Origin of the sequence: Roseiconus nitratireducens (assembly GCF_008629675.1) — a bacterium.
GTDB classification, from domain to species: domain Bacteria; phylum Planctomycetota; class Planctomycetia; order Pirellulales; family Pirellulaceae; genus Stieleria; species Stieleria nitratireducens.
The window spans coordinates 115,344-173,014 of record NZ_VWOX01000013.1 but is presented as its reverse complement, the minus strand read 5'-3'; the positions used below and the strand labels follow the sequence as shown (position 1 = coordinate 173,014).

Annotated in this window: 40 protein-coding genes; 19 read left to right on the top strand and 21 right to left on the bottom strand. The window is 61.5% G+C overall.

From position 1 onward, the window contains the following. Positions 1 to 231: 231 nt before the first annotated feature. The 3 genes from FYK55_RS21125 to FYK55_RS21115 all read right to left on the bottom strand — a co-directional run bounded on the left by FYK55_RS21125 (position 232) and on the right by FYK55_RS21115 (position 2,528). A complete protein-coding gene (locus tag FYK55_RS21125; protein ID WP_150078532.1) occupies positions 232 to 981 on the bottom strand; it encodes an NUDIX hydrolase in 750 nt (249 codons plus the stop codon). Between the two features lie 17 nt (positions 982 to 998). After that, positions 999 to 1,745, bottom strand: coding sequence for a sugar phosphate isomerase/epimerase family protein (locus FYK55_RS21120; RefSeq protein WP_150078530.1), 747 nt, complete (start codon positions 1,743 to 1,745; stop codon positions 999 to 1,001). A 222-nt stretch (positions 1,746 to 1,967) separates the two neighbouring features. Beyond that, complete coding sequence (locus FYK55_RS21115; protein WP_161604663.1) at positions 1,968 to 2,528, bottom strand: shikimate kinase; 561 nt, start codon at positions 2,526 to 2,528, stop codon at positions 1,968 to 1,970. 47 nt (positions 2,529 to 2,575) lie between these two features. Here FYK55_RS21115 and FYK55_RS21110 point away from each other — a divergent pair, with 47 nt between their 5' ends. Next, complete coding sequence (locus FYK55_RS21110; RefSeq protein ID WP_161604662.1) at positions 2,576 to 4,024, top strand: SGNH/GDSL hydrolase family protein; 1,449 nt, start codon at positions 2,576 to 2,578, stop codon at positions 4,022 to 4,024. Between the two features lie 96 nt (positions 4,025 to 4,120). On the opposite strand, the gene FYK55_RS21105 is transcribed toward FYK55_RS21110, so the two are convergent. Next, the gene (locus FYK55_RS21105; protein WP_150078524.1) at positions 4,121 to 5,986 is read right to left on the bottom strand and encodes a serine/threonine-protein kinase; all 1,866 of its coding nucleotides are present in this window, start codon (positions 5,984 to 5,986) and stop codon (positions 4,121 to 4,123) included. A 496-nt stretch (positions 5,987 to 6,482) separates the two neighbouring features. Here FYK55_RS21105 and lnt point away from each other — a divergent pair, with 496 nt between their 5' ends. Then, entirely contained in the window at positions 6,483 to 8,198 is a 1,716-nt protein-coding gene (gene lnt, locus FYK55_RS21100) for an apolipoprotein N-acyltransferase (protein ID WP_161604661.1), read from the top strand. 319 nt (positions 8,199 to 8,517) lie between these two features. On the opposite strand, the gene FYK55_RS21095 is transcribed toward lnt, so the two are convergent. The 3 genes from FYK55_RS21095 to FYK55_RS21085 form a co-directional block, all read right to left on the bottom strand. Continuing rightward, a complete protein-coding gene (locus FYK55_RS21095) occupies positions 8,518 to 9,777 on the bottom strand; it encodes an LL-diaminopimelate aminotransferase (protein WP_150078520.1) in 1,260 nt (419 codons plus the stop codon). Positions 9,778 to 10,012: 235 nt separating this feature from the next. Beyond that, complete coding sequence (locus tag FYK55_RS21090; RefSeq protein WP_235908863.1) at positions 10,013 to 10,789, bottom strand: sirohydrochlorin chelatase; 777 nt, start codon at positions 10,787 to 10,789, stop codon at positions 10,013 to 10,015. A gap of 45 nt (positions 10,790 to 10,834) precedes the next feature. Beyond that, positions 10,835 to 11,239 (bottom strand): heavy-metal-associated domain-containing protein, encoded by a 405-nt coding sequence (locus tag FYK55_RS21085; RefSeq protein WP_150078518.1) that lies wholly within the window; start codon positions 11,237 to 11,239, stop codon positions 10,835 to 10,837. Positions 11,240 to 11,884: 645 nt separating this feature from the next. Between FYK55_RS21085 and FYK55_RS21080 the strand changes: the two genes are divergently transcribed. After that, positions 11,885 to 13,330, top strand: coding sequence for a BBP7 family outer membrane beta-barrel protein (locus FYK55_RS21080; RefSeq protein ID WP_161604660.1), 1,446 nt, complete (start codon positions 11,885 to 11,887; stop codon positions 13,328 to 13,330). Between the two features lie 140 nt (positions 13,331 to 13,470). Here the strand turns inward: FYK55_RS21080 and FYK55_RS21075 are convergent, their stop codons facing one another. Further along, the gene (locus FYK55_RS21075; RefSeq protein ID WP_390621749.1) at positions 13,471 to 14,913 is read right to left on the bottom strand and encodes a DUF1501 domain-containing protein; all 1,443 of its coding nucleotides are present in this window, start codon (positions 14,911 to 14,913) and stop codon (positions 13,471 to 13,473) included. Then, a complete protein-coding gene (locus FYK55_RS21070; RefSeq protein ID WP_235908862.1) occupies positions 14,903 to 18,043 on the bottom strand; it encodes a DUF1553 domain-containing protein in 3,141 nt (1,046 codons plus the stop codon). The genes FYK55_RS21075 and FYK55_RS21070 overlap by 11 nt, the downstream gene beginning before the upstream one ends. Positions 18,044 to 18,521: 478 nt before the next feature. On the opposite strand from FYK55_RS21070, the gene FYK55_RS21065 reads away from it, so the two are divergent. From FYK55_RS21065 to FYK55_RS21055, 3 genes are all read left to right on the top strand, one after another. After that, positions 18,522 to 24,191, top strand: coding sequence for an SdrD B-like domain-containing protein (locus tag FYK55_RS21065; protein ID WP_161604659.1), 5,670 nt, complete (start codon positions 18,522 to 18,524; stop codon positions 24,189 to 24,191). Between the two features lie 284 nt (positions 24,192 to 24,475). Then, positions 24,476 to 24,679: a small basic protein gene (locus tag FYK55_RS21060; protein ID WP_150078509.1), complete on the top strand. Its 204-nt coding sequence runs from the start codon at positions 24,476 to 24,478 to the stop codon at positions 24,677 to 24,679. A 218-nt stretch (positions 24,680 to 24,897) separates the two neighbouring features. Continuing rightward, entirely contained in the window at positions 24,898 to 25,914 is a 1,017-nt protein-coding gene (locus FYK55_RS21055) for an acyl-CoA desaturase (RefSeq protein WP_150078507.1), read from the top strand. Here FYK55_RS21055 and folP read toward each other — a convergent pair. The 6 genes from folP to FYK55_RS21025 form a co-directional block, all read right to left on the bottom strand. Then, the gene (gene folP / locus FYK55_RS21050; RefSeq protein WP_449314228.1) at positions 25,911 to 26,837 is read right to left on the bottom strand and encodes a dihydropteroate synthase; all 927 of its coding nucleotides are present in this window, start codon (positions 26,835 to 26,837) and stop codon (positions 25,911 to 25,913) included. The genes FYK55_RS21055 and folP overlap by 4 nt on opposite strands. After that, positions 26,834 to 27,346 carry an LPS assembly lipoprotein LptE gene (gene lptE / locus FYK55_RS21045; RefSeq protein ID WP_235908861.1) on the bottom strand — a complete coding sequence of 171 codons (513 nt, stop codon included), beginning with the start codon at positions 27,344 to 27,346 and terminating at the stop codon, positions 26,834 to 26,836. The genes folP and lptE overlap by 4 nt, the downstream gene beginning before the upstream one ends. 98 nt (positions 27,347 to 27,444) lie before the next feature. After that, positions 27,445 to 28,782: a tetratricopeptide repeat protein gene (locus FYK55_RS21040; protein WP_150078503.1), complete on the bottom strand. Its 1,338-nt coding sequence runs from the start codon at positions 28,780 to 28,782 to the stop codon at positions 27,445 to 27,447. Next, positions 28,779 to 29,537: a DNA repair protein RecO gene (gene recO, locus FYK55_RS21035; RefSeq protein WP_150078501.1), complete on the bottom strand. Its 759-nt coding sequence runs from the start codon at positions 29,535 to 29,537 to the stop codon at positions 28,779 to 28,781. Before recO ends, FYK55_RS21040 begins: the two co-directional genes overlap by 4 nt. After that, positions 29,538 to 29,873: a tetratricopeptide repeat protein gene (locus FYK55_RS21030; protein WP_150078499.1), complete on the bottom strand. Its 336-nt coding sequence runs from the start codon at positions 29,871 to 29,873 to the stop codon at positions 29,538 to 29,540. Between the two features lies 1 nt (position 29,874). Then, a complete protein-coding gene (locus tag FYK55_RS21025; RefSeq protein ID WP_150078497.1) occupies positions 29,875 to 30,822 on the bottom strand; it encodes a GNAT family N-acetyltransferase in 948 nt (315 codons plus the stop codon). A gap of 448 nt (positions 30,823 to 31,270) precedes the next feature. Here FYK55_RS21025 and FYK55_RS21020 point away from each other — a divergent pair, with 448 nt between their 5' ends. From FYK55_RS21020 to FYK55_RS21005, 4 genes are all read left to right on the top strand, one after another. Then, positions 31,271 to 31,906: a cytochrome C oxidase subunit III gene (locus FYK55_RS21020; protein ID WP_235908867.1), complete on the top strand. Its 636-nt coding sequence runs from the start codon at positions 31,271 to 31,273 to the stop codon at positions 31,904 to 31,906. Positions 31,907 to 32,237: 331 nt separating this feature from the next. Beyond that, a complete protein-coding gene (locus FYK55_RS21015; protein ID WP_150078495.1) occupies positions 32,238 to 33,821 on the top strand; it encodes an ABC transporter permease in 1,584 nt (527 codons plus the stop codon). Between the two features lie 6 nt (positions 33,822 to 33,827). After that, on the top strand, positions 33,828 to 34,616 hold the full coding sequence (locus FYK55_RS21010) for an ABC transporter ATP-binding protein (RefSeq protein ID WP_150078493.1): 789 nt from the start codon (positions 33,828 to 33,830) through the stop codon (positions 34,614 to 34,616). Positions 34,617 to 34,982: 366 nt separating this feature from the next. Next, complete coding sequence (locus FYK55_RS21005; protein ID WP_150078491.1) at positions 34,983 to 36,119, top strand: hypothetical protein; 1,137 nt, start codon at positions 34,983 to 34,985, stop codon at positions 36,117 to 36,119. Between the two features lie 187 nt (positions 36,120 to 36,306). On the opposite strand, the gene FYK55_RS21000 is transcribed toward FYK55_RS21005, so the two are convergent. After that, complete coding sequence (locus FYK55_RS21000) at positions 36,307 to 37,698, bottom strand: NAD(P)/FAD-dependent oxidoreductase (protein WP_150078489.1); 1,392 nt, start codon at positions 37,696 to 37,698, stop codon at positions 36,307 to 36,309. A gap of 155 nt (positions 37,699 to 37,853) precedes the next feature. On the opposite strand from FYK55_RS21000, the gene FYK55_RS20995 reads away from it, so the two are divergent. The 8 genes from FYK55_RS20995 to FYK55_RS20960 all read left to right on the top strand — a co-directional run bounded on the left by FYK55_RS20995 (position 37,854) and on the right by FYK55_RS20960 (position 49,355). Continuing rightward, positions 37,854 to 38,618 carry a rhomboid family intramembrane serine protease gene (locus FYK55_RS20995; protein WP_150078487.1) on the top strand — a complete coding sequence of 255 codons (765 nt, stop codon included), beginning with the start codon at positions 37,854 to 37,856 and terminating at the stop codon, positions 38,616 to 38,618. Between the two features lie 226 nt (positions 38,619 to 38,844). After that, positions 38,845 to 39,576 (top strand): 3-keto-disaccharide hydrolase, encoded by a 732-nt coding sequence (locus FYK55_RS20990; protein WP_150078485.1) that lies wholly within the window; start codon positions 38,845 to 38,847, stop codon positions 39,574 to 39,576. 101 nt (positions 39,577 to 39,677) lie between these two features. Further along, positions 39,678 to 40,340: a sigma-70 family RNA polymerase sigma factor gene (locus tag FYK55_RS20985; protein WP_150078483.1), complete on the top strand. Its 663-nt coding sequence runs from the start codon at positions 39,678 to 39,680 to the stop codon at positions 40,338 to 40,340. Between the two features lie 50 nt (positions 40,341 to 40,390). Further along, on the top strand, positions 40,391 to 42,013 hold the full coding sequence (locus FYK55_RS20980; RefSeq protein WP_150078618.1) for a serine/threonine-protein kinase: 1,623 nt from the start codon (positions 40,391 to 40,393) through the stop codon (positions 42,011 to 42,013). A 190-nt stretch (positions 42,014 to 42,203) separates the two neighbouring features. After that, the gene (locus FYK55_RS20975; protein WP_150078481.1) at positions 42,204 to 42,713 is read left to right on the top strand and encodes a cell division protein FtsH; all 510 of its coding nucleotides are present in this window, start codon (positions 42,204 to 42,206) and stop codon (positions 42,711 to 42,713) included. Positions 42,714 to 42,869: 156 nt separating this feature from the next. Further along, entirely contained in the window at positions 42,870 to 43,871 is a 1,002-nt protein-coding gene (locus tag FYK55_RS20970; RefSeq protein ID WP_150078479.1) for a DUF1559 domain-containing protein, read from the top strand. A gap of 340 nt (positions 43,872 to 44,211) precedes the next feature. Next, on the top strand, positions 44,212 to 47,778 hold the full coding sequence (locus FYK55_RS20965; protein ID WP_150078477.1) for a family 16 glycoside hydrolase: 3,567 nt from the start codon (positions 44,212 to 44,214) through the stop codon (positions 47,776 to 47,778). An 80-nt stretch (positions 47,779 to 47,858) separates the two neighbouring features. Then, positions 47,859 to 49,355: a DUF7133 domain-containing protein gene (locus tag FYK55_RS20960; RefSeq protein ID WP_201743767.1), complete on the top strand. Its 1,497-nt coding sequence runs from the start codon at positions 47,859 to 47,861 to the stop codon at positions 49,353 to 49,355. A gap of 48 nt (positions 49,356 to 49,403) precedes the next feature. Here the strand turns inward: FYK55_RS20960 and FYK55_RS20955 are convergent, their stop codons facing one another. Continuing rightward, the gene (locus tag FYK55_RS20955) at positions 49,404 to 49,859 is read right to left on the bottom strand and encodes a ferritin-like domain-containing protein (protein WP_150078476.1); all 456 of its coding nucleotides are present in this window, start codon (positions 49,857 to 49,859) and stop codon (positions 49,404 to 49,406) included. Between the two features lie 234 nt (positions 49,860 to 50,093). On the opposite strand from FYK55_RS20955, the gene cutA reads away from it, so the two are divergent. Then, positions 50,094 to 50,453 (top strand): divalent-cation tolerance protein CutA, encoded by a 360-nt coding sequence (gene cutA, locus FYK55_RS20950; protein WP_150078474.1) that lies wholly within the window; start codon positions 50,094 to 50,096, stop codon positions 50,451 to 50,453. Between the two features lie 435 nt (positions 50,454 to 50,888). On the opposite strand, the gene FYK55_RS20945 is transcribed toward cutA, so the two are convergent. The 4 genes from FYK55_RS20945 to FYK55_RS20930 all read right to left on the bottom strand — a co-directional run bounded on the left by FYK55_RS20945 (position 50,889) and on the right by FYK55_RS20930 (position 57,540). Then, the gene (locus FYK55_RS20945; RefSeq protein ID WP_150078472.1) at positions 50,889 to 54,035 is read right to left on the bottom strand and encodes an organic solvent tolerance protein OstA; all 3,147 of its coding nucleotides are present in this window, start codon (positions 54,033 to 54,035) and stop codon (positions 50,889 to 50,891) included. A gap of 426 nt (positions 54,036 to 54,461) precedes the next feature. Then, a complete protein-coding gene (locus FYK55_RS20940; protein WP_150078470.1) occupies positions 54,462 to 56,219 on the bottom strand; it encodes an AAA family ATPase in 1,758 nt (585 codons plus the stop codon). A gap of 113 nt (positions 56,220 to 56,332) precedes the next feature. Beyond that, the gene (locus FYK55_RS20935; protein ID WP_150078468.1) at positions 56,333 to 56,983 is read right to left on the bottom strand and encodes an MOSC domain-containing protein; all 651 of its coding nucleotides are present in this window, start codon (positions 56,981 to 56,983) and stop codon (positions 56,333 to 56,335) included. Between the two features lie 80 nt (positions 56,984 to 57,063). Beyond that, complete coding sequence (locus tag FYK55_RS20930) at positions 57,064 to 57,540, bottom strand: hypothetical protein (RefSeq protein WP_150078466.1); 477 nt, start codon at positions 57,538 to 57,540, stop codon at positions 57,064 to 57,066. Positions 57,541 to 57,671 lie beyond the last annotated feature (131 nt).

Sequence of the window (57,671 nt, the reverse complement as noted above, 5' to 3'; positions counted from 1 at the left end):
ATGAGAATGGGAGTGGTGGTAGGGGAATTCGCCAGCCGACCTTTCGCGAATTGTAGGTGTCCGACGACGGTCGGCCAACCAGCGGTCACGACGGTGACATTCCGACGCGGTCCCCCGACAAACGGAATTCGGCAAACTGAATTTGGCAACCGGCGGGCAACCCGCCCGCGAAAAGCGTGACTTGGGCGGCAAACCGTCCGAGAAACGTGTGCCGCCAAGGCAGTCCAGAAATCAAGTCTGGCAGTTCGGCCCTGCGCTCACTGCTGAACGCAAAACTCGGGCCAACTCGTCGATCAGGATCGCGGTCGCCCCCCAGATTTCGTGGCGACGACCTTCCAGATCGGCAACTTCCAGCGACTGATAGCCGAATTCAAAGTGGAATACTCCGTCACCGCTGGCGCGCTTACCGGTTCGAGACCGTTTTTTACAACAAACTCGCCAACGCTCCGGCTGAACCAGTTCCGTCAGCGGAATCTCGATCACCTCGTCCACTTCCACCGGATCGGGATCCCAGCGGTTCCACGGCCCCTGGGAGAGTAACACGATCGTTTCGACACGATTGTCGCTGGCGAACACATAGATCGGTGACAACCGTCCGATCGTTTCCACCCCACCCGGGTCGACGCCCAACTCCTCGCGGAACTCTCGCAACGCCGCCTGGTCGGCCGACTCACCGTCTTCGATCTTGCCGCCGGGGAGACAGATTTGGCCGCCGTGATGGCTGAGCGTGGTCGGGCGACGCGTCAGCGTCAGACACAACTCACCCCGATCGCCGTGGGGATAGAGCATCGCCACCACCGCCGCGGCGCGTGAGTGGATCCGCGCCGGTCCACGATGGCGTCCATACGCCAATCGGGGTCCGAACCGCGAGTGGGGACGCAGCTTTGGCCAACAGTCGGACAACGTCTGCAGCGCCTGGCGAGTCGCCGCGGCGAACGCGCTGAGCGATTCAAAGCCCAAGGAGTCTTGTTGCTCGGCCACGCGAATCCCCGCGTCGATTACACCAGGGTTTCAAGCAATCGACGCAATTTGCGCAGTTCGACACGATGATCCAGGCCCTCCAGCGGTGCCATGTGGACGGTCAACGCTCGATCGTATTTCTCGCGTTCCAACTGCGTGATCAATTTGCCGTAATCGACTTCCCCCTGCCCGACGCTGACCTGAAAGGCGTCCGGGCGCGTGTCACGCAGGTGGACGTTGCACACAAATTTCAAAATGTTGTCCAGGTTTTTCCCTTTCGCCGAACCGGTGATGTAAACGCTCGGATCCAAGGCGATCCCCAACCCGTCCACATTGTTGCACAACACCATCAGCGTATCCGGATCCTCGCTCAGACACCCCAATTGGCTCTTGACCGCCACGCGAACGCCTTCGGTTTCACCGATTTCCACCAGCTTCTGCAGGTGTTCGACCTCTTCGTTGAACGGTGTCCCCTGCTCCGCTGACGGGACCGTGATGGTGACCACCTTGGTGGTCTTGGCCAGCCAACTAAGCTTGGCGAACTGGTCGTAGTGCTCCGGCCCGGTGGTTCCCAATTGGACACTGTATCCGGAAATATCCAAGCGATGCGTGTGCCGCAGCAGCTGGATCGACCGGTCCATGTCCTCCAGCAACTCGCTCGGTTTGACATTCCCCGTTTCATGCAGCGCAATCTCGATCGCGGCAAATTCCAGATCGGAGAGCAGCTCGATCGATTCTCGCAGGTCAAGTTCCGGCCAACATTCGGTGGAAGCAGCGATGAACACAGGGGCGTCCTTTCAAATTCAACGACAATGAAGTGCGATCCGCGTCGACCGATGCGTCCATCTCGGATCGAGACCGGATCCGAGAAGCAACGACGGCAAGCCGACGCAAGGCGTGGCTTCGGCCGGTACGGCAATCGAGATGTTTTGGGAAAGCGTACCGACTGGGGCGAAGAGGGCAAAAGACCGGTTTCGCGTAAAAATTGCCACACCGCAGGGCTCGGATCAATTCGCCGGGTCGTCCCCGGATTGCCAGCAGTGAATGATCTCTTCCGCCACCGCCTGCGGCGTTTTCCCGTCGGTGCTGATCAAGACGTCCGCGGCCTCCCGATACAGCGGGTCTCGCTCGGAAAGCAGATGAGCCACCTCTTGTTCCGGCGACAAATCCGTCAACGCGGGACGTTTGTCCGAAGTGGTCCGGTCCTGTGAAATTCGATCGACCAATGTCTTGGCAGCCGCCGTCAGGCAAACACACCAGCCGGTTTCCTCGATCACCACCCGATTCTGCGGACGCAAAATCACCCCACCGCCCAACGAGACCACCTGGGGTGCGTCCGCCGTCCCCACCTGATCGGCGGCCACGGTGGTCAAACATTCGGTTTCTCGGTCACGGAATACCGCTTCTCCGCTATCTCGGAAGATCTCCTGGATGGTCTGATTGGAGATCCGCTCGATCTCGGCGTCCAGATCCACGAAAGTTCCCCCCGTTTGCTCCGCGATCATCTTTCCGACGGTCGTTTTGCCGGTTCCGCGATACCCGATCAAGTAAATTCGATGTGACGTCATTGAAGGTTGTTGTTCGCGATTGCGTTTTCCTGAGGAGTGTTTCGGCCGTGAGACGAACGACACCGCCGCCAAAGCGGACCCGATGGTTTCGACTGGCCGCCGTGTTGCTGGCCATCTCTCCGTTCGTCGCCGGTGAACTGTACCTCCGTGCGACACAGACCGTCGACTCCTCGGATTTGGCCGACGATCCGATTCTGGATAGCAGCCGTCTGACGCCATTGTTTGAACCTTCCGCGGACGGAAAACGCTGGGAAATCCCCGATTCCAGGCGAAATTTTTTTCAACCGGCTTCATTCCCCATCCAAAAGCCGGCCGACACACGACGGGTTTTCGTCCTGGGAGGCTCGACGGTCCAAGGCCGACCCTACGCGACCGAAACGGCGTTTGCCAAGTGGATGGAACTCCGCTTGCAAACCGCCGATCTCGATCATCACTATGAAGTCGTCAATTGCGGGGGCGTGTCGTACGCCAGTTACCGCGTCGCCCGCATCCTTGGCGAAGTGCTGCAGCATGCACCCGATGCGATTGTGATCTACACCGGACACAACGAGTTCTTGGAGGAGCGTAGTTACGCCACGCTTTCAAAGCCCCCCTCATGGTTCAGCCGGATGGGAAATCAGCTGCGTCTGGTTGCGGCGATCCGCCAGACGCTGCGTGGGCGACCGGACACCGAAGACCTTCCCCAGGAAGTATCCACTCGCTTGGACCAGCCCGGGGGTTTAGAACTTTATGTCCGAGACGAAGCTTGGCGGCGGGCCGTCGTGGAACACTTTGCGATCAATCTGCGCCGCATGGTTCAAGCCTGTCAGGCTGCGGGCGTGCCGTTGTACCTGTGCGTTCCGACCAGCGACTGCGTCAACACGCCGCCGATCAAAATCCAATCCTTGCCGCCGGGCGAAATCGACCGGCAACGCTTCGACCAGGCCTGGAGCCGCGCTTGTGACGGCGAATCGACCGACGCTGCACGACTGGCCGCCTGCAAAGAATGCTTGGCGATTGATCCTCACCACGCCGGGGCCCACTACATCGCCGGGAAGCTGCACTGGGACCGTGGCAATTCCAGCCTGGCCGCCGAACACCTGATCGCCGCTCGTGACGATGACGTTTGTCCCCTGCGTGCGACGACACCGATTTTGCAGCAGGTCGAGCAACTCGGCGACCAGCCGGGCCTGACGCTGATTCGCTGCGATCATCTGTTTGACCGCAGTGATGCGGCCGGCCGCCCGTTACCCGACGGTTTGGCCGATCCGTCTCAATTCGTCGATCACGTGCATCCGACGGTGAACGGTCACCAGGAAATCGGAGAACAATTGGCCACTGCGTTTGCCCGAGACTTCGGCATCGCGATGACCGAGAAGGCAATGGCCCGCTACCGCGAACAAGCCGAGCGACACCTCGCCACGCTGGACGAGACGTACTACGCACGCGGAAAACAGCGATTGGAAGGACTGCGGCAGTGGGCGTCCGGCCGGGCGGGCGAGCTGTCACTGGACTGATTCCCGCTGGACCGCCTTGCAGGGACAGACTCGCAACGCGGGAACAGACTCGCACGGTGGGGTTTCGTTTGTAGCGACACGTCCCGCGGAGACGGTTCAGGATCCGAGTTGCTCCAATTGTTCCCGCGCACGCTGCAGTGCGTCCTCGGCCCAGGGCTGGTCTTCGTACAGCGTGATGATGCTTTCGAGCAGTTTGCGTTGTTTCGGTTCCGGCAAACTTTGGGCGTCGTCGATGCGTTGCATCAATTCCGCCACGCGAGCATCTCGGCCACCACCCGGTGCGGTCGCCGCAAGTTGATCCAAACGCTCCGCTTCGAATTGCGCCAACTCGGTCAATTCGGTGCGTTCATCGTCGGCGGCAATGGAGGGGTCATGAAAGACGTTGATCCAATGCCGAAGTTTCTCGACGGACTGCTGTGGGTCGCTTTGCCGTAAAGACATCGCCTCCAGGAACGCCTGCTCATACAGCGGGCTCTCGTCCATCCGAAGTTTGTCTTTCAATTTCAATCGACGAATGACACTTTCGACCCGCTGTTCGGTTTGCAACCGCCGCATTTCTTCGGCCCGAGGGTGATCGGGGAACAGTTTCAAAAAGGATTCCAGGTCATTCTCGAACTCGTAGGACTCGCTCTGCCGGTCGCGTTGGTCGATGCGGGCCAGCAATTCGTCGGCATCGGGGCCGCGCAGCGAAACGGCCAAAAAGATGATGCCCGCAAGCAACGCGACCGTGATCGCGACGATCGACAAGGCACGCATCGTGTCGCTTTCACTCTGCTCGGACGACGAGGCAAAATGGCCTTCGCGAACGTCGCCCTCCGTGACCGTCTGAAAGTGAGTCTGTCCGATCGGCTCCGCCATTCTCGGTCCCGTCTCACGGGGCCTGCGATGCTCGGTGGCGGCCGTCCCAACTGCGGTGACCCGATCGCCGCCGCGCCCTTCGGTCTTGATCGTTCCCGCGGACGGATTGATCTGGGAGATGTCGGTGGCTTCGTGTCCCGGCTGCGGCATGCTCTCCAGGGTGTCGCCATAGGGCTGCCGGCCGCCGCGGGATTCATCGTCTGCCTGTTCCGCCGGTGACACGAATGCCGTGTCGTGACTGGCCCCGCCCGCGCCACCGGATCCCTCCTGCAACGTCTGCATTCGGTCCAGTCCGCCACGCATCGCTTTGAGCCGGTTCATCACGGCCAGCGCCGTTGGCGGCCGCTGGTCCGGTGATTTGGCCAACAACTCGTCCACAATCTGAACGATGTCTTCCGGCAAATCCGGATCCACCATGTCCAGCGGAACCGCCTCCTTGAACTTCAGCGCCGAAATGACTTCCGTGACGCTCTTGCCGCGGAAGGGCGGACGTCCGGCGAGCATCGCGTAGAGGACACAACCGAGCGCGTACAAATCCGTCCGCGGCGTGATTCCCCCGTCCCCGGCCTGCTCCGGCGCCATGTAGTCGGCCGTGCCCATCACCGATCCCAGGGCGGTCTGGTCATGGCCGAAAATCTTGGAGATTCCAAAGTCGACCAGCTTCACCGTCCCGTCCTTTTGGACGATCAGGTTGGCCGGTTTCAAATCTCGATGAATCACGCCAAAGTCGTGCGCGTGCTTCAGCGCCCCACAGACCTGGATCGCGATATCCAACGACTGCTTCCAAGGGATCCGTTTGTCTCTCCGGATCATGTCCTGAACGGTTTCACCGTCGACGAATTCCATCGAGTAGAACAGCATCCCCTGCTCTTCGCCGTAGCCGATCAGCCGCACAATGTTGGGATGCTTGAGCCGTTTGAGTGTTTCGATCTCCGCGTGAAAACGGCGTCGGAACCGCATTTCGTCGGAGACCTGGGTGGCGATCAGCTTGACGGCCACCTGTTCGCCCGATTTTTCATGTCGGGCCTGGTACACGGTCCCCATGCCGCCACGACCGAGGGTTTCGCCGATCCGGTACGGGCCGAGGAATTCAGGAGGCTTCATGTGGCAACGGCAAAAAGGAAGAGGAGGCTGCGGGAGCGTTCATTCTAGCGAGCCGGCGTCCAACTCTGCACCCACTCGTTCCCGGGCTCCCGCCCGGGAACGCACGGCAGGCTGGCTCCGCCAGCCCCCTCCAGGTCTCGACGACTCGCGTCTCAAACGCGGCAGGCGGAGCCTGCAAGACAGCCGGTTCCAAGGCGGGAGCCTTGGAACCAGGGGGGGGCGCGTTGCTCAACACATCTCTCGTTCCCGGGCTCCCGCCCGGCAACGCACTGCACGCTGGCTCCGCCAGCCCAACAGGCGGAGCCTGCAAGACAGCCGGTTCCAAGGCGGGAGTCTTGGAACCAGGAGGGGGCGAGTTGCTCAACACATCTCTCGTTCCCGGGCTCCCGCCCGGGAACGCACTGAAAGCTGGCTCCGCCAGCCCCCGGCACCGCACCCGTCAACGCTCCAAAACTCCGATACCGCTGCAACGAGCCGATTCGCTAGGATTGGGCCCATGGCCAGCACAGCCCCCCAACCCGAACCTCCGCAACAAGCGTCCCGCATCGTGGGACGACGCTGGTGGTGCATCGCGATTTTGGCGGCACTGCTTCCCTGGCTGAGCCAACCGCCGTTGGGTTGGTGGCCGATCGCGTTCATCGCCGCGATTCCCATCTTGCTCGCCTCGACCGAACCGGCGCCTCACCGGAAACAGATGCTGGTGCTGTACGCCACGGTGGCCGCCTACTGGGCGCTCACCCTTCAAGGTTTGCGTCACGCGCACCCGGCGATGTACTTGTGCTGGCTGGCTTTGGCCGGCTACCTGGCAGTCTACCCCGTGCTGTTCGTGGTCGCCCTGGGCCGGATATTGCGTCAGGGCATTCCGATGATTGTTGCCGCACCGATCCTGTGGGTTGGCATGGAGTGCCTGCGGAACTACCTGTTGACGGGAATCTCGGCCGTGATGCTGGGGCACACGATGGCAGATGTCCCGATCATGATTCAGATTGCCGACCTAGGCGGAAGCTACGCGGTTTCCTTTGTGTTGGTCGCGTGCAACGTCGCCTTGTTGACGGCTTGGCAAGCGGTGATGTCCCGCCGGAGGAGTTCATCGGCGGAACCTCTGCCGCATCCGATGCCTCATCCGGTCCTTTCGGTGACCGTCGCCGCGATCCTGTTATCGGCAACCCTGCTTTATGGTCGCTTCCGGCTGCAGCAGCCGACGGATCCGTCCACCACCACCTTGGCTTTGATTGGTCGCAATGAACGGGTCGAATACGGCCAGGATCCGTCCCGGGAGCTTGAGCTTTTTGACGCCTACACACGGCAATCCATTGAAGCCGTCCGCAACAGTGACGTATCGATCGACGCGGTGGTCTGGCCCGAATCGATGTTTACCGGCACGCTGCCGTGGATGATCGGCGGCAAAAACGCGGAACTCGCAAGGCAGCAGGGGCTGCGACCACAAGAGTTTGAAGCGCTGGTGCAGGAACGACGTGACGCCTTTCGACAACGTGCCGCGGCGGTGCAGGCGATGTTGCAACCATCCCGTCCCGCCGACCCGCCACTTCCGGCGCCCGATTTGGTGGTCGGCTGTGGCGTCGTCGACTATTCCGATGCACCCCGCGTTTACAGCGGGATCGTGCACATCGGCAAGCGGGGCGAGGTGCAACAGTGGTACGGGAAGACGCACTTGGTGATGTTCGGCGAGTATGTCCCGTTGATTCCCCATCTGCCTTTGGTTCGCAACTGGGTGCCAGACGGACTGGGAGTGACCCCCGGCCCCGGCCCGCAAGCATTCGACATCGGCAACTTGAAGGTGTCGCCCAACATCTGCATCGAAACGGCCGTGGAGCGAGTTGCAATCAATCACCTCCGCCGCCTGGGCGCGACGACTTCGATCCCCGATGCGATCGTGACGGTCACCAACGACGGCTGGTTCGATGACTCCAGCATCATCACGCACCATCAACGTTGCGCGCAGTTGGTGGCGGTTGCTTGCCGCCGCCCCATCTTGTCGGCTGCCAACAACGGCCCCACGGCTTGGATCGACAGTTGCGGCAGGGTGATCGAGGCGTTACCCCAAGGCGCCGCGGGGTCGGTGATCGCATCGCCCCGTCTGGACCGTCGGACCAGCCTGGTGATGGTTCTTGGCGACTGGCCCGCCAGATTTTGCGCGGTGCTGTTTGTCGGCCCGTTGCTTTACCGGCGGAGGAAGTCGGCCAGGACCTGACGGGTTGTGATTGTTCTCGGACGCGGCAGGCGGAGCCTACCAGACAGCCGGTTCCAAGGCCGGAGCCTTGGAACCAGGGGGGCGGTTGCTCCGTGACTCTCGTTCCCGAGCTACCGCCCGGGAACGCACGGCATAGCTGGCTCTCAAACGCGGCAGGCGGAGCCTGCCAGACAGCCGGTTCCAAGGCGGGAGCCTTGGAACCAGGGGGGCGCGTTGCTCAACACAACTCTCGTTCCCGGGCTCCCGCCCGGGAACGCACGGCAAGCTGGCTCCGCCAGCCGCCCAACGATTCTGCAGCCCGGAGCCTTGGCACAGGGGCTCAGGCGGTCACGAACCTGGCTTCACTCAGACGCTTCTTCGTTTCCGCCATCAACGCGTCTTCGTCCGCCTCGGTTTCCGCGACGTAGGTGACGCTGAAGCGAAGATACGAGCCGGCGTCATCCCACGGGACGGTCACCACACCCAGTTCTTCGATCAAAAAACGAGTCGCGTCCTCGGCTTTGTCAAACTTCTCGCCCGATTCGGTCCCGGTCGGCGCGGGCGTGTACAGAAAATACGTTCCGCCCGGCATCTGGCAATCAAAGCCACATTCGGTCAACACACCAACCAGCTTCTCCATCCGACGCTTGTACTTGGCATTGATGCGCTCGGGGATCGAGTCGTCATCGAGTGCCGCGGCCGCCGCCTTTTGCGTCGCGATGAATTGTCCACTGTCGCTGTTGTCCTTGACGTCAGCGAACGCCGAGACGATTCGCTCATGACCGGCAACGAATCCCATCCGCCAACCGATCATGTCGTAACCTTTGCTCATCGAATGGACTTCCACGCCGACGTCCATCGCTCCGGGCACTTGCAGGAAGCTGGTGGGCGGACCGTCAAAGGTCAGCAGGATGTGCGCGGCGTCGTGCACGATGATGAACTCTTTCTCCTTCGCCAGCGCGATCGCCTTGGCAAAGAACTCCGGCGTTGCCAAACGTCCGGTCGGCGAGTTCGGATAGTTCAGTACCAGCATCTTTGTACGCCGGTAAATGTCATCGGGCACGCTGTCCAAATCGGGCAGAAAATCATTCTCTGCCAGCAACGGCAAGCGAAACACTTCACCGCCGTAGTAACGGGTGTGCGTGCCGGCAACCGGATACCCGGGGACCGTCATCATCGTCACGTCACCCGGGTTGATGAAACATGCCGGCAGCATCGCGTAGGCCGGCTTGCTGCCGATGCAGTGATTGATTTGCGTATCCGGATCCAGGGACACACCGAAGCGTCGCTTCATGAACCTGGCGGCGGCGTCCTTGTATTCCTTCACGCCGTTGTCGGCGTAGCCACGGTTCTCCGGCTGGTTGATCTCTTGCTGCATGACGCGGCGTACCGATTCGTCCGCCATCGAATCGTTTTCACCGATGCCGAAATCCAGCAATTGACGATCGGGATGCGACTGCAATGCCCGACGCTTGGCCCGCTTGATCTTTTCAAACTTGTAGATCTCGGTGCTTTTTCCGTAGTTCGCGCCACCGATCCGCTCGGCGAACAGCGTCTGGAAGTACGGGTCTTTGGTTTGAGCTTCGGTCACGGTAGACATGTCAGGTACAACGAAAGGGAAACGAACAAGAGGCGCCATGCGGGTCTTGCCCCCCGGCCAATCAGTCGATCGGTCAATCGGTCACCGGGTCCGCTCCGACCAGGGGCGAACACCGCGTTGGGGGCGCAACATGGGCCGCAAATCATAAACGCGGAACGGAGTTTTCGCGAGTGAGGCAAGCGGTTGGAACAGGCTCAGGCCCGCCCCCGCCACCGCTCCCGCCGTTGGGCGACGCTCAGGACGACTCGGCCATGGCGGGGGAAAATGCCCGGCGGCGAACCGCTTCGGCAACTTCCTCGGTCGCTCCCAAGTAGCCGCCCATTCCGAACCGGACGTCCGGATGCCGATCGGCCGCCTCCCTCACTTGGCCGGCGATGGCATCGTACAACCGGCCGTGAAAAAGCAAATGAGGCTGCACGAGCACGGTTTGCGTCCGACTGTCGCTGGCCACTTGATCAAGCACCTTCGGCAAACGCGGTTCCGCCATGGCGTAGAACGCGACCGCATGGTTGGAGAAACCCGCGCGACGGGCAGTGACTTCGCCAAGCACGCGCATGTCGGAACCGGCACAGGGATCGTGGCTGCCGCGTCCCACCATCACCAATGTCACCGATTCGCGCCGGTCGACCGACAGGTCGGATGCGGTGTGCGTGATTCTCTCCACCAACAGGTCCACGATTGACGGGGCACGCGAAAGCGGCTCCGACTGGCTGTGGATCACGCCCGGCGTTCGCTCCGCACACGCCGAAATCTCGGCCGGGATGTCTTGGCGGGCGTGACCGGCGGCAAACAGCAGCAAGGGTGCAACACGGATGTGCGTCGCCCCGCATTGAACCAGTGAATCCCAAGCTTCCCGGATCGTCGGCTTCTGAAACTCCAGCAACGCCGGCGCGACGGGCAGCGGCGCAACGCGCCGCGCCAGCACATCGGCCAGGGCGAGAAACTCCTCCGTTCCCGTTTCGTCCCGTGTCCCGTGTCCGATCAACAACAGGGCGTCAGGTTCTGTCGACACGCGAAGGTCCGGTTCAGGTCTTACTGTCGCCGCTTTCTGGCCGGCTCACTGGACGACCGTGGAACCACCGAATCCGGCCGATTCCAACGTCGCGATGGCGGCATCGGTACTGAAGCCCTGTTTGTAGGTCACGATGACCTGCGGGTTATCAATCACCCCTTCTTCTTTTTGCGGGGCCAACGCCACTTCGATGACATCGTCCCGCTTTTCCAAGTTCTCTTTGACGCTCGGGTAGCACGCGAACGGACAGTGCATTTCGGGCACGTTCAGCGTGACCGACGCCGACTGCGTTTCGGCATCCGACGGCACCTGCTTCTCAATCGTCGCAACGGACGCCGGCGATGTCTCGGGACCGGACGCGTCGGCCGGTGGCTCAGCGGGGTTCATGGCAATGAAGAACATGATTCCTGCGGCCGCCAAAATGGCGATTCCGTAAGCGATTGATCGCATGGCAAAGGATCCCAAGGAAAGGAGTGGAGGCAGGTTTGTGGGCGGGCAACACGGCAAGCCGTCTGAAAAATCTTCGCCGCAACTTTGACGAAGGTTCACCGGGCGACTGGCTGCCGTCAACGGGCTGCAGAAACACGACCGGCTGCATGAATAGTGTGACCGATCGACCGGCAGCGAGGCAATCCAACTAATGATTGGTGGTTTGGGGCGTCGGGGAAACCCTCCCCGACGGATTTTTCGCTCCGACGGTGCCAGCTTGCAGGCCCCCGGCCGGGATCCCGGAGACGAGATCAACGTCGTCACCGTCACCAGACGGTGGCCGGGCCTGAACCGTTGGGGGCCTGAACCGTTTGACATTCGGCACCCTGGGGCATTTGGGAAACTCACCGGGCCCGCAATCCGATTCGACCGAATCGTTTCATCTTGACGTGCAGCGGTCAATTTTCGCAGTTTCCGGCGGGTTCGGTCGGAGTGACGGAATTCTTGACCGGAATTTCGAGACTCGGACCATTTTCTGCTGTTTCTTGCTCGGAGATCGCTTCGTTGCACCACGTCTGGAAAACATTGACGCAGGCCGGACGCGCCCACCGGCCCGCACTGCGCTGCAGAAACGGCTCCCGCCGGGCAAGGTTTGCGTGGATCTGCGTGGCGGCGATTGGGACGTTCTGGGCTTCCGGTGGGCTCGCCCCGGCAACTTTGTGGGGCCAAGTCGTGGCCCCGCCGGTCGTCGTGACGTCGCCGACCGATCCGGCCGCCGCCTCCTCGTGGGGCGATCCCTACCAGATCCCGACCACGCCACCGCTGGCTCCCGCAGGCGGACTGTTCAATGGTCCGATTTTCGGGGCCCCCGCTGCGACGACAAGCACCGGCCCGACGGCGCTCAACGCGCCCATGATGGCGGCGCCAATTCAAGGCGACGGCCGTCTGCTGCCGATTTTTGACGGCGGCCCCCTGTCGAACACCTTCACCAGCTACCCGCCCCTGTTGCCGCGCGTCAGCGAACACATTGATTCTCGGCTGTACTTCCGTGGCGAATACCTGTTGTGGGACGTTTCCGGAATGGACAGTCCTTCACTGGTCACCACCAGCCCCGGAGGAACTCCACAGGCGACCGCGGGCGTCTTGGGCGAGACGGGAACTTCGACGCGGTTTGGCAACACCGAGCTGAACGACGGTTCGGCCAGCGGCTTTCTGCTCGGCAGCGGTTTCTGGATTTCCCCCGAGCGCCGGTTCGGCGTCGAAACGGAGTACTTCTGGCTGGAAGATATGAACGATGGCTTCAGCGCATCGAGTGACGGATCTCCCATCCTGGCGCGACCCTTTTTCGACATCGTCGCCGGTCAACAGACGGCTCAACTGCTGGCCTACCCCGGGCTGGTCAGCGGCAACGTCCGGGTCGGAACCGAATCGTCCTTGCGTTCGTTCCTGATCAACGGGCGGTTCGCCCTGTGCCAGTCTCCGGTCGTGCCCTGCCAACCCTGCGAAATGCAGGATCGCACGGATTGGATTCTCGGCTACCGCAACTTGCGACTGCGTGACTCGTTGGCGGTCAGCGAGAACCTGCAATCAGAATTGGAAACGGCCCCCGGCAGTGTTTCGCTATCCGACTCCTTCGAAACGACCAACCAGTTCCAAGGCTTGCAGTTGGGGGTGGTCCGCCGAACCGTTCGCAATCAGATCTGGCTGGAATCGTCGATTCGCGTGGCCTTGGGGAACAACGAACAAACGCTCCGCACCGATGGCAGCACAAGCTACACCGAATCGGGCGTCACCGACGTGCTGCCGGGCGGGTTGTTGGTTCAACGCACCAACAGCGGCACGTTCCGAAAAGATGAATTCGTGATGATCCCAGAGCTCGGGCTGCGACTCGGGCTCCGATTGACCACCCGCTTGCATGCCAGCATCGGCTACACCGTGCTGTACTTTCCCAACGTGATTCGGGCTTCCGAGCAGATCGACACCGACGTCAATCCGGGCCTGATTCCCGACGAATTGGATCCGCTGGAGGGTGCTCTGCGTCCGCGAACCCTGTGGGTGCAATCGGACTACCTGGCCCACGGTCTGACGATCGGCGGCGAGTTTCGCTTTTGAGTTCAGCGGTAAGCTGGCCGGAGCAGACGGAAACTCAGCCCGAACAGATGGTTGAATCTCTCGTCCGGGCGTTTTGCGGGAGTGAACGCAACTTTCACGGAGTGAAAGGCGACTATCGAAAATCAAAGTGCTGATCGGCCTCAGGCCAAGATCTTTCGGTAGACGTGCCCTTCGTTCATGTCGATTCGTTCGGGTCGGCCTTTGTTGATGTAGACCAGCTTCTTGTGGTCGATTCCCATCAGGTACAGGATCGTCGAGTGCAGGTCGCGGACATGCAGGCGATCCTCAACCGCGTGCAATCCGACTTCGTCGGTACTCCCGAAGGTCTGACCGGCTTTGACACCTCCACCGGCCATCACCATGGTGAACCCGGTCGGGTTGTGATCGCGACCGTCCCCTTTCTCGCTCATCGGCGTCCGCCCGAATTCGCCGCCCCAGACGACCAGGGTTTCTTCCAATAGCCCGCGTCGAGCCAAGTCGGTCAACAGTCCCGCAACGGGCTTGTCCATGCCGCGGCACATCTTGGTGTGATTGGATTCGATCTTGCTGTGGGCATCCCATTGGCTGCCGGCCCCGTGGTAGCACTGGACGAAACGGACGCCGCGTTCGACCATTCGCCGGGCGAGTAAGCAATTCCGCCCAAACTCCGCCGTTTCTTTCTGGTCCAAACCGTACAGGGCTTTGGTTTCGGCCGTTTCCTGGGCCAGGTCGACGGCTTCGGGGGCGTGGCTTTGCATCTGAAACGCCAGTTCGTAGCTGCGGATGCGGGCCTCCAGTTCGCTGTTCTCGGCGCGGGAATCGCGATGCCGATGATTGACCGACGCCAGATAGTCCAGGGCCAGCCGTTGCTGCTTCCGCGTCACATGCTCCGGCGGCGACAGGTTTTTGAAGGGTTCTCCTTCGACCTGCATGGCGGTTCCTTGATACACCGCCGGCATGAATCCGGTTCCCCAGTTGCGAGGGCCGTTCACAACGGTGCCCTTGTCCTGCATGACGACGAACGCCGGCAGATTCTGGTTTTCGGTTCCCAGCCCGTACGTCACCCAACTGCCCAGGGACGGACGCCCGGCGAACTGCGTGCCGGTGTTCATCTGGCAAACGCCGCCGGAGTGATTGATGCCGTTGGTCCAGCAGGAACGGATCACCGCCAGGTCGTCGGCACGGGTGGCCATGTGAGGCAGCCAATCGGAAATCCACAGCCCGCTTTCTCCGTGTTGCTTCCATTTTCGTTTGGACGCCAACACCGGAGAGTCGAATTCGCCCATCGCGGTGATCACCCGTCCAAAACTTTCCGGCAACGGTTTACCGGCCAATTCCTGCAAAGCGGGTTTGGGATCGAACGTGTCGATGTGACTCGGACCGCCTTCCATGAACAGGAAGATGACGTTTTTTGCCCGCGGCCGATGATGGGTCAAGCGGGCCGCCAGCGGCGACGCCTGCGCACCGGATGCGTCGCTCTGCTCGCTGAGCAAGGCCGCCAGCGCGAGCGCACCGAATCCGGTGCCCGAGTTGACGAGCATGTCTCGCCGCGACAAAAAAGGTTCGGACCGCATTGAATGTCCTGGGGAACGTTCAGTCGACATAAATCAGCTCGTTTGAGTTCAACAGCGCGTGCACCAGTGCCACCAAAGCCTGCTCGCGCGGGGTCTCCACTTCGGGCCGTTCCACCTTGGCCCAAGCGTGATTGCCGTTGCCGGATGAATCCAACCCCAGACGCTGGGGATCTTCGAATTGCCAGTCGATGACGTATCGCGGCAAGCCCTCTGGCGAGTCCGCCTGGGCGACTTGCGACAGATCCCGTGATCGATCCTCCACGCGCAGGCTGTCAATCAGGCCGTCCCATTGATGGTGACCAAACCGGTCTCCGATGGTGACATCGTTGGAGGGACGGATCCCAGAGACCACGGTGTGTTTGGCGGACGCCGTCCGCAGCTTGGCATCCTTGTCGGTCAAGTCCTTCAGGTAGAAAGTGATGCCACTTTCGGACGGATCCTGCAAGTCGACCCTGACGGCGACGTAGTAGGGCTTGTTCAATTCCGGTCGCAATCCCGAGGGCACCACTTCGTAGTGCAGGTCGTCTCCCTGGGCGTTCTTTCCGATCAGTTGCAGGATCAAATTGCGCGGCTCGTAACGACTCTTCTTTGACGTGACGCCCAACGACCAGCCCGGCTGCTTTTTACTCCCTTTCCACTGCGCCACAATCGTGCGGACGGACGCATCGTCGTAAATCGAGCGCAACAACACGACCGCTTCGATGGTGAAGTCGCCTTCAGGAAGCGAATCCGAAGCCTTCAAACTCATCCGAAGCGGCCCGCCGGGTTGCAGGTTCACCGCCTGCTGACCGGTCGACGGCATGGTGACCAACGATTGGTACTCGGGAACCGTTTGCTCCGGCGTCGCTTGGACGTAACGCTCCACGAAATCTTCGGCCATCAAGACCTCATCCAGACTGGCTTGGCGGCCGAACAGCGCGGGATACAGCGACTGCAAAAACGCATCGGTGTCGTCTTGCTCCGATTCAAATCGATCGGCGATGGCCCGGGCGCGCTGGTGCGACCACGACCCGTTGGCCAACAACAGGGCCTGGGTGGAAGTGGTCGTCCGGTGACGCTTTCCAACGCTGCGGATTCGGTCGGGAGCATCGAACGCGGCCAGCAGCGGATCGGGGCTGTTGCGGCGGACCGGCTTGTAAATCGCCCGCTTCAGTTTTTCCAACTCTCCGCTCGCCGCCAACACGGCATCGGTGATCTCTTCCCCGGACAAGCGTCGCGTGCGCATCCGCCACAAAAGGTCGTTGTTCGGATCGGATTCCTTGGCAAGCTGGTCGATCGGCCGTTGGGACGATTGTCGGTACGTTGCCGAAGTCAGAATCCGACGATGCAGCTTTTTCAGACTCCACCCGTCTTCGATCAAGCGGCTTGCCAGGTAATCCAACAGCAAGGGATGAGTCGGCGGGGCGCCCAACCGACCGAAGTCACTAGAGTTGTCCACCAGGCCCCGCCCGAAGTGCTGCTGCCAAATCCGATTGACGATCACGCGAGCCGTCAACGGGTTCTGTGGGTTGGCGATCCAGTTCGCCAGAGCGGTCCGCCGCCCCGTGGTTTCCAGCGGTTCGGGGAGGTCGGGAATCGTCGCCGGGTCGGGATTCAACAACGTCAGATATCCCGGCGAAACCGGTTTCTTTTCCTTGTCGTCGGGCACGTAAGTCACCGGTGCGACGGGACCGACGTCGCTGGCGACGAACTTCATCCGCTCCAGCGGTTCAGGCTTCAACGAATCGAACTTGGCAAGTTCCTGCTTCAAAGACTGGCGTTCAGCCTGTTCTTCCACACTGAGCCATTGGTCAAGTTTGTCGTAGGGCAAATCGAACTGACGCGACGCGAGGGAAGCGATCTGGTGTTCGTAGGGAGTCCGCTGATCGACAGGTTTGCGGATCATCGCCTGAATCTCCGGGATGAACTTGTCGAACCCTTCGCGGGTCGCATGTTTCAACGCCACCGGCAATTCGATTTTACGCAGTCGCTTGCGAATCTCGGCCGTCGCCTGCTCCCATTCGGCTAGCTGTTGTTGATACGCACGACGCGCCTGGACGTCAGCGATCGGTTGATCTTCCGTGGGCTGGAACGCTGCAAAGAATGCCTTGAACCGGAAATAGTCCTGCTGCAGCAGCGGGTCAAATTTGTGGTCGTGACAGCGGGCGCACTTCAGCCCCTGGGCCAGGAACACGTCGCTGGTCGTCTCGGTGATGTCGCTGAGGATCTCGTGCCACTGCGTTTCCACGTCGCGCTGATTGTGCTCATAGATCCAGTGCCGCAGGTACATCGTTGCGGTCAGGGCTTCCCGGCTTCCCGGCGCGATCTCGTCGCCGGCGATCTGTTCGCGGACAAATTGGTCGTAGGATTTGTCTTCGTTGAACGATGCGATCACGTAGTCCCGATAGTGGTGTGCCTCGGGGCGTTCAAAGTCGGCGCGATAGCCATCGGATTCGGCGTACCGAACCAAGTCCAACCAGAACCGCGCTTGATTCTCTCCATACGCCGGACTGTCCAGCAGACGCTGCACCCAAGCGTCGTAGTCGAAATCCGGCGACGACGCCTCCTCGATCGCCCGCGCATCCGGCGGCAGTCCGGTCAGCGTGAAATGCAATCGCCGAATCAGCGTCAACTGGTCTGCGGGCTCGGCGGGATGGAGCCCCGCCTGGGAAAGCTTGGAAAGCACGAAGTGATCGATTCCGTTGCGACACCACGTGTCCCCGTCGATCGCGGGCGGTTCCGGGTCTGCAATCGGTTGATAACACCACCACTGCCGGTCTTCGTCGGCAATCTTGGGCGGCATTTTTAAAGCCACGTCGTTGGGCCAGGGTGCGCCCGCGGCAATCCACTGGACCATCCCGCTGATGCGGTCCTGTTCCAGCTGGCCGTCCGGCGGCATCTCGTAGGATTCGTACCGCAACGCCTCTACGAGCAGGCTTTCCTCCGGCTTGCCGATCACGATCGCGGGCCCGGAGTCTCCACCGGCCAACAAGTCTTCCAGCGACGTGAGTTTCAATCCGCCTTCCTGCTTGTCCGGGCCGTGGCAGCGGATGCAATGAGCCACCAGCGTCGGGCGAACGTGGATTTCGAACAGATCTTCGTCGGCTCGTGAATTGGACTGGCCAAACGAGTCCGTCGCCAACGACAGCACGACGAAACAGCAGAGTGCGAAGCGATACACAGTCGGCGGGGTGGCTGGAGGTGGGATCGTAGCGGCGTGAGCGAGACCGTCGCGCCGGTTCAGATGGCATCCCAGTATAGATGATTGACAGGCGAAATGTCTGCTCCCAAATCTCGCTGCGTGGTTCTGACATTCCCCGAAACACACCCCGGGCGAGCCTGCCAGGCGTCAGGATTTCGCGGATCGGGATAACACGAACCGCGAAAATGCCCCTGCGAAGAGCACCTCGGGACATCCATCGTCGGTGGCCGTTCCCGAGCGACCCGGTCGACTGCGTTCATCCGAATCACCACTACCGGTCGCTCCCTTTCCCCGCTCCGCGGAACGAATTTGGTCCACGGCCGGCCCCCGAGTGCCGATGCCGAATGCGATGTGTTCTGCCCTGCGCCGACAAGCCGTCTGGTTGCGTCGACGGTTGCGGCACCGGCTTTGTCGGACTGGGCACCGACCAATCGCACCCGAAACACCGATCCTCCCGATGAAATCTCGTTTCGACAATCGTCCTGCCCAGGCAGGTCGACCCGGAAAACGTCTCTCCCGTCCCAAGCGTCGACGCGGCACCGCGTTCCAGCCTCGCCTGGAGACGCTGGAAAACCGCCGCGTCCTGGCCGTCGCCGTCGACCTGGCCTCAATCTCCGGCACCTTGTTTGATGACGTCAACGGCAACGACCAGGTCGACGTCGGTGAACCCCGGATCAGCGGGGCGCAGGTGCGTTTGGAAAACGTGTCTGGCGGGGTGGTGGACACCGCGACCACCAACAGCGACGGCCTGTATTCCTTCCCCCGCGTCACCGCGGGAAACTACGTCGTCCGACAGTTGTCTCAAACGACCTCGGGTGGACGGCAGTTGGAGGAAAAACTTTCCCCGACGATCACCGTCACGACCGAGGACGTCGCTGGACGCCTGGTCGAACCGATCGACACCTTCAATGATTCGTTCCAGAAAGTCACCGACACCACCAATGACGGCGTCCCGGTCACCGACCAACTGCTGACCGAAGACGCGATCGGTGGACAACGCGACCTGATTGTCAGCCTGTCCTCGCCGCAGGGCACGGTTCAACTGGCCGTCGACGACCCGACGCTGGTTCCCAACGCGATCACCTTCGATTCGCTGGGCGGCGGCGACGGGGAACGCCGAATCGTCTGGGACGGAATCGACTCGGATCCGGTCGATGTCGACGACACGGGTTTGAACGAAGACTTGACCGGCGGCGGCCAGGCCGTCGGATTCAACCTGGTGATGGGAACCGACACCGACGAAGCCGAAGCGATTCTGAGGGTGTACTCCAACGACGACAACTCATCGGCCGCGGGACGCTATTCGGAAGCCATCATCACGATCCCGCACTTCCCGGCCGGAACGGTTGACCGCCAAGTCGAATTCGTTCCGTTCTCGGTTTTCTCCGCGATCGGCGGCGGAGCCGATTTCACGAACGTCACCGCGGTGGAGTTGGAAATCACCGGCGGCCTGACGACCAACGGCATCGCGGAATTGATCGGCGCGTTCGGACAGACGCCGTTTGTCGCCAACTTCGACAATTTTGACGAAGCTGACCTGGCAGTGACCAAGTCCGTTGACAACCTGCTGCCCGATGTCGGCCAGACGGTCACCTACACGATCGGGATCACCAACAACGGTCCCGCGGCGGCCACGGGGGTGCAAGTCACCGACCTGTTGCCCAGCGGGGTTCGTTTCCTGTCCTCTTCGGCTGGTGACAACTACAACGCCTCGACTGGCATTTGGAACGTCGGTTCGCTGCCCGTTGGCGCAGGCAGCCAGGCCACGCTGTCGATCGTCGGCAGGGTGGAATCGCTGGGAACCAAAACCAACACCGCCACGGTCACCCGCAGCGACCAGACCGATGCGGTCACCAGCAACAACGTTGCCAGCGTCGACCTGACGCCGCGCCAGATCGACTTGAACGTCACCAAGACCGTCGACGACCTGTCACCCAACTTGGGTGACACGATCACCTTCACGATCACGGTCGGCAACAGCGGTCCGCAACAGGCGACCGGTGTGCAGGTTCGCGATTTGCTTCCCAGCGGCATCCGGATCAACTCGCCGAGCGACGTGACCACCACCGCCGGCACCTACAACGCGGCCACGGGACTGTGGGACGTCGGCTCGATCAATGCCAACGCATCCCAGACCCTGACCATTCGCGCCGTGGTCGACTCGGCCGGTCCACGAAACAACTCCGCCGAAGTGATTGCCGCCAACGAGACCGACTTTGACAGCACGCCCGGCGACGGGATGGGCGACGACTTCGCCACGGTGGCATTCGCCACAGCTTCGGCCAACTTGGCGCTCAGCAAGACGGTCAATGACACCACGCCGAATCTGAACGATGACGTGGACTTTGTGATCACCGTGACGAACAGCGGCCCCGACGCGGCCACCGGTGTGACGGTGCGTGACCTGTTGCCACCGGGCATGACCTTCTTGTCCTCTTCTGTCGGCCAGGACTACAACGCCGCGACGGGCATCTGGACACTCGGCAGCGTGGCCGCCGGGGGCAGCGCGTCGCTGACCATCAACGCTCGGGTGGACACGATCGGCGCGAAAACCAACGTGGCCCAGATCCAGACGTCTAACGTCGACGACCCCAACAGCACCCCGGGGAACAACGCCCCGGCCGAAGACGACCAGGCCGACGTGACGATCACGCCCACGGCCGCCGACCTGTCGCTGACCAAAAGCGTCAACAGCCTGGCCCCGGACGTCGGGGACACCATCACCTTTCAAATCACGGTCGCCAACAGCGGCCCCGATGCGGCGACCGGCGTCCAGGTGCGTGACCAATTGCCGGCCGGCACCCAATTCGTTTCGGCGGCGCTGTCCTCCGGCGGAGGTTCGCCCGAATATGCCCCCAACACGGGGATCTGGAATGTTGGCAACGTGGCGGTCGGTTCCCCGGTCACCTTGAACCTGACCGCCCTGGTCACAGACGCGGGCTTGGCCACCAACTTCGCCCAGATCATCGCCTCGGACCAGGCCGACCCGGACAGCACGCCCGGTAACAACGACCCCAACGAAGACGACCAGGACGAAGCGTCCATCCGACCCCGGGAAATCGATCTGTCCTTGACCAAGGTCGTGAACAACTTTTCGCCGTCGGTCGGCGACGAAATCGAATTCGTGATCACGGTCAACAATGCCGGTCCCGATGTCGCCACCGGGGTCCTGGTCGAAGAAACACTTCCCGAGGGCGTCACTCCATTGTCGGAAACCCCGTCGCGTGGAAGCTACAACCGCTCGACCGGTGTCTGGAACATCGGCACGGTCGGCCTGAACGATCCGGTCACCCTGACCATCCGCACGCGCGTCGATTCGATCGGGATGGGGACCAATCGTGCCGAAGTCATCGCGGCCGACCAACGTGACACCGACAGCACGCCCGACAACAACGTCCCCACCGAAGATGACCAGGCTTCCGTCGGCTTCACCACCGAATCGGCCGACCTGTCGCTGCAAAAATTGGTGGTCGGCGACCCTCGGCCCAATGCCGGTGATCAGGTGTCTTTCGACTTGATCGTCACCAACTCGGGTCCCGACAATGCGACTGGTGTGCAGATCACCGACCTGCTGCCGACCGGACTGACGTACGTTTCCAACACCGTCTCGGCCGGAATCTACAACCCCGCCAGCGGTGTCTGGACCGTCGGCGAACTGCCGGCCCCGACCGAACGTCAAACGCTGGTGATCGGTCCCGGGATCTATGACGCCACGTCCGGAAACGTGAGTTTCGTCCAGGCCAATAGCCCGGCCACCTACCAAAGTCCGATCGCGGCGTTTCAAAGCGATCCCCTGGGTCAAACCGCCGACGCGCTGGTCGCCTTGGGTTTTGTTCCGTCGCAATTTCAATTGCGTCAGGTCTCGCGGAATGACAATCCAAACGGTTTGAACATCGAGATCCGTTTCCTGGGCGAAGCGTTGGCCGGAGTCGACATCCCGCGCATCGATCTGGTTCCCAACCTGAACGCGGCCGTCAACACCCAGACGATCGAAGATGACGCGGTCAACACCAACAGCAGCGCCACGCTTCGCATCAACGCGATCGTGGACACCACCGAAGACATCACCAACATCGCCGAAGTCACCGCCGCCGGACAGACCGACCCGGACAGCACCCCCGGCGACGGCGAAGCGGATCAGGACGATCGCGCTACGGCCACCTTGATGCCCCAGTCGATCGACCTTTCGTTGACCAAGACCGCCAACACCGACAAACCCAATCCGGGCGATGAAGTGGTCTTCACGCTGCAGGTCACCAACGACGGACCGGATCCCGCCACCGGGGTCGAAGTCACCGACCTGCTGCCTGACGGATTGACCTTCGTCCGCAGCGAACCGTCCGGCGTGTACGATCCGAACACCGGAATCTGGAGCGTCGGACAGTTGGGAATCGATGCCTCGAAATCCTTGAACCTGATTGCGATCGCGAACTCCAACGTCGCCGAAACCAACAACGCCGAGATCACCGCCGCGGACCAGCGCGATGTCGACAGCACACCGGGCAACGGCGATCCGGACGAAGATGACATCGCCGGTGCCACGGTCACCCCCGCGACGGCCGACCTGTCGGTCGAAAAGACCGCCGACGACATGACACCGAACGTGGGAGACGACGTGGTGTTCACCATCCGCGTCCGCAACGATGGTCCCGACGACGCGACCAACGTGGCGCTGCGTGACCAGATCCCCACCGGAATGACGCTCGCCGAATCGACGGTGACCGACGGCGACTACGACGCGTCCAACGGCGTTTGGACGATCCCCTCCCTGCCCGCCGGGCAAGACGCCACGCTGACGCTGCAAGCCAGCGTCGATTCGGTCGAGGACAAAACCAACGTCGCGCAGATCATCGCCAGTGACCAGTTCGATCCCGACAGTACGCCCGCCAACGACGACCCCACCGAAGACGACCAGGCCAGTGCGTCCCTGTCACCCGAACTGGTCGATTTGGCGCTGACCAAAGAGGTGGACCAGGACATGCCCAACATTGGCGACGTGGTGCTGTTTGAAATCGCGTTGAGCAACGACGGTCCGTCCGACGCCACCGGCGTGACCGTCTTGGACCAGTTGCCCGAGGGCCTGACCTTCCAGTCCTCCCAGCCCAGCAGTGGGAGCTACGATCCGTTGAGCGGGATTTGGAATGTCGGCACGGTTCCCGCCGGCGAAACGCCAACCCTGCAAATCGAAGCCGTCGTGGAAACGATCAGCAGCGCCGTCAACACGGCCCAGGTTCAAACCATCGACCAACCGGATTCCGACAGCGTTCCCGGGAACGACGATCCGGAGGAAGATGATCAGGCGTCGGTGACGCTGATGACCCAGGTGGCGGATCTGTCGATCGAAAAAACCGCCAGCACCGAGACGCCCGGCCGCACCGAAGAATTCGAGTTCACGATCCGGGTCTCCAATGCCGGCCCCAACACGGCCACCGGCGTGATCGTGAACGATCCCCTGCCGCCCGGCCTGCGGTTCATCTCGGCGGATCCCTCGACCGGAACCTACGATCCGGAGACCGGGCAGTGGATGATCCCCAGCATCCCGATGGGATCGCCCCAAACCCTGCGGATCGTCACCGCCGTGACGAGTGCCGAACCGTCGACCAATGTGGCCGAGATCATCCAGACCCGCCAGATCGATCCGGATAGCACACCGGGCAACGGCGCGATGGACGAAGACGACATCGCCTCGATCACGGTCACACCCCGCGTGGTGGATGTGTCCGTTACCGGATCGGTCAGTGACGACGCGCCGCTGGAAGGCGACACCATCCAGTTGAGCTTCACGGCGTCCAACGAAGGCCCCTCCGACGCCACCGGCGTGGAGTTCTCCGTGCTATTGCCGGACGGATTGACGCTGGTCAGCAGCCAGCCTCAAAGCGGAACCTACAACAGCAACACCGGACGCTGGATCGTCGGCGACGTGCCGGCCGGATCGGCGACCCGGTTGGTCCTGAATGTCCGCATCGACCAACGCGGCATCAAAAACGTGCCCATCGAATTGGTCGCTGCCAACGAGTTCGACGTGGACAGTACACCCGACAACGGAATCGAACAGGAAGACGACCAGACCAGCGTGATCATCCGGGCACCCCGTCTGCTGAACAAGCGGTTGTTCCTGTCCCGCTGACCGGGCTGGCCAACGACTCACTCAGTTGGCCAACGACTGACCGGGCTGGCCACTGACCGACTGGGCCGGCCACTGACTGGGCTGGCGACATCCGGTCGCCCGACCTGCGGTCGGACAGGGAGGGCCACAACCACCCCCGGCCGGCGCGGCCCAAAAGCGGCCGACCGCCGCTTGCAGGCCCAAAAAAACTCGCCCACAACCTTGCGGATTTTGCCCCCAACCATTAATCTTCGCGGCCCTGAACAACCCCTTCGCCAACATTCCCTCCCCCCGAGGAAGCTATCATGACGCTCGATCGCAGCCTGAAAGTGCGTGCCGGGGCGATCAAAACGCGGAACGTGCTGACCCGAGCCGAGCGGATCGCCCAATTGCAACGATTGGACAAGTTCAACGAAGACGATAATATCCTGGGCATGCCCAAGGTTCGCGTGATGAAGGTCTCGTTGAAGAAGAAGAAGAAGGTCAAGAAGGAAGAAGACAAGAAATAGTCTTCGATTCCACGCTCCTTGGTCCCGACCGACGACTTCGGGATTGGTGAGAACTGTATGGGCCGCCGGCGAGATCCCCTCGCAGGCGGTTTTTTTGTGGCATTTGGCCTCCCGCACCTGTTTCCAGTTAACCTAGGCTGTGCGGGCGACTTAGGCTCGCTCCACCGAGGGTCCTCGGCCACTCACTCGCTCCCTGTTCGCCACCCACTCCAGACGCGATGTCCACCGCAGATGCCCCCACCACGCCCGACCAAGGGCGTCCTCAACCGGTCGACACTCCGACGGTGGAGATCCCGGCCGCCGGCGAGACGACGATCGACCAGGTCCCGGCGATCGACCCCCAGCGTTTGCCCCATCCCGAACAGACGCAACCGGTCCGGATCCTGTGGGAGTACCTGGCGGTCCTGGGTTTTGTGCATCTGGTCGCGCTGTTGGCCTTCGTGCCCTGGCTGTTCACCTGGTCGGGTTTCGTGCTGGCGGTGGCCGGCCACTTCGTGTTCGGGATGATGGGAATCACCATCGGCTACCATCGCTTGCTGACACATCGCGGATTCACCTGTCCCAAATGGCTGGAACACGGGTTGGCAATTCTGGGGATGTGCAACCTGCAAGATTCGCCGGCTCGTTGGGTCGCAATTCACCGCATGCACCATCAGCACAGCGATCACCAACCCGACCCCCATTCGCCGCTGGTCAGTTTTCTGTGGGGCCACGTCGGCTGGGTCGTCGTTCGCAACCGCGATCTGGATCGGACCAGCCACTACGAACGCTACGTCCGCGACCTGCTGCGTGATCCGTTCTACCTGCGACTGGAGCGACGCGGCGGATGGTTCGTCGTTTTTCTCGCTCACGCTTTGTTGATCACGTTGCTCGGCGCGATCGTCGGCTTCTTCGTCGATGGACCCGCCGGAGCCGCCAAGTACGCGGCCAGCTACTACGTGTGGGCCGTCGCGGTGCGAACGGTGTTCGTCTTGCACGGCACCTGGGCGGTCAACTCCCTGGCCCACTTCTTTGGCTATCGCAACTACGAAACCCGCGACGGTAGCCGCAACAACTGGCTGGTGGCTCTGATTAGCCACGGAGAAGGTTGGCATAACAATCACCACGCCGAACCGCGTGCTGCCGCTCACGGACACCGCTGGTGGGAATTCGACATGTCCTGGCGAGTCATCCAACTGATGGAAAAGGTCGGGCTCGTCAAAGACGTCGTTCGCCCCAAATCGATGGCACGCTAGCTTCCCGGGCGACGCTGCAACGCGCCGCTAGCTTCAAACAACCGCAGCGCCTCCACCGTGGGGCGGACATCGTGCACCCGCACGACGTCGGCGCCGGCCGCCGCCACCGCCAACGTCACCCCCAGCGTCGCGGCCGTGCGATCGGCCTCCTTGTCGCCCAAAACTTTCCCGATGAAGCCTTTGCGTGAATGGCCGATCAGGATCGGTGCCGGCAACGCGGCGAAGCGGCCGACCGATCGGATCAGATCCAAGTTGTGCTGATGCGTTTTTCCGAAACCGATGCCCGGGTCCAGACAGATTCGTTGCGCTGCGATCCCCGCTTCCACGCAAGATTCAAACCGAAGCTGTAGATAACGCAGGATCTCCTCAACCACGTCTCGGTAAGTCGGCGCATCCTGCATCGTTTGCGGCGTTCCCTGCATGTGCATCACGCAGACGCCGACACCGGTGGACCGAGCCACCTCAAGCATTTCCGGATCGCCTTGCAGCCCCGACACGTCGTTGACGATTTCCGCTCCCGCGGCGATCGCGGCTCGGGCAACCGCCGCTTTGCGGGTGTCGATGCTGATCGGAATCGACAACGATGACCGCAGTCCTTCCATCACCGGCAAGACTCGATCGCATTCCTCCTGCACGCCAACGATGTCGCTGTACGGCCGCGTGCTCTCCCCGCCGATGTCGATGATGTCGGCCCCATCCGACTGCATCTGCAGCGCGACCTGGATGGCGTGCCGGGCTTGCAGGTGCTGGCCGCCGTCAGAGAAGCTGTCCGGCGTGACATTCAGAATCCCCATCACCAATGGCCGGCCCTCGATGACCAGCGACCGCCGAGCCAATTGCCAGGTCTTGCCCTTGGTCGGCCCCGCGGACAGATTCGTGGACGGATTCGGCGGCACCGCTTGGGATCGGTCCGGATCGTTCACCAGCGGTTTTCCATCTGGGAAACGATCCGTCGGGCCAACTGATCGATCGCGTCCTGGGTCGCCGTGCTGATCGACTGTCCCGCCTCCGGGACGAAGCGAACACTCTGGCTGAAACCGGTCGCGTCGTCTTGGCCCGTTGCCAGGCTGTTCATCATCAACCGACGTCCGTCCCGAGCCGTCCAATTCGCAGCCACGGAAACGGTCGCGTCGAGCGCCCGCGGATCGTCGTTCTCCGTTTCGGTCAACACGCTTTTGGATTCATAAACAATTGTGCAACGCAGCACCGAATCCGCATTCGGATTGCTGACGACTTTGTACGGGGTTCTCTGTTCGATCTCTTTGACCAACGCCTCGGTCAGACGGATTCCCAGGTCCGGCCGAAAGGTTTCGTTTCGAACCACCGGCACGTGGACCGTCGCGATCCCCGGCGGATACAGGGCGGACGCCCCGAACTGGTAAGCGGCACACCCGCAGACGCTTGCGAACCAGCACACGGTCAGAAACGACACGACCGCACGCCACGCGGCTGGCCGGGTGCAAGACGCCGTTGCCCGAAGAAGGGATCCGGCGCGAGCAGGGAGTGTCGGTGCGAAGCGTGTCGCGGGGATCATCGCAGGATGGTGCCGTTGTTCGACTCGGTATCGGGTTCGGAGGCATCGTCGCCCGACTGCGATTGGACCGTTTCCAACGGCGTGCTCTGCTTGCTGTCGGGGAACAGCTTGGTCAGAAACGCCAGCTTTTGGGTGGGACTGTCCGGAAGCCCGTCGATCTCCGCCAGAGCTTCTCGGGCCTCTTCCGCCTGGGGCGTGTTGGGGAAGTCGCGAAGCAATTTTCGATAGATCTCACGCGATGCCCCGAACTCCCGTTGCTTTCCACGCAACCGGGCCCGGAACGCCAATTTCTCTGCTTGGTGGAACTCGATTTCGGCCGCCGCGCGGGCCAGGATGTCGGCGTATTTCTGCTCCCTCAACTCGGCCGGGAAACGCTGGCGGGTTTGATCGACCAGATCCGCGGCTTCCTCCAAGACCCGTTCGCCGTATTGGGGCCCGGCATAGATTTCCAGCTTGCAACGAATCCCCAACATGTGCGCCAGGAACTGGTGATTGCTGTCGGTGAAGGTCTCGCGGAGGTCGGTCAGGAATTCATCGGCCTGCTCGTAGCGTTCGTTGCGAATGTGCTCGGCCGCGGCAGCCATGGTGGCATCATCGGCCAGCTTGCCGGTCGGATCGTCGTAGCGGATCTGGTCCAGCACTTTGACGGCGTGGCCGTCGTGGTCCATCAGCGGTCGCGTCTTGTCGAACAGATTGACTTTGTACCAGGCGTCGGCACCGGCCTTGGAAGTTTCGATCCAGTACTGGCTGATCGTGAATAGGCGGGCCGCGACACGATCGCTGTGGCGGTTCCGCGGGAACTCTTTCTGCAACGTTTCAAACGCGTCTCGGGCCCCGTTCAAATCGTTGGCGAAGAACAGCGATTCGCCTTGCATGTACAGCGCATCCTGTTGCAAAGCGGACCCCGGCGCCGCATCGCCCGCATCGGCGAAGTGATCGGCCGCCTTCCCAAACAAGGCGATACGTTCTTTCTCGGACGCGTTTTGGGCCTGGCGGAAGATTGCATCGCCCTTGCGATACAGTTCCTTCGCCTTGGTCGTGTTTTCAGCTTTTCCGGTCACGTACCCGACCAACCGAGTTGGCGTCGGAATCCGCTGGACCAAGGGGCGATCATCGACCGGTTCGCTCGTCTCGGCAACATCGGCTGCGGAACCTTGGGGACCCTGACTGTTTGCCGAGGGCCAACCGGGCCACCAACGGCCCATTCCGCCAGGGCCCGCGCCGCCAGGAGCAGTGACCGACGTGCAGCCGAGAGACAGCAGCAGCAAACTGGTACTGGTCCATCCCAAGACGTTACCGGTTGATGAACGAGCTTTGTTTCGATTTGATTTCATTCGACCGGTTCCATCCGGGCGGGCAAAAATGACTGCATCCTGGGCTTCAAGCCGAGGATTGCTTGGATGTATCGGCTGACCAAACCGCGCATCTCCCGATAAACCGCCGAGGGAACCTGAACCGGGATCCGCGTGTGCGGGGCCAGCAACCGTTCCAGGTGTTCGATCGTCGCCGCGTGGACATTCAAGATGCTGTGTTGCCTTGAACGGCATGTCTCACACACCACGCCGCCGGCGATCGGTGCGAACGCCACGCGACGGGCGCCGCGGACCACCTGGCCGCAATCGACGCACTGACGCGTCGAGGGCGCATGCCCCAGCAATCGCAGGGCTGCCGTGTCAAACCCCAACAGTGCCAGCGCGGTGTTCCCCGATCCGTCGATTTGCCCGAGCGCATCGAGGGTCAGATCGTAGAGCCCCGGGTGGGGATCGTGATTGTCGGTCAGCAGTCGCAACATCTCGGCGATGTAGTACCCCGCGTACAGGCGTTCGAGAGACTTTTCGGCGCCGCGAAAACGGCGTTGCAGCTTTGCCTCGGTCAAAAGATCGAGCGCATCACTGGATTTCCGAATCAGCACTACACGACAAACCGCCAGCAGGTCAAGCGCGCCTTCGAAGGAACTCTTCGGCCGCCGGGCCCCCTTGGCCAACGCCGCAACTTGCCCAAACTCCCGAGTCAATAGGGTCACCACCAGGCTGGTCTCGCTGAATTCGATTGCCCGGATCACGATCGCCGTGGTTTGCTCAGCCGCCATTTACAGCTGGTCGTCCTCTTCGCCCAGTTCGCCCAGCGACATCAGCAATTCGCTCATCTCCGCCGCCGCATGCGCGTCGCCTTGCAATCGGGCCTGGTCGATGCCGTCACGAAGGACGCTCCGAGCCTGATCAACTCGCCCCAATTCGACCATTTGCTGAGCGGACATGAAGAAGGCGGGGACGTAGGGGGGCGTCTGTCGGATCAATTCGTCCAGCCGTTTCAAGCTGGCTTCGTGGTCGCCCTCGCCACGCAATTCCATCGCCAGGCTGTATCGCAAAAAAGTGTCGGTGGGATCGTCCGCCAACATCGCTTCGATTTTTTCTTTTCGATTCATCTCAACTCAACGTCTTCTTCCAGCGTTGGCCGCGCTGGGCGCTTTGAAAATGCAACGCTTGCAATTGCTCGCGCAACTGCCCGTGTTCCGCGTTGATTGCCGTTTCAACGCGGAACACGCAGCGGTTCGCCATGGTTTGGATCATGGCGGCAACCAGAAAGGTTTCCGGCATGGTCAGTTGCCCGGGGGTCGTGATCGGCGACAAGTCCAGGATGGCCTCGGAACAGCTCATCACTTGGGCCTCGGGATCGCTCAACCACAGCCGGACGTTGGCAAGGTTCTGGCCGGTGCGGTGGTTGATCAGTCGGTGGTGCTCGATGTCCAGGTGAGACATCGCCGAAGCGTAGCGGCCCTGCTGAGGGATCACCGCGTCGCGTTCGGTGCGGGTAGTGCGACGAAACTGCATCATCTCGCGACTGACCGGCGGCCGGTACGGCGTGGTGGTCACCACCATTCGGTCGTAACTCCCGGCCGGCGAGAATCCGTGACGCGTCAGCAGCGACGACGCCCGGACGTCGACGTCGGGGACACCGATCCCGTGGCCGATGGGTGCCAGACCGACGTAACCGCAACTTTGGTCCCGCAACGGGCCGACCACCATCGTTTCACACCCCATCTGCCGGGCCCGCTCCTGGGCGGCCGACAACAATTCGTCGCAACAGGCCAAACCGGCGTGCGTAAAACAGATTGCCGACAGCACTGCCGGGGCGGGGACGTCCGTCGAGGCAAGATCGTCGCGGAGACAACTCAGGTGGCACCACCCCTCGACCTGGCCCTCCACCGAAGCCACCAAGAGCTCGTTTTTGGAAAAAAACGTCCGCGACAAAACGGCACGCTCGATGATCGTGGAGCTGATCGGGGGAGGCGATCCGGCGGCCGTCCAATGTTCGCTCCATACCCGCGTCAAATCGGGAAGATCGGAATTGCAGAAGTCTCGAATTTCGCTCATCGATTTTGATCGGGCAATCATTATCTTGAGGGGACAAAGCCAGGGTCGGTGGCGGTCGTCGGTGCCGACGGTTCACCGTTCGCATCCGAACAACGTTCGTATCCGGATGCGGTACCGACGGACGAATGTGCGGGGTGCGGCCGGCCGCGACCAGCCATCCTGGGCCGCGTGTGGCTGCCGATCGGCAATTCAGGCGGATGTGTGGCAGCAGTTTGACGCCGCTCGATGATTTCACCGACAGCCGATGTCGACTCGTGAACCTCCCTGCCGCGACGGTCCGGCGGATCGGAACGTTGACGGAACCGGTTCACACAAGACCGCACGTGCATCACGTTGGGCGACTCAGCATAGCGTTTGGCGGGCCTGTTCGTCAGCCGCGGTCAGGTGCGGCCCGCAGGCCCACAGAAGCGGATTCAATCGACACTTTGTTTTCTCCGATTCAGAATTGATGGTCTCCCAGGTCAACCCTTCATCTTCGCCGGCGGAACCCTCCGAAGTGGGGCGGAGTCGTTTGCCCAGCGACCGCCGAGTGCAGCAGGGGGGGTGGCTATTCTTGCTGTCCTTGCTGATCTTTTTTTTCACCAGCATCCTGCTCTACGCGCTGTACGCCTATTCGCGGCGGGACGACCCGCAGAACTCGGTTCCGCTGCCGGCCGCCTTTTTGGTCAGCACGGGTTGCTTGCTGGGAATCAGCGGCCTGGTTCACTCGGCAACCCGCACGGTCCGACGCGACCGTTTTGCGTTGACCGGTTGGCTGCTGGCCATCAGCACGGTGGCGGCGATCGCATTTACCGTCGTGCAGTGCTTGTCGATGACGGAGCTGCTGTTGGGTCCCGCGTTGTTCTCCGGAACCGGCCGCGGGGTTGCCGGGATGATCGTGGTCTTGGCGATCCTGCACGCATTGCACGTGCTCGGTGGGATCGTGGCGTTGGGAATCGTTGCGACGCGTTCCAGCCTGGGGCTGTACGACCACGAACGGCATTGGCCGGTCGATTTTGCCGCCCACTACTGGCACTTCCTGGATTTGGTTTGGATCAGCATGCTGGCCGCGTTTTGGCTGACCACGGGGGGCTTCGCCTGGTAACGGCGGGCGGGAGTCGAGGCGGGCGATGTCCAGTTCCTCGTTCCCAGGCTCCCGCCTGGGAACGCACTGCCTGCCGGCTCCGCCGGCGTACTCCGGCTGCACACCATCTCGGCTGCACACCATCTCGCGCCGGGACACAAGCCTGCCTGGTGCGACGGGCCAGCCCCAGATATCTGTTTACGCCGACACGTCTTCTGGCCTAGACTCCGCTCGGTTTCCCAAGGAGGGGCACCGGTGCCGGCGGATTTCCCACGCCCGGACGTTGCGTGACGTCTGGCCCCGCCCCGAAAGCGCACCAGATCTTAAGCGCACGAGCCAAAGGACGGGCCGAATGTACCGCTGGTTACTCTGCTTTCGTTACCTCAAAACACGCTACATCGCGCTCGCGTCGATCATCAGCGTGACGTTGGGCGTCGCCACGTTGATCGTGGTCAACAGCGTGATGAGCGGATTTGCCGCTGAGATGCACGAGCGGCTGCACGGGCTGGCGTCGGACATCATGATCGAGTGCCACGCCACCGGCGGGATGCCGGATCCGGAAGCGCACCTCCGCGAGATCGAACGCATCTGTGGCGCCGACATCGTCGGCGCCAGCGTCAGCGTCAACGTCCCGGGAATGCTGGGCATTGAATACAACGGGCAACAGCTTGGTCGTCACGTCAGCCTGATCGGACTGGATCCCAAGACCTACGACCGCGTCAGCGATTTCGGCAAGTACCTGCTGCACCCGGAAAACCAAAAGAACGCCAGCTTCCAACTGCGTGACGACGGCTACGCGCCCGGCCGCCAAGAACTGGAGCAATCCGGATGGGAACATCGCCGTCGCCGCGTGGCCCATGACCGGGCGATGGCGAAAGAGCGTGAGATGATGGAAGAACTTCGCCGCAAGGCCAGCGGTCAATCCGCCAAGCCGGCCGCCGAAGCCATCGCTGATCAGTCGAACGATGCCGCCGCGGCACCTTCGATGGGCGGCGTGTTCTCCGAAGAATTGCTGGAAGGATCCGAAGGCGAATTGCCCGCCGAAGTGGACCCGATGACCGAACAGTTCCCGGGCATCATCCTGGGCATCTCCACCTGCAGCGTCCGCAGCCGCAACGCCGATGGCGAGGTCGTTGATTTCTACTACGCCCAACCCGGCGACGACGTGCGGATGATCTTCCCCAACGCTTCCACCGACACCAAGGTGATCAACCAAAAGTTCACGGTCGTGGATCTGTACGAATCCGGCATGAGCGAATACGACAGCACGTTTGCATTTGTCCGCTTGGACCAGTTGCAGGAATTCCGCGGCATGGTCGATCCGGCCACCGGCGTCCGCAGCGTGACGACGATCCAATTGAAACTGGCCGAGGGAGCCGACCTGAACGCGGTTCGTGACGCGCTCCGCCGCCGGTTCCCGCCCGACATGTACGCCTACAACATTCAGACCTGGCGCGACCTGCAAGGACCGCTGCTGTCGGCCGTCCGGCTGGAAACGACGATCTTGAACATCTTGCTGTTCCTGATCATTGCCGTCGCCGGTTTCGGCATCCTGGCGACATTCTTCATGATCGTCGTCGAAAAGACCCGTGACATCGGAACGTTGAAGGCCCTCGGGGCTTCGGGTCGCGGGGTGATGAGCATCTTCCTGTCCTATGGCTTGCTGTTGGGATTTGTCGGCAGTGGTGCCGGGCTGATCGGCGGACTGCTATTCGTTGACAACATCAATTCGATTGCCGGGCTGGTCGAATCCGCAACGGGCCAGGAAGTATTCGATCCGACCGTCTACTACTTCACCGAAATCCCGACGATCGTTCATCCGTTCACACTGGTCTGGGTCATGTTGGGCGCGGTCGGCATCGCGGTCCTGGCAAGCGTTCTTCCCGCCATGCGTGCCGCACGCATGCATCCCGTCCAAGCCTTGCGATTTGAGTAGGTCCAAATGAATCGTCCGATTGTCCTGGCCGCCCGCGGGCTGAAGAAGAGCTACCACAAAGACCGGATCGACGTGCCCGTGCTGCGTGGCGTCGACGTCAAAGTCCAACAGGGACTGGTCACGGCATTGGTCGGCCGCAGCGGAAGCGGCAAGAGTACGCTGATGCACTTGCTGGCCACACTGGACCGACCTGACGAAGGCGAGGTACGGTTCCAAGGCCGACGCATCGACAACGCATCGCGTGCCACTCGCGACCGTTATCGCAATCGCGATCTGGGAATCATCTTCCAGTTCTATCACCTGCTGCCCGAGTTGACGGCGATCGAAAACGTCCTCGCCCCGGCGATGATCGGACAAAGCGTGTGGAGCTACTTCGCGTCGCGTCGAGAAAATCGGTGTCGCGCCGAAGCGATGCTCGATCGCGTCGGCTTGCTGCACCGGAGCAGTCACCGCCCCTGTGAAATGAGCGGCGGCGAAATGCAACGCGTCGCCATCGCCCGCGCGCTGATGACCGATCCGAAACTGTTGCTGGCCGACGAACCGACCGGCAACCTGGATACCGAAACCGGTCAAGAAATCCTTCGCCTGCTGAACGAACTGAACGAGAACGATGGGTTGACCATCTTGATGATCACCCACGACGACGAGATTGCCGCGTCGGCCGATGTCTGCTGGCGGATGCAAGACGGACTGATCCAATCGCAAGACGCCGAAGAGCGTCGACGTCCGGTGCGCGCCCGCCGAAGCTCCCCCGAAACCGATCCGGCTTCCCCCATCGGCACCAACGCGGCCTGAACAAACCGATTCGGCACGCGAGCACCGACGTGATGCCCGCGCCGTCGCAGTTGGCGGAGCCACCTCCGCAGTGCGTTCCCAGGCCGGAGCCTGGGAACGAGAGAATCGCCGAACCCGCTGACCGCCCGCCGCACAAACCGAACCCCAATCGCCGCCTGTGCCGGTTGTTCCGGTCGCGTCCGTTGCTCCATTTGCGTTGCTCAATCGGGCTCCTTGGGTTGGTACCGTTGCGCGTTTCCGTGTCCGCGAATCCGATCAGCCTGCGCCACTTCCACTCGCAGATCGGATCTCCCGTCGCCGATCTCTGATCGTGGACGAACGAACCACGAGGAAGCGTTCGCCAACCTCCACGCAAGGAAGCGTTCGATGCACCACCCATCTCGTCTCAACGTCGCCTCGAAGGTTGCTGCCGCCGCAACGCTGTCGCTGATTGCCGGACAACTGCCCTCGGTGCTCGGCCAAACCGTGCACCGGGCCGATCAGAGCACCACCGTCTCCACGACCCACCGGGCACCGCGAAGCACGGCCGGATCCGGATCCACCCGCGGCATGGCGCAAAACCCGTTTGTTGAGCAGCTGGAACGCAAAATCTCCGCGAGCTCCGATCCTTCGTCGCGGTCAAGCGGCCCCCAGGTCAATCCGTTCACCGTCACCGGTCCGACACGTGTGAACCAATTTGCCGTTCCCAACGTTCCGTCGCCAGAGCCGGTGGAAACCACGCCGATCAAAAAGCAACCGCCGATCACTCCGCCCGCAGACAAGCCGGCGATCAAACCCGGCGCGGTCCAGTCCAATCCGCTCGCCGATTCCACCTCGGCAAGACAAGGGACGTCCGTCCAGCTGCCTCCCTCGGCGGCCGAACAGTACAACCTGTTGGCCCTCGGTGAGATTGGGCAGCACCTGGATCAAACGTGCCCAGCCTCCCAGCGTTCCGGGTCCGGCGCCGTTGGATCGGCGGTCCGGTCGATCGACAGCCCCCAGCCGGGCACGGCAACCGCGCGAGTCGCGGAGCATGCGGCACCGGGCAGCGCGGTTTCTGCCATCACCTTGCCGCCCGCCTCCGCGGCTCCCATGGTGCGTCGTGGCACCAGCGCTATCGAATTGTTGCCCGAATTGCCGCCTCCCAGCGACACGGCGTCCGAGTCGGAGGACGCGAATCTGCCCAGCCCCTTCAAGCCGGACCCGTTGGGCCGAAAAGCAATGGAGGTGGAGGAATTGCTGGCCCTGCAGGCGGCACAACAAGCCGTCGAATCGCCGGCCAAGTCCGTCTCTCCGTCCACCGGACAACCCTCGTTTGCGGAACGCTTTGTGGGTTGGGCGAAACAACTCGGCGGCAGCACGTCGGACCCCGCGCAGCCGCCCCAGCACTTTCAACCGCCGGCGGCGGTTGGACCGACAACGAACGCATCGCAAGACGGCAACCAACCACGTACCGCACGCCGGGTGGAACAAACGAGTCGATCGGGAGGCATGCTGGATCGGTGGTTCAGCGATTACCACTGACCTGGTGCGCCGGCACGCACAGCGTGCCCTATTTTTAGGCCGGCAGCGTCCCACGTTCCATTAGGCCCGGAGGGCCAGCAGCGCCCGACTTTTCTTTAGGCACGGAGGGCCGCCAGCGCCCTGCCGGCGGCCTTGGCCGCCGGTAACCCGACACTCCCAGCGCCAGCCCCGAAGGGGCGACAGCGTTTTACCGGTGTGACAAAGCCGAAGCGGCGGACCGGCCGGCTTCCAAACGCTCGGCGACGCGACGTGCGGCCCGCAGCCCACTGTTCATCGCCCCCTGAATGCTGGGCGTTTCGCAATGGTCACCGCAGATCGAAAGATGCTCCGGAATCTGATTCGCCGAACCATCCGTGAGCAGTTCGCGCGGATCCACCGATCGCATCACCGGATCCAAGGCAACCTTCGGTACCCCGTAGGGCACACGATAGGTTTGCACCAATTCCCAGCGCCCCACGGTCTCGCCAAACCAACCTTGCAATTGATTTCGCGCTTTGGCCGCCAACGTTTCGGTGGCTTCCTCCCGAACCGAGTCGGAGACGCTGACGGATATCAGCGAGCGACCGCGCGACGCGTACTCCGGCGCCACATCACTCAACACCACCGCGGTTTGAACCGTCCCCGTTTCATCCCCGCGCAACATCAAACGTCGACTGCGTTGCCGGTCGTCAGCAAACGGCGAGGCTTCGGCGGTGAAATACAAGGTGGTGGTGGCATTCCATTCGGTTTGCAGCGACGCTTGCCCCAACAATCGAGCTGCCGAATCACTTTCGGTGGCGATCACCAATTCGGGCGCACGCAGCACGGATCCGTCCGTCAGGTGCACTTCGCTGGCGTCGGCCGTCGATTCAATGTTGGCGACGGTGCGGTTCAGTCGCAGAGTCCCGCGCGGCAGACCGTCAGCCAATTGCCGCGGGATCGCCGCCATCCCATCGGCCGGCACAGCGATTTCGCCGCTTGAAAACATACGGAACACGAATTCGAACATGCGGCTGGAAGTCTGCAACGATTCATCCAAAAAGACGCCGCCCAAGAACGGTCGAAAGAACTGGTCGACCATCGCTTGGCTGAAACCGAGCTTCCGCAGACGCAGTTCCGTGCTTTCTTCTCCGCGATGATAAAGATCGTCCAGTGACCCTCGGTTGGCTTGCCAGCGAGCTTTGGCCACCCGCCACTTGTCGCCCAGCGAACCGACGGGGCTGGTGGCAGTCGCCCACGCCCGTGAGGGTTGCCGCCAGGGATCGGCCAATTCGACGAACCGCCCCTGGTGTCGCAGCAAAGCGCCAGGCTGAAAGGGCCGCAGACGCAGCGCGGAATAATCCAACAACTCTCGGCAAGCCGGATAGGCGGTCAGCAGAACCTGGAATCCGTGGTCCAGCGTTAGCCCATCGACGACATCGCTTCGTACGCGACCGCCGACACGATCCGTCGCCTCCAGCAGAACCACGCGGCGGCCGAGTTCACAAAGCCGTTTGGCGCACGAGAGTCCGGCCAATCCGGCGCCGATGATCACGACCTCGCAATCCGGATTGGCATCCTGGCCGGCGGACGGATGGTCGGTTTGGCTCGGCGATTTCATGGATTCATTCGGTTGAGGGAGAATCGACTGCTATCGCAAATGTGTCGTTCCGGCGGAGTGCCCGCAAGGGTCAGTTGCGACGATCAACCGGCTTTGTAATCATCACGGTGGTGGTGTCCAACCAGCCAGCGTGAACCGCTCCCAGGAGATTCCGCGTGTTCCCAATACGCGACAACATTCCCAGCCGCACCACGCCGCTGGTCAGCTACGCGATCATCGCCGCCTGCAGTTTGGTTTTTCTGCTGCAACTTGGGCAAGGCAACGGCGGGCTGGAACTGATCCAGCAATACGGAATGGTGCCGCTGCGAATCTCGCACCCGGATCAAACCCCCACGCTGGAAACGCCGGTGTTGCGACAATCGGGCGGTCGTCCCGTGGTGGTCATGGAACGTCGCCCCATGTTGCCCGCCAAGGTGACACCCCTGCTGACCATGGTCACATGCATCTTCCTTCACGGCGGCTGGATGCACATTTTGGGGAACATGTGGTTCCTGTACATCTTTGGCGATAACGTGGAAGACCGGCTCGGTCACCTGGGCTTTGCCTTGCTGTATCTGGTCACCGGCGTCCTGGCGTCGGCAGCGCATTTCCTGGCCTCCCCGGAAAGTTCGGTGCCGACCATCGGGGCCAGCGGGGCGATCGCCGGTGTGATGGGCGCGTACGCATGGTTGTACCCGCACGCCAAGGTTCAAGCGGTGCTGCCAATTTTCATCATCCTGCAGGTGTTCATCGTTCCCGCGCCGGTCTTTCTGGGGATCTGGTTCATCTTCCAAACGGTCAGCGGTTTGGCCGATGCGGGCGGCGGCGCTGGCGTGGCCTGGTGGGCTCACATCGGTGGCTTCGTCGCGGGAATCGTGATTGCGGTGATCGTCGGCCGCTCTCCTCTGGGCCATGCCGCCGTTCACGAACGGCGATTTTGAAACGCGGTTGCGTGTCGTCCACCCGCTGGATGCCCCAGCCCGTGGCCGCACCGCGCGGCCTGGAAGCGAGTACAATCTGGCGGTCCGGCCCGCACGACACTGGCGGGGCCCTCTTCACGGCATCGGCGACCCTCGGCATCGCAATTCGGTCGCCGGCGGAGTCGGCCCCCGCCGTGGCGAAGTTTGCCGGCCCGGTTTCCCTTCCTCCCTTCCATTTTGAAGTCCAATGGTTCGATTCAATCTTGCCGCCCTGCTGTTTGCCCTCCTGGTTCCCTGCGTGATTTCCCAGGACGTGATCGCTCAAGACAACGACACCGCCGAGAAGGCGGCTCCGCTGACCGAATCCGTCTCTCTGTTCAACGGAAAAGACTTGACCGGGTGGACCGGACGCGAGGATCTGTGGTCGGTCGAAGACGGTCAAATCGTGGGACGAACCACCGCCGAAGCCCCGATTCGGAAAAACACGTTTCTGATCTACACCGACAGCGAACCCTCCGACTTTGAATTGACATTGCAGTTCAAAATCGAAAACACGAACTCCGGCATCCAGTACCGCAGCAAGGTGATCGACGAGAAAGAGTTCGTCGTCGGCGGGTACCAGGCGGACATCGATTTCTCCAACCGCTTCGCCGGCATTCTCTACGAGGAAAAAGGTCGCGGCATCCTGGCCGAACGAGGGCAATCAGTGACCATCGACGGAAACGGCGACAAGATGGTCAAGAAGTTTGCCGACGGCAAGGAACTCGGCAACGGGATTCACCCCGGCAAGTGGAACGACTATCGGATCGTTGCCGACGGCAACCACCTGCAACACTTTATCAACGGGGCATTGGTCTCCGAAGTCTTTGATCACCAATCCGACAAATCGTCTTCATCTGGAGTGCTGGCATTCCAGTTGCACGTGGGTGATCCGATGGTGGTCCGATTCAAAAACATCGTGCTGCACCCGGTCGACTGATCCCCCGGCGACGATCGATCAGCCCTTGTTCGCTTCAGCCCTTGTTCGCTTCAGCCGGCCGTCCTTTCCGTCACGCTAACATGACGCCGGGAGAAGACTTTATGGCAAAATCGATTTGGGCGAATGAAGAAACCGACGTGCTGCTGGACGCGGCCCGCGCGGGCGACCGCGATGCCGTCAATCGGCTGCTGGATAAGCACCGTGGCCCGGTCCGACGGTTGATCGAGCTGCGACTGGATCGCAAGGTCCAGCGGCGGGTCGACGTCAGTGACGTCGTGCAGGACGTGATGGTGGAAGCCAGTGGGCGTTTGGACAAGTACTTGTCCGATCCCTCGATGGCGTTTCACCTGTGGCTGCGACAGATTGCCTGGGACCGCATCATTGACACCTACCGGCGTCACCGTGTCAGCGCAAAGCGCAACATGGATCGGGAGCAGCCGATCGCCGCGGGGAAAGGGCCGGACCAGTCGACGATGGAGCTTGCCCAACAACTCTGCGATCCGGCGCTCACACCCGCTGCGGCGGCAACGCAACGCGAGATCGCCCGGAAGGTCGAGTCGGCGGTCGAGCGGATGGACGACCAGGACCGCGAGGTCATCCTGATGCGACACTACGAACATCTTTCGAATCTGGAAATCGCGGAGGTCTTGGGACTGAACCCGCCCGCAGCCAGCATGCGATACCTGCGAGCCGTTCGGCGGCTGCGTGAGATGCTGCAACAGGAAGAGGGCGGCCTGACGTCCGGTGACGGAATGGTGTCGTGAATCGGCTGTCCGAATCGGACGAACAGCGTCTGGCCGATTTGCTTGCCGAGATGACCGACGGGATCTGCCGGGGGGAACCGATCGATTTCGATTCGGTTTGCCAGGCCCACCCGGATTTGGCCGACGAATTGCGCGCTCTTTGGGGGGCCGTGCTGGTCACCGACACCGCCGGCGCGGTCCGCGAGGAGCGCCCCTCGACATCTTCCCACGGCGGCTCCCGCTGGGAAACCTTGAAACTGCCGACGGTCATCGGCGACTACGAATTGTTAGAAGAGGTTGGCCGGGGCGGCATGGGCGTGGTCTTTCGGGCACACCAGATCAGCTTGGGTCGCGAGGTCGCGGTCAAAATGATTCTCCGCGGTCGACTGGCCAGCGAAGCCGACCTGCAAAGATTCCTGGCCGAAGCCGCCGCAACGGCGCGACTGGAACATCCGGGCATCGTTCCGGTGTACGAAGTTGGCGACATCGAAGGTCGCCCCTTTTTCAGCATGCAGTACATCGAAGGCGAGACGCTTGCCGATCGGGCCTCGCGGGGCCCACTGCCACAACGCGAAGCCGCCCAAATCATCGCCCAGGTGGCGCGAGCCGTCGACTTCGCGCACCATTCTGGTCTGCTGCATCGCGACCTCAAACCCAGCAACATTCTGTTGACATCCGACGGTCAGGCGCTGGTCACGGATTTCGGATTGGCCAAACAGGCCGGCGGGGACGTGGACCTGACTCGCAGCGGCATGCTGGTCGGCACGCCGGCGTACATGTCACCGGAACAGGCCGGCGGCCGCCGTGACCTGCTCGGTCCGGCAACCGACATCTACAGCCTTGGTTCGATGCTGTACTTCACGCTCACCGGACGTCCCCCGTTTGTTGCCGAATCGCCCGTCGAGTTGGTGATGCTGGTGATCGAACAAGATCCCAGCCCGCCGCGCGCCCTGCGGCCCAGCTTGGATCGTGATCTGGAAATGATCGTCATCCGGTGCCTGCAAAAACCGATCGACCTCCGCTACGGTTCCGCCGGCGATCTGGCCAAAGACCTGGAGGCGTTTTTGTCCGACGAAGTGGTCGCGGCTCGGAGCGGCCGGTTTGCCCAGGTCATCGCCAGGATTTTTCGAGAGACGCATCACGCCGGGATCCTGGAGAACTGGGGAAAGCTGTGGATGTGGCATTCCCTGGTGCTGCTGGTCGCGTGCGTCCTGACCTGGGCCCTGGAGTTCGCCGGGTACCGCAACCGATTCATCTACATGGGTCTGTGGACGCTGGGGTTGGGGGCGTGGGCGGCCGTGTTTTGGAAGATCCGACAACGGATGGGACCGGTCACCTTCATCGAACGACAAATCGCCCACGTCTGGGGCGCCAGCATGGTCGCGGTCGGAATGCTGTTTCCGCTGGAATGGCTGCTGGGCCTGCCACCGCTGCGGTTGTCTCCCTTGCTGGGCGTGATCAGCGCGATGGTGTTCGTGGTCAAAGCCGGCATGTTGACCGGCGCGTTTTATTTCCAAGCCATCGCGCTGTTTGCCGTTTCCATCCCGATGGCGATCGCCCCTCGCTGGGGACATTTGATCTTCGGCGTCGTCGCGGCCGCCTGCTTTTTCATCCCCGGCTACCAGTACGAACGCCGCAAGCGATTGTGGAAGGCCTCGCGCGGCAAAGGCGAATCCTCGCCCGACAGTTACTGATGCGGCGAAGGTCCTTTGAGCTAGCCAGGCTCGCCAGAAGGGCAAAGATGCAGCATTGCCACGATTTGGCAACGATCGATGGATCGACTTTTCAGCCGCGCTGTTCTTCCCGCTTTCCGGCGGACGCGCTACCATCCACGCGACACTGTCTAGCCGACCAGCCGTCTAGTCGACCAGCCGTCCAGGGAGCATGATGACGATCGACGACGATGAGACCTACACCGCCTACCACGAGGCCGGACACGCAGTCATCGGATACGCCCTGGGCGGACACATCGAATCGGTGGGCATGTACGCCGAAGCCGACGAGTGGCTGCCGGAGCGGTTTGGGGACTGTCATGTGAACTGGGGCCCAATGGATCCACACGTCGATTGGCAACGGCAACGTGAGATCTTGACGATCCTGGCCGGACCGGTAGCCGAAATGATCTACCGCAGTGAAAAACTGCATCCGGCCGGTTTTCCGCCATGGCAACACGATTGGCATTGGGCCTGGCAAAGGAGTGCGACGTGGGCCCCCCAACCAGGTCCTCGTCGCGTTTTGCTGGAGTCGTTGATTGTTTGGCTGCACGCTCATCTCAGCCGCGATGACTGCTGGGCCGCCGTCGCGGCCGTTGCCGATGAGTTGCTCGCTCACGAATACCTGGACTCCGATCAACTTGCCGACACGCTGGCATTCTGGATTCGAGATCGCGTCTGAAGGCGAGCGGACGTGCGATTCCGCGACGAATCGTTTGGCAGTCAGACCTCAAATCGCTTATAAATCGGTTCGAGGAAACACTCTGGCCGCCGCTGCGACACGCACCCGGTCGGCCGACCGACTTCTCCCTCCGCGGGCTGTCCGGGGACATCGCGCATGGCGCCGAATCATCGCCCAACCAAACATTCCCGTGCCGCTGTCGGTCCATTCCGTGCGGCGTTCACGCTGGTGGAATTGCTGGTCGTGATTTCCATCATCGGCATTCTGATCGCGCTGCTGCTGCCCGCGGTCCAGGCCGCGCGCGAAGCGGCTCGGATGATCCAGTGCAAGAACCGGCTGAAGCAGATCGCCCTGGCCTGCCACAACTACGAATCCACCTTCAAGTCGCTTCCCGGATACGGAGGCGAGAGCCCGCCGTTCCTGGTTCGCCAACGTCTCGGCAACCAACCGAGTTCGGTCGGCGGCGGCACCTGGATTTCCCAAACGCTGTCGTACCTGGAACAGGCAGCACTGGGGTCGTCGATTCAGCCGCTGGCCGGGTCCACGACGGTGACTCCGACCCCGCGGATTGAAAAACTGGTACGGGCAACCGTCCAAACGCTGCATTGCCCTTCGCGACGCGACGCAAAGCCCTACCCGTTGCTGCAACCATTTCGATCCCGCTACGGCGCCAGCGGTGCCCGCACCGACTATGCCATGAACGGTGGTTCCGCGGAGATCGATACCACCGTCTCGCCCAACGCGAATGAAGCTCCCGCAATCCGGTTGACCGGCGACGGGGTGTGGGTGTTGGGAAAACGGATCAAGTTCAATCGCATTTTCGACGGACTGAGCAACACCTATTTGTTGGGCGAGAAAGCGATGGACCTCAACAAACTGGAAACCGGAAACGGATTCGGCGACCTGTCGCCGATCAGCGGGTACCACGGGACCAGCATCTCATCTCACTCCTACGTGCGTTATGCCGCCCGATCACCACAAATCGACTCGCGGGACAACTGTTTGGAGTGCCACGATTTCGGTTCCATTCATCCGGCCGGTTGGAATGCCGCATTCGCCGACGGACGTGTCACCACCATCGACTACCACATGAAATTGAGCATCCACCGCGCCAACGCATCCGTCGGTGGCCGCGAGGTGGTTCCTTACCACCACTGACGGCGCCATGGGCTGGGTCGATTGGGTCTTCGAGATCGGGACTCGAATCTTGGTGCGTCCGTTGCTAGCCGGCAGGTTGACAATTCACTTTTGCTCCAGGCGTTGGTCCCACTTCCCTCCGACCATCGCCCTTTCAGCGTGTGATTGATGTAAGCTATCGCGTCGTCAAAGGAGTGGATCAGGTCGTGCAGGCCAGTCTTTGGCAAGCACGCAGAGACCCTTTCGTTTCCAAGGCAAGCAGCACGAGTCGGCTGGCCGCGCGAACCGGGTGCCCACAAGGGATGATCCACCACGACCCGTCCAATCTGACATTCCTCCCCTCCTGTCTTCAGCCCATCGTATGCGTTTCGCATTGCTAATCTGCGTTGCCTCCTTTTGGCTGCTCTCACCACAACCGTCGCTCGCACAAGAAGCGCCACCTACGGATCCCGATTTTCGAATCCAGGGCGAATATGTCGGTGACGACCAAAGCATGCAGGTCATCGCCCGCGGCGATGGTCTGTTTGACATCCTGGTCGATGAAAGGGGACCGACCAACACGAACAAGTCCGCGGAGAACACGCGGCGGTTGGAAGGCGATCAGGACCTGGTCGCGGAGCTGGCTGAGGCGATGGGCGCCGAACGTGTCGAGCGGCAGTCGCCCACTCTGGGCGTCGCACCGCCGGAAAGGGCCGTCGTCTTGTTCGATGGGACCGAACAATCCTTGGACCGTTGGGTCGATGGCGAGATCACTGCCGACGGCTTGCTCAAACAGGGCACCCAAACCAGACAGCGTTTTCGTGACTACAGCTTGCACCTTGAATTTCGCACGCCGTGGATGCCGGACGCCAAGGGCCAGCAGCGCGGCAACAGTGGCGTCTATCACCAGGGTCGATACGAAACCCAGATCTTGGATTCCTTCGGCCTGCGGGGGGCAATCAATGAAACCGGAGCCATCTACGGGGTGAAGGCGCCCGATGTGAATGCCTGCCTGCCACCGATGCAATGGCAGACCTACGACATCGACTTCACGGCGGCCCGCTATGACGGTCCCACCAAGACGGAACCCGCTCGTATGACGGTACGATTGAACGGAATCATCGTCCAGAATGACGTTGCCGTTCCCAACACGACGACGGCGGCGCCGGTCGCAGAGGGCGCCGACGATGGACCGCTGTACTTGCAGGATCACGGCAATCCCGTTCGTTTTCGCAACATCTGGTTGATTCCTCGCGATGCCACGATGGAGGCGGCACGGCCGATCGTTCCCGGCTTTGAACGTTTCTTCGCCCGCAGCGCCGATCCGGAGGCCCTCGGCGGTGAGCTGCTGATCAGCACGCTGGCTTGCACCGCGTGTCACCCAGGCGCCGACGGCGTGTTGCCCGTCAAACGCGGACCCAACCTCAGCAACGTCCGCTCACGCATCCGTCCCGACGCGTTGGTCGACATGATTGCCGACGCGCACCAGACCAAACGCGGCACCAAAATGCCTGACGTTTGGGCCGACCTCGATGAAGAATCACGAACGCAAGCGGCCGAGGCAATCGCCAGCTACCTGATGCTAGACGGGGCCGGCGAAGGGCTGCTGGATCGTCCCACCAATCGGGACAGCGTCGCCCGCGGCGAAGAGCTGTACCACAGCGTCGGCTGCGTCGCCTGCCACACGACCTTTGCAGGTCCCACCACGCCGTCTTCCACGACGGTTCCGCTGGGCGATTTGCCGCAGAAATACACCGTCGATTCCCTGGCAACGTTTCTGATTCATCCGCACCAGGTCCGACCGGGGGCTCGGATGCCGGCTCTCGTCGGCTCCAGAGCAGACGCCTACGCGATCGCGAGTTATTTGACATCGCGAGTGACGTTGCGTGAAAACACCGCACAATTCCGCCGCACCATTTATCGTGGCGAGTGGGAAAAGCTGCCCGACCTTCAAAAGCTTGCACCTGTCGCGAATGATCGGGTCAGCCAACTGGAAATCAACGACCTGAAGGATCCGAACAACTTTGCGATGGTGTTCGAGTCCCAGATTTCGGTGCCCAGCGATGCCAGGTACACGTTCAGCTTGGCCAGCGACGACGGCAGCCGGTTGTTCATTGGTCCCCACGTCATCGACAACGACGGTGTCCACCCCCACGTCGAAAAACGGAAAACCTTTCAACTGAAAGCCGGGATTCACCCCGTCCGCGTGGAGTACTTCAACGCGCAGGGGGAACGTTCCCTGGAAGTCTTCCTGCGTGATCCGCTACGCGGCAGAGTTCACTTGCGAGAAGTGATCGTTGACGAGGATGCCAAGGTGGAACCGGAGCTGCTGGTCAGACGGTTTTCTCCCGACCCGTCGCTCAAGCAACAGGGGCAGACGCTGTTTCGATCCCGTGGCTGCGCGTCTTGTCACCAATTCCAGGAATCCCAGTACCTTCCGCTACAGGCGCCTCCGCTTGCGAAAGTGCGTTCCGACCGAGGCTGTTTGGCGGAATCGGTTCGCAGCCCGGCCGTCGATTTCCACCTGACTCCCAGCCAGCGGGCCGCCATCACGCGTTCAATCGACCAGCGTCGCTCCGGTGATTCACCCGCCGTCTCGATCACCGACCAACAGCTCGTTCACCTGACGATGGCGGGATTGAACTGTTACGCCTGTCACCGACGCGATGCGGTCGGGGGTCCAGAAACCGCTCGCGACGTGCTGTTCAAAACGACCACGGCCGAAATGGGCTGGGAGGGCCGATTGCCTCCGCCATTGAACGGGATCGGAGACAAGCTGAAGGATACCTACCTGCAAGAGCTGCTCGCCAACGGTGCCAACGCGCGCCCCTACATGTTGACGCGGATGCCCGGCTACGGCCCGGGTCACTTGGATCTGTTCGTCAAAAGTGTTCAACGACTTGATCGACAGAACGGCGGCGACGAAATCGCGTCCGCCGCCCCCGCGACGGACACTGACGGCCTGGTCTCTGAGGGCTTGGTCTCCGATGGCCGAAAGTTGGTGGGCGGAAATGGCTTGGCTTGCATCAAATGTCACGCCTACGGTGACCAGAAGGGAGGAGGCATCGGCGCCATCGACCTGCTGACGATGCCCACGCGACTTCGTCAGGACTGGTTCAATCGCTACCTGCAGGACCCCACCAAATACCGCCCGGGAACCCGGATGCCCAACAGCTTCACCGACGGCCGCAGCTCCTACACCAAACTGTATGACGGTGATCCCGACCAGCAGATTCATGCGATGTGGACGTACCTCAACGCGGGGAAGTCGGCGAAAGAGCCCGCCGGCTTGCGAGCGGATTCCATCCTGTTGCGAGCAGCGGACCGTCCGAGGATCTACCGTAATTTCTTTGAAGGCGTTTCCGGTCGCGGCATCGCCGTCGGGTATCCCGCCGAAATCAATCTGATCTGGGATGCGGAGCAGATGTCCCTAGCCAAAATCTGGAAGAATGCGTTCATCGATGCGTCACGGCATTGGAACGGGCGCGGCGCCGGACGGACGTCACCCGTCGGCGATCAGGTGGTCACCCTGGAAAGCTGGCCCTCGCTGGCCAAAGGCCAAAGCATCCAAATGGACTGGCCATCCTCCGAACCGAGAAGCTTGGGCTATCGCTTCGGGGGTTATTCGCTGGACGCCGCCGGAAATCCCACGTTTTTGTATTCAATCGGTGATGCGTCGATTGAAGACGCGATCGAACCGGTCAATCGGGACACGTTTTCGCGCACGCTGACCATCCGTCGCGAGGGGAACGATTCCGGCACGCCGTTGATCTGGCGGATCGCAGTCGGCAAGATCACCGCCGATGGAGACGGTTATCGCGTCGATGATTTGCGACTCCAAATCAACGGGGCGGATTGCCAAATCGTCGACATCGACGGCCGTTCCGAACTTCGTGCCATGCTACCCGCCGCCGCGACCGTCACTTTGACCGAACAGATCGCTTGGTGACCTGCACCAGCGATTCGCTTGCCCCCTTCAGAAACCGTGCTTCCAATCCTCGGCCCCCCTGCTCGCTTCGTTCCGTCCTGATGATCAATCTGCTACGCCTCCGCGCATTCGCAAACGCCACGCTCTTCACGGCGGTGCTGCCGCTGATCCTGTTCCAAGATCGTGTCGCCGCGCAGCCGCCAAAGGAATCCGATTACTATCGGCTGGTGACTTTTCAGACGCCGCCGGACGAAGTCATTGAAGCCAGCGGGTTTCAAATGATGCCCGACGGATCGATGGCGGTCTGCTCGCGTCGTGGTGATATCTTTCTGATCGCCAACCCGCACGCCGAGGAAGTCACTGCGGACCAATTCTCACTGTTCGCCCGCGGCCTGCACGAGCCACTCAGCCTGGCATTCCGCGACGGCTGGCTGTACGCGACGCAACGTGGTGAGGTGACGCGGATGCGAGATACCGACGGCGACGGCCGCGCGGACCGATTTGAAACCGTTGCCGATGGATGGGGAATCTCCACGGATTACCACGAGTACGCGTTCGGATCCAAATTTGATGACCAAGGCAACATGGCAGTCGCACTGTGCCTGACCGGATCATTCACCAGCGACGTACCCTTTCGCGGGTGGGCCATGAAGATCACGCCCGACGGTCGCACCCTCCCGATGACCAGTGGAATTCGCTCGCCGGGCGGGATCGGCACTGCCGCCGATGGCACGTGGTACTACACCGACAATCAAGGCCCATGGAACGGAACCTGTTCACTCAAACCACTGCTTCCGAAAACGTTTGTCGGTCACCCGGGCGGATTCGAATGGTACTCACTTGCCGAATCGTCGATGGGCAGCCGTCCGCTGGAACCCACCAGCGGATCGCGTCTGCACGTCGAAGCCGACCGCATCGAACAGCTGGAGTTGCCCGCCGTTCTGTTCCCCTACGACAAAATGGGAAAAAGTGCTTCCGGAATCGCCTGTGATACGACCGGCGGCAAGTTCGGTCCCTTCGAAGGCCAATTGTTCGTCGGGGACCAATCGCACAGCACGATCATGCGGGTCTTTCTTGAACACGTTGCCGGTCACGCGCAGGGAGCCTGCTTCCCCTTCCGATCCGGATTCGCCTCGGGCAACGTCGGTGTGGAGATGTCACCCCAAGGATCCCTGTTCGTCGGCGGCACCAACCGCGGTTGGGGATCCGTCGGCAGCGCCCCCTTCGCGATCGAACGATTGGATTGGACCGGAAAGGTCCCCTTCGAGATGCTGGCCATGCGGTTGCAAAAAGTCGGCTTCGAGTTGGAGTTCACCCAGCCGGTCGATCCCGCCACTGCCGAGAATCTGGACGGCTACAAGCTGCACACCTACACCTACGAGTACCGCTCGCAATACGGCAGCCCGGAAGTCGATCACACGTCCCCGACGATCACGGCCGCCAAGGTTTCCGACGACGGCCGAAAGGTGCACCTTGTCATCGACGGACTGCAACGGGGTCATGTTCATGAGTTGCACTGCGAAGCCATGAAAAACGCCTCGGGACAGTCGCTGCTGCATCCCGAGGCGTATTACACGCTGAATTATTTCGTCGAATGACACCCGGTTTATCCGGGCGCCGGTCGGCGAACATCAAGCCGGCGACGATCAGGCCGTCTTGCTGTCGATGCTGGAACTTGACGTGGCTTGACTGTTGCGCAGCAACTTCGTGAATTCATCGACCCCTTCTTGTTCCTCTTCCAGAATGTTTTCCAGGAACACGACCAGAGCCCGATTCCCCTCGGCCAACTCCAACGCCTTGTTGTACATTTCAACGGCTTTGGATTCGAATTCCAAACTGTTCTGCAGGATCTCCTGGAGATCACGAGTTTGCTTGATTTCGTTGCGCGTCGCCGCCGGCACACCGCCCAGGGCCACGATCTTGTTGCCCACCAGCTTGGCGTGATTGAAAGATTCCTCGGCATTCTCCAGGAACGTGTCCGCGTAAACCTCGCGCCACACGCCTTCCACGATGAAACTGGCTTGGGAATATTGCGCCACACCGGTCCATTCGTGTTTCAGACATTCATTCAGGTGGGCGATGATTTCTTCGTTATTGCTCATGGGGATTCTCCTGGAACCGGATCGTTTGAAAGTTTGCTGGCACCCAATTCTGGACGCCGATTGACACCTTCACCATAGCGCCAGCACCCGTTGTTGGGCAACCGATATTCGTCCGAAGCGTGCGTGGAATTACGAAACAGTTCGCCGGCAGGGGCCTTGTTGAGAACCGTTCCAGTTGCCACACAATGAAGTCAGCCATTTGCTGAAACCGCTTCTCAATTGTGGACCTTTCCCATGTGCCCCTCCGCCCCCTCCCGCGGCGACCAGGTGTTGATCTGTTTCACGACGGTCGGCCAGCAAACGCAGGCGCAACGATTGGCGCGAGCCTTGCTGGACAACCAGCTTGCCGCGTGCGTTCAGATCGATGGTCCGATCGAGAGTTTGTACACGTGGAAAGGCGACGTGTGTTGCGAGCAGGAGTATCGGTTGATCATCAAGACCGCCGAAGGCATGGAACAACGGCTTCGCGAATCGTTGATTGAGCTGCATCCCTATGACACGCCCCAAATCGTGACACTTCGTTCGGTCGACGTTGAACCCAACTATCGCCAGTGGGTTCAGTCGCAATGCGCGGAAACCGACCAGGGCGAGTAGCGCCGCCGGCTACGCTGGTTCCAAGGCTCCCGCCTTGGAACCGGCTGTCTCGCAGGCTCCTGTTTGCCGCGTCAACAAGACCGCTGGCAGAGCCAGCAACCAGTGCGTTCCCAGGCAGAGCCAGGGAACGAGGCTTTCTCCCTGGTTCCAAGGCTCCCGCCTTGGAACCGGCTGTCTCGCAGGCTCCTGCCTGCCGCATCAACAAGACCGCTGGCAGAGCCAGCAACCAGTGCGTTCCCAGGCAGAGCCAGGGGGAACGAGGCTTACTCGCTGGTTCCAAGGCTCCCGCCTTGGAACCGGCTGTCTTGCAGGCTCCTGTTTGCCGCGTCAACAAGACCGCTGGCAGAGCCAGCAACCAGTGCGTTCCCAGGCAGAGCCTGGGAACGAGGAAATGCGTCCCCGGCGAGGCCTGAACACAAACCCCCGGGCCCGTGCTCACTCCAAGCCCTCGATACCGGGCGGCGGGATCAATCCGCCGCCGATGGAACCGAGGTTGCGGGCGAAGAACCTCGGTTCGACCAGGAATCCGAAACTGACGTTGTCACGTCCGGGATCGACGTTCACGCCAAAACGGACCAGCAACGATTCGCCGATGCGCGTCAGGCCCGCGGACTGGCCCACGTTCCCGGTCTCGCCAAAATCGTACGTCGTCCCGCCAGAAAAGATCCACTTTTCATTCAGCCGATAGTCGATCGTGGTACGAAACACCGTGCTGCTGATGGGGCCTTCCAGCGAAAGCAATCCGACGTAGACGTCTCCGACGCCCGGACGACTGGTCCGCAGCCCCGCGCTGATGGAACTAAGTCCTTCGTCAAAAAAGTCGATGTAGCCGTCACTGAGAATCGAGAACCGATCGCCGATGTGATAGCGGAAGTCATAGGTCGACGGACCAATCGTTTCACCAAAGTTGTCGCGATCGGCGTTAGGGAACAGAATCGTGTCCACGTCAAACTGCACCAGGTCGACGATCCGCTCGCGGCCCGGCAAGCCACGTTTTGTTTGGAAGCGCTGGTTCAGCCCCAGCCGCACTTGTTGGAGATCATCGACCAGGGTGTCGTTGGGACTGGTCACGTTGCGTTGGATTCCCTGGCGATACGCATAGTTTCGCGGATCAAACCGGGTGGGCAGGGTTCCGCCAAACGTGTCATCGATGAATCGCCGGCGAAACTGTTCCTGCGAGTTGTCGTCCAGGGTGCCATAAAGCGGCAACTCTTCATAACTGGCATCGCTGTCGGCATACCAATACTCCGCGGTCCAATCGATTTTGTGTGCCAAGCCACGCATGTTCAACAAACTGCTCTGCACCGTGGGATCGACGCGCACCATCGGCAGATTCATCGCCACGCCGGCCTGCCCCAGCAAGCGGGTCAGAGGCTGCCCATCGGCGGCTTCCCCGTAATGGGATGCTTCCACCGAAGCGACCGGCCGGACGTTGATCGGCCCGACGGGCAGATTCATCGCGAGTTCTTGGCGGGTCGAGGCGATGACCCCCTGACTTTGCACTTCACCCGGCAAGGTCGAATACTCGGCCGCTTCGGTCGGATCCGTCGGCTCGTCGGCGACATTCAGTCGTGAATAGGAGGCGTGGTTGTGCATCGACCACGTCAACTTGTTACCCAAGAAACTGCCACCAATCAGGTAGTGGTCCAGGGCCGGCAAACGCTCGGTCTGCATGAAAAAGTCGTTGACCTGGACCTTCGCCGAAAGGTCAAACAACTGGTTGTAGTAGTAGTGTCGGAACCTCAAGCCCGTCGTGTGATCGACGTCCTGGTCCCATTCGTTTTCGAGGTACTGTTCCAAAAAGTTCCGATCACTCAGGTACCCCAATTCCGCGATCAACTCGTAGTCGCGGTAGATCTGTTGGCGGTGACGGAGCAATGCCCGGCCGCGGTTCGTCGTCTCCGGCGTCAGGTCCAGACGGTCACGGCCCAACCGGTCCTTGCCATGATCCTTGATGCCCCAAACGTCCAGGAATCCGTTGACGTGCCCCGGATAGCCAAACAAGCCCGGCAGATCGTAGTCGACGTGTGTCCCCAGGGCTGGCCCCCGGTCGCTTAGATAGTCCGTCGACAATTCCCAATCCACTCCGTCCGGTGGATTCTCGATGCCAAGCAATTGGAACAGGTCCCAATCCAGCAAGATTTGGGTTCCGAACGCGGCATCATTCCTGACCTTGATGTCCGTCACATAGAACACCGGTCGTTCCAGGCTGGTAGAGAATCGCGGCCAGTACAGAACGGGGATGCCGCCCAGAAAAACAAAGTTGTTGCTGCTGGTCGCAAATGGTTCCCGGTCAACCGTCATCATCCCGGTGCGGGCGTCGATCACGTTGCGATTCTTTTCGGTGAACTCCAGCTTCTCGCTTTGCAGCCAGTATCGAGGAACGCCCATGCGGCTGCTGGTCACCGCGGCGTCAAAGGCGCGATAGTTGCCGCGTGCGATCTGCTGCAGCACTTCCGCTTTCAACCGCACGACACCCTGATACTCCGGAATCGTGGAGATGGCTTCGGCGTCCAGCACCATCCCGGTTTCGCGGGTGACGTTGTAGTACATGGAGTCCGCGTAGATCACGCGGTCACCCTGCCGGAACACGATGTCGCCTTCCAGGTACAGTTCGCCATCGGCGGCGGCAATGTCGGTGGTGCCGTCGAACACGTTCGGCAAAAAGGGAAGCCAGGCGACGATCCGATCGGCCGACAGCGTGACGGTCCCCAGATTCATCAAGCTGCCATCGGGCATCGTGGCCGCGACGTCGCGAATCACGGCTGTGACTCCGCCCCGCGCGACCAGAATGGATTCATTGGTCTCCGGACGGGAAGTGATTTGGAACGCCGGCGGCATGGAAGCCCCGCGGGCAACCAATTGGAAACTTTTGGTGCCGCCGCCGAAGAAGAATTGCTGGCCGCCGGTGGTGGCGCCGTCGTCAAAGACGGTCGGCGGAGGTAACTCTCCGGCCTGGGGCAACCCGGCCGACGAAGGCAACGGAAGGGCGCCGGCCGGTCGTCCCGCCATGCCGGACTGGCCCGCCATGCCCTCGGGACGCGCGACACTGGGGGACCCCGGAGCTATCAGTTCGACGCTTCCGGCCGGCGGGGCGGTCACACGCGGTGTTGCCCCGCCAGGATTTTGGCCTGCCGAATCGGGGATCGGCTGACTGAATTGGGCGGCCGCGACGCCATTGTTGCTCGGACGTGCGTTCCCGGAAGATCCGATGGCTTCGATGAATTCCGCCGGCAGAAACTCCATCAGGAACGGACGCTGCTCCGGTTCCCCGCGGAATTGCGGCGCCTGCACGATCGGATCGCGCTGGGTCGTCCACACGACGGTCCGCGGCGTCGGGTCGGTCTGCCCATCGGCCGTCTGGAATCCTTCGATCACCAGCCGATTGCGGACGCGTCCCCGAGGACCGTCGGCAACGATCAAAATCGTTTCGGCTTTGATTTCCCGACCCTTGAAAATCAACACACAATCGCCCTGAAGCATCGATGCCTGGGCGTCATTGATTTGCCAGCGATAAACGACGTCGCCGCTGGCGCGGATGGCCGAGGTCTGTTCGGCGTCTGCGACCTTAGGCTTGCCCAATTCGGCAGCCCGTCCCAAGGCCGGTGGCCAACAGAGCAAGATCGCGGCGGCCGTGATCGCCGATATCCACGCAAAACGCCGATGACGGCGCGCACTGCCGCTGGATCTCGTTGCACCCGGTGGGTGAACGATCAAGCAGTGGTGTTCGGCGATGGCGTCCGTGCCGGCCAATAGAGTCTTCGAGGGGTAACCAAGAGGATTCGACGATCACCGGCGCGTACGTTCACCGGAGACGTTGTGGCGGATCCTACGAAGTCAGAACGATCGGTCACAAGCGGAAACCCCACCGCTTTAGGGCGATTCGGACCGTGAAACGAAGGACTTGCCGTCGTGAAACTCCGCGCCCGGTGGCATCCGAGCGATGGCGGAACACAAACGAGCCACCCGCGCATCTCGCAGATAAAAGAATCAACCGGGCCAGAGATCTCAGACCGGTTCGTCTTCGCCTTCTGGCAACTCCGGGACCGGCTCCCCCCAGTCGGCCAGAAATTTCTCGCCGCAGGTTTCGCAGGTGACCTCCGTGCCCAGCAACTGGTCATCGATCACCATCGAAATGCCCTTGCATTCCACGCGAACCTTCCCGGGCACCGCAGCCATCGCCTTGAGATGGACGGGATCGACACCCGCCACTTCGATGTCATCGGGTTCCAACGTCGTCAGCAATTCCCGCGTGACGTTGTCAACCTTGGACAGCCGATTCGCTAAACGCCGGACGCTGCGTTCAAAACTGTTCCGAGACGTCCGTCCGTTGCCGAAGTGACGGTCGCGGCGCGCGTACAAATACGTGAATCCACGCAGCAAGCGACGCCGGGACTCAGTCGGAAGTGTGTACTTGGACTTTGAGGCGATCAAATCAAAGATCCGGCACAGCGCTTCGGGCGGGTAGTCGTCAAACTGCATCGTCGTCCCGATTCGACTGCTCAGCCCCGGATTGCTGCGGATCATTTGTCGCATCTCGACCGGGTAGCCCGCCAGAATGACGACCAACCGATCCCGTTGATCCTCCATTCGCTTTAGCAGCGTCTGCACGGCTTCGCGTCCGTATTGGTCTTGCCCGTCGCTATCGATCAGGGTGTAGGCTTCGTCCACGAACAGCAAACCGTCGAGCGCTTCGTCGATTTTGGCATTGGTTTTGGGGCCGGTTTGGCCGGCATATTCGGCCACCAGCCCGCTTCGATCGGTTTCGACCAGATGCCCTTTGGTCAGCAGTCCCAGCGCCCCGTAGATTTCGGCGATGATTCGCGCCACGGTTGTCTTGCCGGTGCCCGGATTGCCCACGAACGCCATGTGCAAACTGGGGCGCGAACTCGGCAACCCCATCTCTTCGCGTTTGCGCTCCATCGCCAAAAAGTTCGTCAAGGTACTGATTTGGTCCTTGATGTTCTCCAATCCCACCAATTGATCTAGTTTTGACTTGGCGTCGGCCAAACGCTGCTCGGGCGTACGATCGTCGGGCGGAGCCGCTGGCTTGGCAACGGATTCGGGTGACGCGGCCGGTTGGGTTGCCGTGGGGCGGTGCGGGGTCGGAGTCGGCTTTTCGGCGGCCGACGGATCGACGCCTTCACGAAGACGTTTTGCCTCGCTGCGCAACCACTGCAGCGCGTCGCGAGCGTTGTTGGTATCCACTTCGCTGACAAGCGTTTCGGGGGCGCCGCCGTGGACCCGATCGAACTGGCGTTTCATCGCATCAATGTTTTCATTGTCAGCCACGCTGACCCTGCCATCGACCGCCGTTAACAGATGCGCCATCCGCATCGCGACCGTTTCCAATTCTCCCCAGCGATCCCGAATCTCAGGCAACTCGACGAACGGCCGCACCAGGTCCGACCATTCGAAATCCGCGGCCGCACCGATCAACCAATCAACAGCCTCGTGCAGCTCGCCTCCCAAAACCGATTTGCCCCAAATGTGCTCCAGCAATGCCCGCCCCATTTGCCGTTGTTCCATGTTCTTGGCGCTCGCATCGGGAACCACCGAAGCAAACACCTTCATCAGGAATCCTTGATGAAGATCGTCCATCTGCTCGGCAACCGACGCGGCGTCGGGATCGTCACCGCCACCCAACCAGGCGTACGAACCTCGCACGAGTTCACCGGATTCGACGTACAAATCCCGTGTCTCGTCCATGGCTTCCCGGTACAACCGCACCGTTTCGATGATTTTGTCGTCGGGCAATCTTGGCATAGGATGCGATCCAGAAAGAGGAAGGACGCACGAGTTTAAGGCAACGACCGGGTCGCGTTCCATATGCCGCCGCAAAAGATCCCGCAGCGGCATCCCAACGACGCGCGACGAACCTACGCCAGCGACGCTTTCCACTGCTGCGAGAGCCGGGACAGGTTCATCAGCTCATGGACCGCAAGCCGGTCCACCTCGCGTCCGAACAAGACATCGTTGACGCGGGCGACGGACCAGTCCGGGTGGGGACGCTCACCGAGGTCGAGTTCTTTCCCGGCGGACAACTCGCCCTCGCGAATCACGCGACAATACCAACCGGTTCTGCCCGTTTGTGCGACCTCCTTGGTCAAGGTCTTTGTCGACCAGCGACGTGAGATCTTCCAGCACGGCTGCCGCGGCTGACTGATCTCCAATTCGCAATCCTCACCAATCCAACGATCGCCGATGCAAACGTCGGCCTCGGTCCAACCGTCGGCAATGACCAGGTTTTCGCCAAAACCTCCCGGCCCCCAGTTCAGTTCCGGATGTTCCTGGGCCCAGGCCAGATAGTGCACGCCCGGGTAGCACAGCAACGCTTTCTCCGGGCCTCCGTGGTTCTTTGTGTCCGCGACTTGATCGCCGGCGATCCCCGTCGCCTGAACGTGCACCGCACCCTGCACCGGCGTTTTGCGAAACGCGCTGGTCCAGCGCCGCGACAGCGGGTCACGATCCTCGGTGTCTCCCTCCGTCACGACCGTGCCGATTTGGATCGATTCAATCTTCAATCGCATCGAACTTCCATCCCGTTGGATGACGCAAGACAAACCTTCACCCGCGAGCGAAAGGGTGCAATAGACGGCACGCCCCCAAACTATCGAGGGCGAACCAGTTGATCCAGGTAGTCGTCCGTTTCTTTCTGCACCCAGGCGTCAGAGTCCAAGGGATCGTCCGGAGAATTATCTTCGTCGCTTCCCCTAAACAACTCGATTCCGCTGGCCTGCCAGGCCAAGTTCCAGCGACCGAACATCGCCACCAGGGCGGGCAATGTGGAAGCGAATGCACCAAACTGCAGCGGAATCAGGTTCATCGACAGCAAGAATCCTGAATCTCGCAATGAGTCGTCCTCGGCGTTCAGTTGAACATCAATCGAGTCCAACGAATCGAATAGCGAGTATCCGACAGCGACCATCAGCGGCAGCAAGCACAAAGGAAGAAAGGCCCGCAACAGGTCCTCGCGTCGCACCCGAACGCTCAACAGCACCGCGGCAAGCGTCAAGCCTAAAGAGACGGTGGCTAGGATCGCGACCAGCGGGAACCCGCAGATTTGAAACAGAAGTTGGACGTTCATCGCCGGGGCACATTTTCCTTAAGAACAGCGTTGTCGATCAGGGGCGGACCACGGCGCCCCGAAGTTTCCCCGATGGGGTTGGTCGGCTGCCATCTGAAATCGCGATCGGCCGGGTGTAAAGACGGCTTCAT

Excerpts from the sequence above, each read along its gene's own strand:
- FYK55_RS20980 (WP_150078618.1), top strand. The coding sequence starts at position 40,391 with ATGACCGACGGGATCTGCCGGGGGGAACCGATCGATTTCGATTCGGTT.
- FYK55_RS21105 (WP_150078524.1), bottom strand. The coding sequence starts at position 5,986 with ATGAAGCCTCCTGAATTCCTCGGCCCGTACCGGATCGGCGAAACCCTC.
- FYK55_RS21000 (WP_150078489.1), bottom strand. The coding sequence starts at position 37,698 with ATGAAATCGCCGAGCCAAACCGACCATCCGTCCGCCGGCCAGGATGCC.
- lnt (WP_161604661.1), top strand. The coding sequence starts at position 6,483 with ATGGCCAGCACAGCCCCCCAACCCGAACCTCCGCAACAAGCGTCCCGC.
- FYK55_RS20985 (WP_150078483.1), top strand. The coding sequence starts at position 39,678 with ATGGCAAAATCGATTTGGGCGAATGAAGAAACCGACGTGCTGCTGGAC.
- FYK55_RS21115 (WP_161604663.1), bottom strand. The coding sequence starts at position 2,528 with ATGACGTCACATCGAATTTACTTGATCGGGTATCGCGGAACCGGCAAA.
- cutA (WP_150078474.1), top strand. The coding sequence starts at position 50,094 with ATGTGCCCCTCCGCCCCCTCCCGCGGCGACCAGGTGTTGATCTGTTTC.
- FYK55_RS20965 (WP_150078477.1), top strand. The coding sequence starts at position 44,212 with ATGCGTTTCGCATTGCTAATCTGCGTTGCCTCCTTTTGGCTGCTCTCA.
- FYK55_RS21075 (WP_390621749.1), bottom strand. The coding sequence starts at position 14,913 with ATGTCGACTGAACGTTCCCCAGGACATTCAATGCGGTCCGAACCTTTT.
- FYK55_RS21055 (WP_150078507.1), top strand. The coding sequence starts at position 24,898 with ATGTCCACCGCAGATGCCCCCACCACGCCCGACCAAGGGCGTCCTCAA.
- FYK55_RS21060 (WP_150078509.1), top strand. The coding sequence starts at position 24,476 with ATGACGCTCGATCGCAGCCTGAAAGTGCGTGCCGGGGCGATCAAAACG.
- FYK55_RS21010 (WP_150078493.1), top strand. The coding sequence starts at position 33,828 with ATGAATCGTCCGATTGTCCTGGCCGCCCGCGGGCTGAAGAAGAGCTAC.
- FYK55_RS21015 (WP_150078495.1), top strand. The coding sequence starts at position 32,238 with ATGTACCGCTGGTTACTCTGCTTTCGTTACCTCAAAACACGCTACATC.
- FYK55_RS21085 (WP_150078518.1), bottom strand. The coding sequence starts at position 11,239 with ATGCGATCAATCGCTTACGGAATCGCCATTTTGGCGGCCGCAGGAATC.
- FYK55_RS21005 (WP_150078491.1), top strand. The coding sequence starts at position 34,983 with ATGCACCACCCATCTCGTCTCAACGTCGCCTCGAAGGTTGCTGCCGCC.
- FYK55_RS21065 (WP_161604659.1), top strand. The coding sequence starts at position 18,522 with ATGAAATCTCGTTTCGACAATCGTCCTGCCCAGGCAGGTCGACCCGGA.
- FYK55_RS20940 (WP_150078470.1), bottom strand. The coding sequence starts at position 56,219 with ATGCCAAGATTGCCCGACGACAAAATCATCGAAACGGTGCGGTTGTAC.
- FYK55_RS20960 (WP_201743767.1), top strand. The coding sequence starts at position 47,859 with ATGATCAATCTGCTACGCCTCCGCGCATTCGCAAACGCCACGCTCTTC.
- FYK55_RS21030 (WP_150078499.1), bottom strand. The coding sequence starts at position 29,873 with ATGAATCGAAAAGAAAAAATCGAAGCGATGTTGGCGGACGATCCCACC.
- FYK55_RS21040 (WP_150078503.1), bottom strand. The coding sequence starts at position 28,782 with ATGAAATCAAATCGAAACAAAGCTCGTTCATCAACCGGTAACGTCTTG.
- FYK55_RS20930 (WP_150078466.1), bottom strand. The coding sequence starts at position 57,540 with ATGAACGTCCAACTTCTGTTTCAAATCTGCGGGTTCCCGCTGGTCGCG.
- recO (WP_150078501.1), bottom strand. The coding sequence starts at position 29,537 with ATGGCGGCTGAGCAAACCACGGCGATCGTGATCCGGGCAATCGAATTC.
- FYK55_RS21095 (WP_150078520.1), bottom strand. The coding sequence starts at position 9,777 with ATGTCTACCGTGACCGAAGCTCAAACCAAAGACCCGTACTTCCAGACG.
- FYK55_RS20935 (WP_150078468.1), bottom strand. The coding sequence starts at position 56,983 with ATGCGATTGAAGATTGAATCGATCCAAATCGGCACGGTCGTGACGGAG.
- FYK55_RS20990 (WP_150078485.1), top strand. The coding sequence starts at position 38,845 with ATGGTTCGATTCAATCTTGCCGCCCTGCTGTTTGCCCTCCTGGTTCCC.
- FYK55_RS21025 (WP_150078497.1), bottom strand. The coding sequence starts at position 30,822 with ATGAGCGAAATTCGAGACTTCTGCAATTCCGATCTTCCCGATTTGACG.
- FYK55_RS20975 (WP_150078481.1), top strand. The coding sequence starts at position 42,204 with ATGATGACGATCGACGACGATGAGACCTACACCGCCTACCACGAGGCC.
- FYK55_RS20970 (WP_150078479.1), top strand. The coding sequence starts at position 42,870 with ATGGCGCCGAATCATCGCCCAACCAAACATTCCCGTGCCGCTGTCGGT.
- FYK55_RS20955 (WP_150078476.1), bottom strand. The coding sequence starts at position 49,859 with ATGAGCAATAACGAAGAAATCATCGCCCACCTGAATGAATGTCTGAAA.
- FYK55_RS21020 (WP_235908867.1), top strand. The coding sequence starts at position 31,271 with ATGGTCTCCCAGGTCAACCCTTCATCTTCGCCGGCGGAACCCTCCGAA.